This is a genomic window from Candidatus Bathyarchaeota archaeon, assembly GCA_030739585.1.
GTDB lineage: Archaea > Thermoproteota > Bathyarchaeia > TCS64 > TCS64.
Genome location: JASLYX010000008.1, coordinates 1 through 57,671 on the forward strand (window position 1 = coordinate 1; position 57,671 = coordinate 57,671).

65 protein-coding genes and 1 pseudogene (1 of these 66 running past the window's edge) are annotated in these 57,671 nt (G+C 44.9%); 13 read left to right on the top strand and 53 right to left on the bottom strand.

Going from position 1 to position 57,671, the window contains the following annotated elements; genetic code table 11:
- From QGG23_06690 to QGG23_06750, 13 genes are all read right to left on the bottom strand, one after another.
- A partial coding sequence (locus tag QGG23_06690) for an ABC transporter substrate-binding protein (GenBank protein MDP6049110.1) occupies positions 1-1,722 on the bottom strand: 1,722 nt, incomplete at its 3' end.
- Positions 1,723-1,792: 70 nt separating this feature from the next.
- The gene (locus QGG23_06695) at positions 1,793-2,782 is read right to left on the bottom strand and encodes an ATP-binding cassette domain-containing protein (GenBank protein ID MDP6049111.1); all 990 of its coding nucleotides are present in this window, start codon (positions 2,780-2,782) and stop codon (positions 1,793-1,795) included.
- 15 nt (positions 2,783-2,797) lie between these two features.
- On the bottom strand, positions 2,798-3,769 hold the full coding sequence (locus QGG23_06700; protein ID MDP6049112.1) for an ABC transporter ATP-binding protein: 972 nt from the start codon (positions 3,767-3,769) through the stop codon (positions 2,798-2,800).
- 5 nt (positions 3,770-3,774) lie between these two features.
- Entirely contained in the window at positions 3,775-4,665 is an 891-nt protein-coding gene (locus tag QGG23_06705) for an ABC transporter permease (GenBank protein MDP6049113.1), read from the bottom strand.
- Positions 4,662-5,621 (bottom strand): ABC transporter permease, encoded by a 960-nt coding sequence (locus tag QGG23_06710; protein ID MDP6049114.1) that lies wholly within the window; start codon positions 5,619-5,621, stop codon positions 4,662-4,664. The genes QGG23_06705 and QGG23_06710 overlap by 4 nt, the downstream gene beginning before the upstream one ends.
- A gap of 1,051 nt (positions 5,622-6,672) precedes the next feature.
- Positions 6,673-7,155: a hypothetical protein gene (locus tag QGG23_06715; GenBank protein MDP6049115.1), complete on the bottom strand. Its 483-nt coding sequence runs from the start codon at positions 7,153-7,155 to the stop codon at positions 6,673-6,675.
- A gap of 115 nt (positions 7,156-7,270) precedes the next feature.
- Positions 7,271-7,618: a RidA family protein gene (locus tag QGG23_06720; protein MDP6049116.1), complete on the bottom strand. Its 348-nt coding sequence runs from the start codon at positions 7,616-7,618 to the stop codon at positions 7,271-7,273.
- 212 nt (positions 7,619-7,830) lie between these two features.
- Positions 7,831-8,139 carry a hypothetical protein gene (locus QGG23_06725; protein MDP6049117.1) on the bottom strand — a complete coding sequence of 103 codons (309 nt, stop codon included), beginning with the start codon at positions 8,137-8,139 and terminating at the stop codon, positions 7,831-7,833.
- A gap of 4 nt (positions 8,140-8,143) precedes the next feature.
- Complete coding sequence (locus tag QGG23_06730; protein MDP6049118.1) at positions 8,144-9,838, bottom strand: hypothetical protein; 1,695 nt, start codon at positions 9,836-9,838, stop codon at positions 8,144-8,146.
- Positions 9,839-9,976: 138 nt separating this feature from the next.
- Positions 9,977-10,540, bottom strand: a complete 564-nt coding sequence (gene rdgB, locus QGG23_06735) for an RdgB/HAM1 family non-canonical purine NTP pyrophosphatase (protein MDP6049119.1) — start codon at positions 10,538-10,540, stop codon at positions 9,977-9,979.
- Positions 10,527-11,165 (bottom strand): KEOPS complex kinase/ATPase Bud32, encoded by a 639-nt coding sequence (locus QGG23_06740; protein MDP6049120.1) that lies wholly within the window; start codon positions 11,163-11,165, stop codon positions 10,527-10,529. The genes rdgB and QGG23_06740 overlap by 14 nt, the downstream gene beginning before the upstream one ends.
- Entirely contained in the window at positions 11,153-12,157 is a 1,005-nt protein-coding gene (gene kae1, locus QGG23_06745) for a KEOPS complex N(6)-L-threonylcarbamoyladenine synthase Kae1 (protein MDP6049121.1), read from the bottom strand. The genes QGG23_06740 and kae1 overlap by 13 nt, the downstream gene beginning before the upstream one ends.
- A gap of 46 nt (positions 12,158-12,203) precedes the next feature.
- Positions 12,204-13,226 carry a hypothetical protein gene (locus QGG23_06750; GenBank protein MDP6049122.1) on the bottom strand — a complete coding sequence of 341 codons (1,023 nt, stop codon included), beginning with the start codon at positions 13,224-13,226 and terminating at the stop codon, positions 12,204-12,206.
- 94 nt (positions 13,227-13,320) lie between these two features.
- On the opposite strand from QGG23_06750, the gene QGG23_06755 reads away from it, so the two are divergent.
- The 4 genes from QGG23_06755 to QGG23_06770 all read left to right on the top strand — a co-directional run bounded on the left by QGG23_06755 (position 13,321) and on the right by QGG23_06770 (position 16,934).
- Entirely contained in the window at positions 13,321-14,490 is a 1,170-nt protein-coding gene (locus QGG23_06755; protein ID MDP6049123.1) for a 50S ribosome-binding GTPase, read from the top strand.
- A 506-nt stretch (positions 14,491-14,996) separates the two neighbouring features.
- A complete protein-coding gene (locus tag QGG23_06760; protein MDP6049124.1) occupies positions 14,997-15,218 on the top strand; it encodes a NifU family protein in 222 nt (73 codons plus the stop codon).
- Between the two features lie 134 nt (positions 15,219-15,352).
- Positions 15,353-15,886, top strand: a complete 534-nt coding sequence (locus QGG23_06765) for a flavin reductase family protein (protein MDP6049125.1) — start codon at positions 15,353-15,355, stop codon at positions 15,884-15,886.
- A gap of 97 nt (positions 15,887-15,983) precedes the next feature.
- Entirely contained in the window at positions 15,984-16,934 is a 951-nt protein-coding gene (locus QGG23_06770) for a cysteine synthase family protein (protein MDP6049126.1), read from the top strand.
- A gap of 168 nt (positions 16,935-17,102) precedes the next feature.
- Here the strand turns inward: QGG23_06770 and QGG23_06775 are convergent, their stop codons facing one another.
- Genes QGG23_06775 through gcvPA form a run of 5 tightly spaced genes read right to left on the bottom strand, consistent with a single transcriptional unit; the run spans position 17,103 to position 21,393 of the window.
- Positions 17,103-17,336, bottom strand: coding sequence for a 50S ribosomal protein L14e (locus QGG23_06775; protein MDP6049127.1), 234 nt, complete (start codon positions 17,334-17,336; stop codon positions 17,103-17,105).
- Positions 17,336-17,899, bottom strand: coding sequence for an AAA family ATPase (locus tag QGG23_06780; protein MDP6049128.1), 564 nt, complete (start codon positions 17,897-17,899; stop codon positions 17,336-17,338). Before QGG23_06780 ends, QGG23_06775 begins: the two co-directional genes overlap by 1 nt.
- A 12-nt stretch (positions 17,900-17,911) precedes the next feature.
- Positions 17,912-18,427: an EMC3/TMCO1 family protein gene (locus tag QGG23_06785; protein ID MDP6049129.1), complete on the bottom strand. Its 516-nt coding sequence runs from the start codon at positions 18,425-18,427 to the stop codon at positions 17,912-17,914.
- A gap of 51 nt (positions 18,428-18,478) precedes the next feature.
- On the bottom strand, positions 18,479-20,008 hold the full coding sequence (gene gcvPB / locus QGG23_06790; protein ID MDP6049130.1) for an aminomethyl-transferring glycine dehydrogenase subunit GcvPB: 1,530 nt from the start codon (positions 20,006-20,008) through the stop codon (positions 18,479-18,481).
- Positions 20,009-20,010: 2 nt separating this feature from the next.
- Positions 20,011-21,393 carry an aminomethyl-transferring glycine dehydrogenase subunit GcvPA gene (gcvPA, locus tag QGG23_06795; protein ID MDP6049131.1) on the bottom strand — a complete coding sequence of 461 codons (1,383 nt, stop codon included), beginning with the start codon at positions 21,391-21,393 and terminating at the stop codon, positions 20,011-20,013.
- Between the two features lie 137 nt (positions 21,394-21,530).
- Between gcvPA and QGG23_06800 the strand changes: the two genes are divergently transcribed.
- The 3 genes from QGG23_06800 (at position 21,531) to QGG23_06810 (ending at position 24,578) form a co-directional block, all read left to right on the top strand.
- On the top strand, positions 21,531-23,171 hold the full coding sequence (locus tag QGG23_06800) for a hypothetical protein (GenBank protein MDP6049132.1): 1,641 nt from the start codon (positions 21,531-21,533) through the stop codon (positions 23,169-23,171).
- Positions 23,172-23,246: 75 nt separating this feature from the next.
- Positions 23,247-23,429, top strand: a complete 183-nt coding sequence (locus QGG23_06805; GenBank protein MDP6049133.1) for a 4Fe-4S dicluster domain-containing protein — start codon at positions 23,247-23,249, stop codon at positions 23,427-23,429.
- A 93-nt stretch (positions 23,430-23,522) separates the two neighbouring features.
- Complete coding sequence (locus QGG23_06810; protein ID MDP6049134.1) at positions 23,523-24,578, top strand: bifunctional phosphoglucose/phosphomannose isomerase; 1,056 nt, start codon at positions 23,523-23,525, stop codon at positions 24,576-24,578.
- Between the two features lie 282 nt (positions 24,579-24,860).
- Here the strand turns inward: QGG23_06810 and QGG23_06815 are convergent, their stop codons facing one another.
- Positions 24,861-25,460 carry a nitroreductase family protein gene (locus tag QGG23_06815; GenBank protein ID MDP6049135.1) on the bottom strand — a complete coding sequence of 200 codons (600 nt, stop codon included), beginning with the start codon at positions 25,458-25,460 and terminating at the stop codon, positions 24,861-24,863.
- A 252-nt stretch (positions 25,461-25,712) separates the two neighbouring features.
- Positions 25,713-26,957, bottom strand: coding sequence for a tyrosine-type recombinase/integrase (locus QGG23_06820; GenBank protein ID MDP6049136.1), 1,245 nt, complete (start codon positions 26,955-26,957; stop codon positions 25,713-25,715).
- 105 nt (positions 26,958-27,062) lie between these two features.
- On the opposite strand from QGG23_06820, the gene QGG23_06825 reads away from it, so the two are divergent.
- From QGG23_06825 to QGG23_06845, 5 genes are all read left to right on the top strand, one after another.
- Positions 27,063-27,527, top strand: coding sequence for a hypothetical protein (locus QGG23_06825; protein MDP6049137.1), 465 nt, complete (start codon positions 27,063-27,065; stop codon positions 27,525-27,527).
- Complete coding sequence (locus QGG23_06830) at positions 27,524-28,369, top strand: RNA methyltransferase (GenBank protein MDP6049138.1); 846 nt, start codon at positions 27,524-27,526, stop codon at positions 28,367-28,369. Before QGG23_06825 ends, QGG23_06830 begins: the two co-directional genes overlap by 4 nt.
- 789 nt (positions 28,370-29,158) lie before the next feature.
- On the top strand, positions 29,159-30,082 hold the full coding sequence (locus QGG23_06835) for an NAD-dependent epimerase/dehydratase family protein (GenBank protein ID MDP6049139.1): 924 nt from the start codon (positions 29,159-29,161) through the stop codon (positions 30,080-30,082).
- Positions 30,083-30,146: 64 nt separating this feature from the next.
- A complete protein-coding gene (locus QGG23_06840; GenBank protein MDP6049140.1) occupies positions 30,147-30,290 on the top strand; it encodes a hypothetical protein in 144 nt (47 codons plus the stop codon).
- 492 nt (positions 30,291-30,782) lie between these two features.
- Complete coding sequence (locus QGG23_06845) at positions 30,783-31,313, top strand: hypothetical protein (GenBank protein MDP6049141.1); 531 nt, start codon at positions 30,783-30,785, stop codon at positions 31,311-31,313.
- Positions 31,314-31,548: 235 nt separating this feature from the next.
- Here QGG23_06845 and hisS read toward each other — a convergent pair whose 3' ends face one another.
- The 28 genes and pseudogenes from hisS to QGG23_06985 form a co-directional block, all read right to left on the bottom strand.
- Entirely contained in the window at positions 31,549-32,925 is a 1,377-nt protein-coding gene (gene hisS / locus QGG23_06850) for a histidine--tRNA ligase (protein MDP6049142.1), read from the bottom strand.
- 204 nt (positions 32,926-33,129) lie between these two features.
- Positions 33,130-33,774 (bottom strand): alanyl-tRNA editing protein, encoded by a 645-nt coding sequence (locus QGG23_06855; GenBank protein MDP6049143.1) that lies wholly within the window; start codon positions 33,772-33,774, stop codon positions 33,130-33,132.
- Between the two features lie 16 nt (positions 33,775-33,790).
- Positions 33,791-35,206, bottom strand: coding sequence for a preprotein translocase subunit SecY (gene secY / locus QGG23_06860; GenBank protein ID MDP6049144.1), 1,416 nt, complete (start codon positions 35,204-35,206; stop codon positions 33,791-33,793).
- Positions 35,203-35,643 (bottom strand): uL15 family ribosomal protein, encoded by a 441-nt coding sequence (locus QGG23_06865; GenBank protein ID MDP6049145.1) that lies wholly within the window; start codon positions 35,641-35,643, stop codon positions 35,203-35,205. The genes secY and QGG23_06865 overlap by 4 nt, the downstream gene beginning before the upstream one ends.
- A gap of 157 nt (positions 35,644-35,800) precedes the next feature.
- Entirely contained in the window at positions 35,801-36,274 is a 474-nt protein-coding gene (locus tag QGG23_06870; protein ID MDP6049146.1) for a 50S ribosomal protein L30, read from the bottom strand.
- Position 36,275: 1 nt separating this feature from the next.
- A complete protein-coding gene (locus tag QGG23_06875) occupies positions 36,276-36,923 on the bottom strand; it encodes a 30S ribosomal protein S5 (GenBank protein ID MDP6049147.1) in 648 nt (215 codons plus the stop codon).
- The gene (locus tag QGG23_06880) at positions 36,920-37,504 is read right to left on the bottom strand and encodes a 50S ribosomal protein L18 (GenBank protein MDP6049148.1); all 585 of its coding nucleotides are present in this window, start codon (positions 37,502-37,504) and stop codon (positions 36,920-36,922) included. The genes QGG23_06875 and QGG23_06880 overlap by 4 nt, the downstream gene beginning before the upstream one ends.
- Positions 37,497-37,955, bottom strand: coding sequence for a 50S ribosomal protein L19e (locus QGG23_06885; GenBank protein ID MDP6049149.1), 459 nt, complete (start codon positions 37,953-37,955; stop codon positions 37,497-37,499). Before QGG23_06885 ends, QGG23_06880 begins: the two co-directional genes overlap by 8 nt.
- 116 nt (positions 37,956-38,071) lie before the next feature.
- Positions 38,072-38,449: pseudogene (locus tag QGG23_06890) on the bottom strand (50S ribosomal protein L32e).
- Between the two features lie 5 nt (positions 38,450-38,454).
- Complete coding sequence (locus QGG23_06895) at positions 38,455-38,988, bottom strand: 50S ribosomal protein L6 (protein MDP6049150.1); 534 nt, start codon at positions 38,986-38,988, stop codon at positions 38,455-38,457.
- Between the two features lie 8 nt (positions 38,989-38,996).
- Positions 38,997-39,389, bottom strand: a complete 393-nt coding sequence (locus tag QGG23_06900) for a 30S ribosomal protein S8 (GenBank protein MDP6049151.1) — start codon at positions 39,387-39,389, stop codon at positions 38,997-38,999.
- The gene (locus QGG23_06905) at positions 39,386-39,541 is read right to left on the bottom strand and encodes a 30S ribosomal protein S14 (GenBank protein ID MDP6049152.1); all 156 of its coding nucleotides are present in this window, start codon (positions 39,539-39,541) and stop codon (positions 39,386-39,388) included. Before QGG23_06905 ends, QGG23_06900 begins: the two co-directional genes overlap by 4 nt.
- On the bottom strand, positions 39,534-40,319 hold the full coding sequence (locus QGG23_06910) for a 50S ribosomal protein L5 (protein MDP6049153.1): 786 nt from the start codon (positions 40,317-40,319) through the stop codon (positions 39,534-39,536). The genes QGG23_06905 and QGG23_06910 overlap by 8 nt, the downstream gene beginning before the upstream one ends.
- Before the next feature lie 20 nt (positions 40,320-40,339).
- Positions 40,340-41,071 (bottom strand): 30S ribosomal protein S4e, encoded by a 732-nt coding sequence (locus QGG23_06915; GenBank protein ID MDP6049154.1) that lies wholly within the window; start codon positions 41,069-41,071, stop codon positions 40,340-40,342.
- A 3-nt stretch (positions 41,072-41,074) separates the two neighbouring features.
- Positions 41,075-41,461 carry a 50S ribosomal protein L24 gene (rplX, locus tag QGG23_06920; GenBank protein ID MDP6049155.1) on the bottom strand — a complete coding sequence of 129 codons (387 nt, stop codon included), beginning with the start codon at positions 41,459-41,461 and terminating at the stop codon, positions 41,075-41,077.
- Entirely contained in the window at positions 41,461-41,880 is a 420-nt protein-coding gene (locus tag QGG23_06925) for a 50S ribosomal protein L14 (GenBank protein MDP6049156.1), read from the bottom strand. The genes rplX and QGG23_06925 overlap by 1 nt, the downstream gene beginning before the upstream one ends.
- Before the next feature lie 6 nt (positions 41,881-41,886).
- A complete protein-coding gene (locus QGG23_06930; GenBank protein MDP6049157.1) occupies positions 41,887-42,192 on the bottom strand; it encodes a 30S ribosomal protein S17 in 306 nt (101 codons plus the stop codon).
- Positions 42,193-42,196: 4 nt separating this feature from the next.
- Complete coding sequence (locus QGG23_06935; GenBank protein ID MDP6049158.1) at positions 42,197-42,481, bottom strand: ribonuclease P protein subunit; 285 nt, start codon at positions 42,479-42,481, stop codon at positions 42,197-42,199.
- Positions 42,481-42,669 carry a 50S ribosomal protein L29 gene (gene rpmC / locus QGG23_06940; protein ID MDP6049159.1) on the bottom strand — a complete coding sequence of 63 codons (189 nt, stop codon included), beginning with the start codon at positions 42,667-42,669 and terminating at the stop codon, positions 42,481-42,483. Before rpmC ends, QGG23_06935 begins: the two co-directional genes overlap by 1 nt.
- A gap of 18 nt (positions 42,670-42,687) precedes the next feature.
- The gene (locus QGG23_06945; GenBank protein ID MDP6049160.1) at positions 42,688-43,968 is read right to left on the bottom strand and encodes a 30S ribosomal protein S3; all 1,281 of its coding nucleotides are present in this window, start codon (positions 43,966-43,968) and stop codon (positions 42,688-42,690) included.
- Positions 43,968-44,429 (bottom strand): 50S ribosomal protein L22, encoded by a 462-nt coding sequence (locus QGG23_06950; protein ID MDP6049161.1) that lies wholly within the window; start codon positions 44,427-44,429, stop codon positions 43,968-43,970. Before QGG23_06950 ends, QGG23_06945 begins: the two co-directional genes overlap by 1 nt.
- Before the next feature lie 178 nt (positions 44,430-44,607).
- Positions 44,608-44,997, bottom strand: a complete 390-nt coding sequence (locus tag QGG23_06955) for a 30S ribosomal protein S19 (GenBank protein ID MDP6049162.1) — start codon at positions 44,995-44,997, stop codon at positions 44,608-44,610.
- 41 nt (positions 44,998-45,038) lie between these two features.
- Positions 45,039-45,767, bottom strand: a complete 729-nt coding sequence (locus QGG23_06960; protein MDP6049163.1) for a 50S ribosomal protein L2 — start codon at positions 45,765-45,767, stop codon at positions 45,039-45,041.
- Positions 45,768-45,776: 9 nt separating this feature from the next.
- A complete protein-coding gene (locus tag QGG23_06965) occupies positions 45,777-46,037 on the bottom strand; it encodes a 50S ribosomal protein L23 (GenBank protein ID MDP6049164.1) in 261 nt (86 codons plus the stop codon).
- Positions 46,034-46,807: a 50S ribosomal protein L4 gene (gene rpl4p, locus QGG23_06970; protein MDP6049165.1), complete on the bottom strand. Its 774-nt coding sequence runs from the start codon at positions 46,805-46,807 to the stop codon at positions 46,034-46,036. Before rpl4p ends, QGG23_06965 begins: the two co-directional genes overlap by 4 nt.
- Position 46,808: 1 nt before the next feature.
- Positions 46,809-47,813 (bottom strand): 50S ribosomal protein L3, encoded by a 1,005-nt coding sequence (locus QGG23_06975; protein ID MDP6049166.1) that lies wholly within the window; start codon positions 47,811-47,813, stop codon positions 46,809-46,811.
- Between the two features lie 502 nt (positions 47,814-48,315).
- Complete coding sequence (gene nth, locus QGG23_06980; protein MDP6049167.1) at positions 48,316-48,990, bottom strand: endonuclease III; 675 nt, start codon at positions 48,988-48,990, stop codon at positions 48,316-48,318.
- The gene (locus QGG23_06985; GenBank protein MDP6049168.1) at positions 48,980-50,128 is read right to left on the bottom strand and encodes a 50S ribosome-binding GTPase; all 1,149 of its coding nucleotides are present in this window, start codon (positions 50,126-50,128) and stop codon (positions 48,980-48,982) included. Before QGG23_06985 ends, nth begins: the two co-directional genes overlap by 11 nt.
- A gap of 510 nt (positions 50,129-50,638) precedes the next feature.
- On the opposite strand from QGG23_06985, the gene QGG23_06990 reads away from it, so the two are divergent.
- Complete coding sequence (locus QGG23_06990; GenBank protein MDP6049169.1) at positions 50,639-51,733, top strand: M20/M25/M40 family metallo-hydrolase; 1,095 nt, start codon at positions 50,639-50,641, stop codon at positions 51,731-51,733.
- Between the two features lie 321 nt (positions 51,734-52,054).
- Here QGG23_06990 and QGG23_06995 read toward each other — a convergent pair whose 3' ends face one another.
- From QGG23_06995 to QGG23_07015, 5 genes are all read right to left on the bottom strand, one after another.
- The gene (locus QGG23_06995; protein ID MDP6049170.1) at positions 52,055-52,363 is read right to left on the bottom strand and encodes a hypothetical protein; all 309 of its coding nucleotides are present in this window, start codon (positions 52,361-52,363) and stop codon (positions 52,055-52,057) included.
- Positions 52,364-52,366: 3 nt separating this feature from the next.
- Positions 52,367-54,103 (bottom strand): hypothetical protein, encoded by a 1,737-nt coding sequence (locus tag QGG23_07000; protein ID MDP6049171.1) that lies wholly within the window; start codon positions 54,101-54,103, stop codon positions 52,367-52,369.
- Between the two features lie 127 nt (positions 54,104-54,230).
- Positions 54,231-56,117: an ABC transporter substrate-binding protein gene (locus QGG23_07005; protein MDP6049172.1), complete on the bottom strand. Its 1,887-nt coding sequence runs from the start codon at positions 56,115-56,117 to the stop codon at positions 54,231-54,233.
- Positions 56,118-56,475: 358 nt separating this feature from the next.
- Positions 56,476-57,447, bottom strand: coding sequence for an ATP-binding cassette domain-containing protein (locus tag QGG23_07010; protein ID MDP6049173.1), 972 nt, complete (start codon positions 57,445-57,447; stop codon positions 56,476-56,478).
- A gap of 26 nt (positions 57,448-57,473) precedes the next feature.
- Positions 57,474-57,671, bottom strand: the 3' end of a protein-coding gene (locus tag QGG23_07015) for an ABC transporter ATP-binding protein (protein ID MDP6049174.1). The gene runs 777 nt beyond the window's last position; the window shows 198 of its 975 coding nt (coding positions 778-975); the start codon falls outside the window, past its right edge; it ends in the stop codon at positions 57,474-57,476.

Consider the following 57,671-nt stretch of genomic DNA (forward strand, 5'->3'; position numbering starts at 1 on the left):
TGTAGTTCCTACAGCTCCTGCAGCTCCAGTTGCTCCAGTCGCACCAGATGCACCTTTAGCTCCAGTCGCACCAGATGCACCTTTAGCTCCAGTAGCTCCAGCTACTGGCTCTGCCTCAGCTTCAGGAAGATCTCCATGAATCCACCATACTTCGTCGTAGGCTTTGTAGCTCGTAACTGACCGAGTTGATTCCATATTTTTGAAGTCGCTGTTGTAAATGTACGCACCTTCTGTTGAGAAGAGATGTATATAGGGCAACTCTATGGCATTTAATGCCTGTACCTCATCATATATCTCCTTTCGTTTTGCTGCATCTGTGGTTACCGCCCCTTCATCTAGGAGCGCATCCACTTCAGCGTTATCGTAAAAGCCCATGTTCATTCCACCTTCAGGTTTGCCGTGCATCCAGCTGCCTATCTCCTCAGGAGGCCAACCACCCATATGGTTGTAGGTAGCTGGATATTCTGCCATTCCGTTTTCTCCATGTTCATATAATGAAACATAAGTAACGTACTCGACAGGTATGATGGTCATATCGATGCCCACCTCTTTCAGCTGTGCTTTGATTATCTCAGAAGCCTGAACCGCATAATCTCGGTCATAGGTTATCCAAGGCATCTCAAATCGGAAACCATTTGATCCAACAGGATAGCCGGCAGCATCTAGTAGTTCCTTCGCTTTAGCTGGATCATATTCATAGATCTGTGCATCTTTGTTTACCCAAGCTCCTGCGCCCGCACCCATACCAGTGTGAGCAATTGTAGCAAAACCTTTCTGAACACGGTCTATAATGAGTTGTTTATCTATTGCATGAGCAATCGCCTGTTTAACTTCTTTAACAGCTAACCAAGGATGTGCAGCAATGGCTTCAGGTCGGTAGTTGAAAGTGATCCTGTGCGTGCCAGAAGATTGACCCCATCGAAGGCCTGTATTTGGGTCAGCATCCATTCTAGATAGCTCCGCTTTAGGAGGTGAGGTTAGATCAATTTCTCCAGCTTCATATGCAATTAGACGCGCTTCAGTACTTGGAATAATTTTCCAAACTATGCCGTCCAGATAAGGTCGTCCTTTAAAGTAATCCTCGTTAGCTACCATAGTACAGTAGCTTTCAGGCTTAAATTCGGTGACCTTGAATGGGCCAGTCCCTACGGGGGCCATATTCGCTGGATTTGTCTCAAGGGGTTGTCCATCGAAAATGTGTTTGGGGTGTATATATGTGTCTGACTGGAAATAGGCAAACAGGATTGGCTGGGTAGTCTGACTAAAAGTAAAGACAACCGTATATGGATCTGGTGCCTCTACAGACAATAAGCTAGCAATCTTTGGCTTGACATATGTTACGACATCAGGTTCCATTAATTTTTCCCAATGCCATTTTACGTCGGCTGAAGTGAAAGGAACGCCGTCATGCCATCTCACATCCTTGTTAAGATAGAAGGTGAATTTCTTTCCATTATCTTCTATATCCCATGAATGTGCTAGATCGGGTACTAGATTTTTGTCTGCATCGATACCAATCAAACGGTTGTAAACCTGTTGATGGAGGTCTCTAGAAGTGCTCCAATAGTTTAAGAAGCCATTAAAGCTGATCGGGTTACCCCGCCAGCCTATTCTCAAGATCCCACCATACCTAGGTTGTTCAGCAGCCTGAACGCCTAAACTTGGAATTAAAAGGAGTATTAAGAGAAAAGCAACGATCAAACTCTTTATTGTTCTTTTCATTTTGGTAGAGTTAGTAGAAACCCGGTTCATTATATATTTTGGGGTAATATATACATTTATAGGCGCGAACTTAACTTCCCCTTATTTCTTCCCACCGTAGACAAGAAACCCAGTGTTCCGGTTCTACCTCAATCAAATCTGGTATAATCAAGGTACACTCCTTAGTTGAATTTGGACATCGGGTGTGGAAACGACATCCAGAAGGTAGATTAATCGGACTGGGCATTTCTCCTCTCAACGGTATTCTCTCTGATTGTTCATAGGGGTCTGTTGAAGGGATGGCGGATAACAAAGCCTTTGTGTACGGGTGTAAAGGTGAGTTATAGAGATCGGTTACTCGAGCCATTTCCATTCCTTTTCCTAAATACATGACATAAACCCAGTCACTCATGTGTCTTACAACGGAAAAATCGTGGGCAATTAATAGATAAGTTAAATTATAATCTTTCTTCAATTCTATTAAGAGATTTAATATTTGAGCCCTGATTGAAATATCTAAAGAAGATACGGGTTCATCAGCTACAATGAGTTTTGGGTTGAGGGCTAAAGCTCGGGCTACACCTATTCTTTGTCTCTGTCCGCCACTAAACTCATGAGGATATCTATCTACAAGTTTTGCTCCGGGTACAAGACCTACAATTTCTAAAAGTTCAATGACTCGTTGGCGTTTCTCGGATCCCTTGATCATGTTTTGTGTTCTAAGAGGTAAACCAACTATATTTTCCACAGTCATCCGAGGATTCAGGGAAGAATAGGGATCTTGAAAGATCATCTGAATATCCCGTCTCGTTTTTCTCAGTTCTTGTTTGCCGAGTTTCATCAAATCTTTTCCATCAAACCAAATCTCGCCAGATGTTGGTTCTATTAAACGCGTGATAAGTCTACCTGTAGTGGTCTTGCCGCTACCTGTCTCCCCGACTAGGCTAAAGGTTTCTCCTTTTTCAACTTTGAACGATATGTCATCTACCGCATGTACGAATCCTTTACCTGTGGAGAAAACACTACTTTTCACAGGGAAATGTTTTGTTAGTCCGCTAATATTTAAAAGTGTGTCACTCATCTCGTTCACATCCTTCTAAAAGTCATTTCTAAAGCAAGCTATAAAATGTCCATTTTCATACTCTTTCAAAGGAGGAATTTCCTCTATACAGCGAGTTTCAATAAAAGAACATCTAGGGTGGAAACGACATCCAGATGGTGGATTAGCCATATCAGGAACATCTCCAGGGATTGAGATAAGCTCGCTCCGATCTTTTTCTATTTTCGGTAAAGAGGCAAGCAACCCAATCGTGTAAGGGTGTTCTGGGGATGTAACTATTTTAATTTTATCTCCTAACTCCACGATCCTACCCGCGTACATTACGGCTATTCGATCAGCAAGATTTACTACCACACCCATATCATGAGTTATCAAGATAATGGATAGATTCAATTTTTCTTTTAAATCTTTGAAGAGAGCTAAGACCTCCGCTTGAACAATAACGTCCAACGCAGTCGTGGGCTCGTCTGCTATAAGGAGATCTGGGTTACAACTGAGAGCTATTGCAAGTAAAATACGTTGTCGCATACCGCCACTCAATTGGTGAGGGTAGTCATTGGCCCTTAGAGGAGCATCGGGTATTTGTACCAGCTTCATGAGTTCAACAGCTTTTTCGAGGGCTTCTTTTTTTTGCAGATTTTGATGTAGGATTATGGCTTCAGCTATTTGATCTTTTACCCTATGTACTGGATTAAGATAGGTCATAGGGTCTTGAAAACTCATTGATATCTTTCCACCGCGTATACGTCTCATATCATACTCTGTTATTTTAAGGAGGTCTAAACCTTCAAGTAGAACCTTTCCATCAACGATCTTTCCGGGTGGATCAGGAACTAACCGCATAATAGAACGAGCTGTAACACTTTTACCAGAGCCTGATTCACCCACAAGACCCAGTACTTCGCCTTTATTTACATTAAATGTAACCCCATCAACAGCCTTAATTATTCCATCTGAGACAAAAAACCATGTTTTGAGATTTTCTACTTGAAGCAGGGTTTCTTTCACTTCATTCATCTCTCTTTTAAGTGTGGATTTAAGGCGTCATTTAGACCATCCCCTAGAAGATTGAAACCTATAGCTAGGAAAGTTATGCAAAATCCCGGAAACAAAGATAGCCACCAAGCTATTCTAAACGCTCTCATAGACTCATTAAGAATCCAACCCCAACTAACGGCGTTTGGGTCTCCTAAGCCCAAGAAACTGAGAGAGGATTCAGTCATGATTGCACCTGATACCCTCATAGAAGCACTAACTATAGCCGGAAAGATTGCATTGGGCAGTATCTCTCGGAATATAATATGAAAGTCAGTAGCTCCAGAACCTTCAGCTGCCAATACGAAATCCATATTTTTAAAGGCTAGAAACTCAGCTCTAACAAGACGGGTCAGACCAGGCCATCCAGTGAGCCCCATGATCCACATAACATTCCATATATTGCTTCCAAACACGGCAGCTACGACTAGAATCATAAAGAAAGTAGGAAGCATCAGAAAAATATCAACGACTCTCATAATTAAATTATCAACTCGGCCTCCATAGAATCCAGCGATTGATCCCAGAGCTACACCAATAAAGAAAGCAACACCCGTTGATAAGAAACCTATAAACAAAGAAGTTCTAGCGCCATACATCAAACGACTAAGTTGATCTCTTCCAAATTCATCTGTGCCTAAAATGTATTCTGATTGAGGTCGTTTGAATGGCGCATCTGGATCATAAAGATTCATATCGAAGGGATCATGGGGTGCTAGAAAAGGGGCGAATACAGCTATTATTAAAAAAAAGATAAAGATAAATAGTCCAAAAAGCGCAGCTTTATTCTTTTTAAATCTCACCCAGAATCCGAGGAGTCTGTCTTTTTGGAGTTTTATTGCATGAAATGTGGGGCTTCTTGGACTCATTGATATCTCACCCGTGGATCAACATAGGCATAAATTATATCGGCCAATATATTGAGAAGAATCGTTATAATAGCAATTACTAAAAAATTAGCCATAATTACATTATAATCTCTTCTAAATATTGAATCATAGATTAATCTACCCATTCCAGGCCATGCAAAAACCGTTTCAACAAGTACAGCACCGGTAAATAACATTCTCAATCTAAGCGTAATTACAGTCACGATGGGGATCAGGGCGTTTCTAAATGCATGCCTAAAGAGAATAGTTCTTTCAGAGCAACCCTTAGCCCATGCAGTTGTGATATAATCTAATTTCAATACTTCTAACATGCTGGCACGTGTATATCGTGTATATAATGCTATTCGCCCGATGCTAAGACAAGTTGCAGGGAGAACGAGGTGCCACATCATACTATATATCTTTTCCATACCAGTTGTTCCAATTGTGTACATTCCCGTGATCGGAAAGAGACCTAAATGGAGGCCAAAAATAAGCAAAAATAGAATCGCTAACCAAAAATATGGCATGTTAAAGGTGACTAAGGTTGAAACCGTTATTACATTATCAGTCAGAGAATAAACCTTTTTCGAGGCAATTATACCCAGTATTATCCCCGATAATTCTATGATTAAGGATGTGCCTGTAAGTAGAAGAGTGTTTCTAAGCGCTGGGATCATTGTCTTAATAACAGGTTGCTGAAAATAGAAAGAAAATCCAAATTCACCTCGCAGTAAATTGCTCATATAGATAATGAGTTGTTCGTGCATTGGCTTATCAAAACCATATTTAGCCTTGACCATATCCAAATAACCTGAGGGCACTCCCTCTAGACCAGATACCAAAAAGTCAACCGGATCTCCCGGCGCTAGCTGCATTATTACAAAATTTATGGTAATTATTATGAATATTAACGGAATAGCCTGCAACAAACGTGTTGCAACAATTTTTTTCATAACAATCCTCTAGGGTTACTGCCTCTTAATAAAGAAGGTATTAGTATTAAAATTCTTGCGCACAAAAAATGGGTTGTTAGTCTGTAGATTCTCCTACAGGGTTCATGGCCGGTCTAAAAAGCATTAATTTTGGGACTAAACCAGTATCTTGCGTTTGTCTTATTGAGGAAAAAACTCGTTCCTGGTTAAACAATATTTACTGGTAATTATCACAAAATAAAATCTGATATTTAAACCCTAAGGAAAATCCAATTGTGAAGTTAATTTAAACTGTAGCTAGATATTTACTTATACGCGCTATTTTTTATTGTTTGTTCTCATTCAACATATATGCGCTACATCTTGGGCATTTAAACTGAGAGCATCTATAGATCCTAAGATTCTGGGCCTTCTTCCCGCAGTTTACACAAACACAATCGACGTAAGATAACCACAGACAAATTATAAAGAAAATTAGGGTGAAGGTAAAGATTTGGATAAACGGGGGCATGATAAATATATCCATAGCTGCCTCTGCCCTAGTAATGACATGCCCACTTGTAGAATTATAGTAAAGTCCCACAATTTGAAGGTTCAACAAACCCAGTCTCGATCGGAGCCCCAACATGGGATAGCGAATACTAGGGAATTTCTGCGTGTTATACAATGTGTTAGATGAGATGAGGTTAGAGGACCCAAGATAATTGTCATTAAATCCAGCTATTTCTTCACTATGTAGTAAGAATTTCACCTCATAGTTCACTTCCCTAGAGTAAACTGAGGTGAGTAAAGGTGGATCATGTAGTGATGTGCCGACAACCACGGTAAACTCTCCAATTCTAGAGGGATCACCTGAATCATAAGCGACTTGAATCGAGGAATTTACTCTTCCCAGAGCAACACCAAAAGGGTCGGTTAAATTAAAATCGGTAGAAATTAATTTGACATGATAATTCGGATGCTGGTAGGTGAACTCGAATAATAAGAGGGCGAATAATACTCCTAGAATTACGAGATAAAGGGTTAACCTCTTTTCCCTTTCCATAACCTTGCAGCTCTAACCTTCCTATAGTTATTCGGGGTAATTATCCATTAGGAGTTTCTCAAATATCACCGATCTACGTCTGATAGTGATTATCTCCAAGGCCAAAGAAGAAATTGAGAAGAGAGCAAATCCTAGTAGATAGGATTCAGTAGTAAATAATGTTCTCGGCAAAAATAGGATATAAAAGAAAAAGATAACAAGAGATGATAAAGTGAATGCAAAATAGAATATGTGCCTCATTTTGCTTCTATTATTTAACCAACTGAGATGAGTGATGACTCTGTCCAAAATACCCTCCTCTTGGATAATGTAAAGTCCCTCAATATCCTTTGTTATGAGTCCATCTCTCTCCATACAACGGAGATAAAACTGCATGTCTCCTTTATTCACCAAGAAAGGGTTGTTGTCAGGATCCAAAGGATGTTTTATCATGTAAAGATAGAGCTCGAGAGCAAGTCCTTTTAGCTTTATCTTAGTTCCATGAGTGTAAGAAATATCATCAAGACTCAATAAATTAGCTTCCTAGCCTACCTCAAGAAAAATCTAAATAAAAAATTTCCCTTAGTTTCAAATACACTATTCCATTTTGGATGTATTCAAGAAGGTTGTGAAAAGGTATTGGTTTTTAAGTACCAATATAGGCGATAGCGTCTATCTCAACCAACATCTTAGGGCTCACCAATGGAGCTCCCACAGTAGTTCTCGCAGGGGGAACATCACCGAAGAATGTGACGTAAACGCCGTTCATACTCTTAAAGTCAGTCGTGTCCTTTAGAAAGACTGAGCATTTAACAACGTCATTCATTGAGGAGCCTGCCTCTTCAAGGGCCGCTTTCACGTTCTTGAGAGTTTGTTCTGTCTGTTCCTCAACGGTTTCTCCTATTGTTCTAGTATCAGGATTGAAACCAGTCTGTCCAGAAACGAAGACAAAGTTACCAACCTTCCTGAACGTTGAATAGGGTCTTTTACTCATATTAATTACCTTCATATAAGCAACAGATTCAACTATTTAACAATTATTTCGTCAGTTAACGTGCATTTTCATTTAGGTTTTAATTGAACGATTGGCATTGTAACCTCTTTCGACTTTATTAATAAAATCCATAAAAGTAGGAAAAAATATTCATAAAGTTTAATATGGTAAAATTGAAAAAAGGAGTAATAATTCGGGAAACGCTATCCGTTTCAATCCTTCTGGGAGAAGGTAAAAAACCCTTTCTCCTTAAGGTCTTTAAAAAGGAGCAAAACATGCTCACCCTTTATCTGTAAACCATATTCGTATCCTACGGCAGCAGCAACCTCATCTATAGTGAGCTTCCCATCGGCAAAGTTTACAAATTCGTGGCTCAAAGGTCTTATTGAGTAGAAGTTGACGTCGGGATCGACTTTTTTCATCTTGTTGCACATCTCCCACCTAAGCTTGAACCCTGTTCGTACTACCTGGTTTGCACCCGGAACCTTTTTTGGAATAATCTTAGTAACATCGTATTTCATTTTTTCAGACCTCCTTTGAGAAAAGGGCTTTATAGCCGTCTATTTTCGCTTTCTCAACGGCCTTTGCCTCAAGTACGCCATTCATAAGTCCATCTAACTCCTTACGGAAAGAGGAATTATCCTCAAGAGCCTCTATCGATTCAAGAGCACCAAGAGTTCTATTTGCCAAATAATCAATCTTTCCCTTATGATGTTCACTTATATGGTTTATCTTGGCCACTGTTCCGGACACGGTGGTCACAGCATCCATTATTTCGCTGTATGCTTGGGTAGATACATGCATGAACCGGGACTTTCCCTTAGATTCTACAACTTTTGCTATGAACCTTGCCTCATTAGCGCCAGCATTGGCTAGCATCAAAGCCACGCTTGTTGTGACCTCACCGCACCGTTTCAAAACGGCGGGATCAAGCTTATCAGAAGTCATGAACTGGGTGTGGAAGTGTCTGGCGGGCCATGACATAAACAGAGGTGAGGGGACCATTAGTCGCATTAGCCGTGAGTTATCACTCCAAGGGGTATAAGGTACAGCGTTAAACCGGATTAATTGTATATCTTTTGTCTCGTCTTTAAAGGGAGGAAGACCATCCTTTGAGACCTTATCAATCGTGTCTATACAAAGGTCGTTGATGAATGAAGGAATTGATTCAGCAGATTTATACATTATAAGTGAAGAGCCACACTCATTCTGATCATTTCCCACACTGCAATAGACGAAAGCAGCGACAACTTTCTTCACATCATCAGGTCTGGCGGTGAGATATGAAGTTAAACCTCCACCTTCGGCGCCTAAGAGGAATTTTATTGTTCTTTTTGGTCGAGGGACCTTCCCCTGGGTTATTAGGGTCATTATGGCTCTTGCATTCTCGATCCATAATCCAACCCCTCCTGCACAATTAGCTCCAGGTTTAGTTCCTGAGCTATGAGCAACGAACCAGATTTCCTGCTCAGGTTTTTCACTACCTTCAATTACACCTACCAGCTCTTCTCCTTCCGCCTCATAATTTACAGCATCAATAAAAGCTTTCAGTTTTACAGGGCCTTTCTTTAACTGGGATCGGAGAAAAGTACCGTGCGTGTGAGAGATTACGAAGGCCCATCCGGTTTCTTCTCGAGAGGGTACCCTCAAAAGAGTTTGGGCATTAGGATGATTTTCCCGCGTTCTAACCGAGTTTGGATAAATCAGGTTGTCAGTAACAAGACCTATAGCGCCGTACTTTTCGACTGCGAGACGATATGCCTGGCTATTACCCTCTGCATGTCCATCTCCACTCGCTAAGGCTATCTTACCGTTGACATCTTTTCCTTGATAATCATCCTCGTTGACACCTGGACCTACATCAACTAATTCTGCCACTACTCCTTCAGGAGGTGTGGGTATACTCCAGTGTTGAATGCAGGTTGGTGACTCTGCATAAGATGTTATCCTCTTTTGAACAGGCTCAACAATATCTAAAATTGCGTCGTTCACGTCCCATCCGAAACATTTGAGCTCTTCAGTCCCATGTTCTTCAGAGGGATATTTTATAGTAAAGACACTATCTAGACCATATTCATTTAATTTTTTCTCAGAATAATGAATTGTTTCATGGATTCCAACGGAACCCGGGGTTCGCATAAACTGGGAAATATAATTTGCATGTTGCCAAGCCTTATGTCCCTCTAGTTCATTTTTAACGAGTTTTTGAATATAATTCACATTAATCCAAAAAAACGCAGTCCAAGGTATTATATAAAATTTTTTTTGAAATCGTGAATTACCATACGGTGTTAACAGTTAGAATGACTAAGAACCTACATGAACAGTTAATCAATGAGGAAAAGCTAATGAATAAACTCATTCTTGGGCTTTGAGCCAAATCGCGAGGGCTCCAAAGGCCCTCGCCCTATGGGAGATGGCGTTCTTCTCGTCCTTGTTCATCTCCCCGAAGGTGCTCCCATCTCCCTCCTCAGGAATGAAAATAGGGTCATATCCAAATCCGTTGGTCCCTCTTATCTCATCAGCGACTCTACCCCTCACTGTACCCTGGAAGATATGAACCTCACCGCTATTCCTAAAACCCACGCATGAATGGTACGCAACTTTCCGATTCTCTACCCCCTCCATTAGCTTCAGGATACCGGGGTTGTCAAGTTTTTGAAGTGTATAAGAGGAATATGGACCAGGAAAACCCCCGTAGTGATCGATAAAGATACCTGCATCCTCTATGGCGACAGGTCTCCCATCCTCTGGAAGCTGAGTGAGGCTGTAAACCGTGATCTCCCTAGGGTCGTCGGACTGGATCTCAATCCGGTCTACCTTGATGTGGCCAAGTTCAATCCCGTACTCCGCCATGACCATCTTGGCCTCCTCAACCTTGAGGTTGTTCCCAGTTGCAAGCCAGATCTTATTCTCTTTCAACGTATCTTCCCCTTCTAGATATCTCTTCCATCCTAGACAGGGCTTCTTCTGCCTTGTCAAAGGTCTCCTTATACCCAGCCTTGAAGACAGTAAAGAGCTCCTTAGTGTAGTTATAGTGGGTGCTTATGAGCATCCTATACATCAGATTGAGGTCGACCCCTTGGCTCTCCACCTCGTCCGACATCTCCGCGAGGCCAAAGTCAATAAAGACCACTCTGGCCCCGTTATGTATAATGTTCGACGTAGTTAGATCGCCGTGGGCAATTCCGGCTCCATGAAGTAGCCCGGTCTTCCGACCTATTTCCCTGAAATATCGGGCTCTATCCTCTGGACTAATTATATCCAAGATATCTCTGAGCGTCTCACCCTCGATGTACTCCATCACTATCTGGGCTCCATCGGGGTCGACCCTATAGATCAAGGGCGTGGGAACTCCTGCCTCCTTAGCATGGTGGATGATGGATGCCTCCCTAATGGTCCGGGAACGCCTGATCGCAATGTCAAGCTTAGTCACCCGGTATCTCTTCTCCCCCCTCCTCTTGATGATAGCCTTGATTCCGTTCCAGTTTGGATCTAGAAGGATATCAGCTTCAGCCCCTTTCGAGATGAAGGTTAGCTTCGCCATGGCACCTCCACCCTGTCTAGCCTCCACATTGGGTCGATATGGCTCTTATTTATAGGAGTCGTAACACCGCTCCGGAAAGCGATCACCCCCGTCCACGCGATCATGGCCCCGTTGTCTGTTGCATAACGTATTGGGACAAATTTTGGGGTGGCACCGTGCTCCTCAGCGATGCTGTCGACCATAGCCCGCAGTCTATTGTTTGCCCCCACCCCCCCTGTAAGGAGAAGTTCCTGCTTCCCCGTGTGGGCAAGGGCCCGCTCGGTAACCTCTCCCAGCATACTGTAAGCTACTTCTTGGAGACTGAAACATAGATCCTCGAGCCTCCACTTCCCCGTTCTAAACGCCTTAGTGACAGCTGTGAGGAGCCCACTATAGCTCAGGTCCATACCCTTCACCACATAGGGAAGGGGTATCAAGGTTCTCCCATCCAGGGCGAGCTGCTCCACTGCAGGCCCCCCGGGGTAGGGAAGTCCAGCCTCCCTAGAGAATGTGTCAAGACAGTTCCCAATAGCAATATCTAAAGTCTCACCAAATATCCTATAGTACCCTGATTCAAATCCAGTAACAAGGGTGTTCCCACCCGAGACATAGAGGGAGAGAGGATCCACAGCCCCCGTTGTGAGACGACCGATCTCAATATGGGCAATACAGTGATTCACGCCTACGAGTGGAACTCCAAGTCTGGCTGCGAGAGCTCTGGCCGCGGTGGCTCCTGTGCGGAGGGATGGCCCCATTCCTGGTCCCTGGCTAAAAGCGATATAGTCAAGGTCACGAGCGACGATGCTTGCAGTTTCCAGAGCCTCAGAGAGGGTTTCTCCCATGACCCTTGCGTGATGGCGGGCAGCCTCCCTAGGGTGGATTCCGCCTTTCTCGGGAACATGGGTTGTTATCACGTTGGCTAGGATAACCCCGTCGGATCTTACGACCCCTATACCGAGGTTGTCAGCAGTTGATTCGATGCCCAGGCAGGTCTCTACCCCTAATTCCGCCACCTTCGTAGGGTACTTAACGAGGACGTTAAAAAACTATGGCTGAGGGTTAGGTGAGCTGTTTGATGTAGCTAAGTTCTGAGCCAGCCCCTCCGACCACAGCACGATAGAGGCTTCTCTTCCCCTCGACTCGCTCTAGGATGCCGAAAAACTCGATCCTATCCCCTGTATAGAACATATCGGCGTACAGCCCCTCAAAGGAAACGACCTCCGAGACATCATAACTGGAATCAGTCTCCACGTCCTTCAAACGGTAAATAGAAGGGAGATAAAGGGCTTCTGAGGCGTCAGCGACCGTGGCGCAACCTCTCACGCTCCCTAGGGATGAATAAGTGCACTCCCCGTACTCCTCATCCACCTCTTGGTTGGTCATTACGGGATGGATTGAAAAGTATGTGCCCACGTACATCCCATAGTTCCACCTTCTATCGGCAAACTTTATGAGATCCCTAAAGCTCAAGGGAAATCTCTCCGCCCTCTTTTTGCTCCACGCCTCCTTCTTAGAGGCGTTGAAGGACTGGATCACTCCGTCGTTCCGCTTTATCTCCCTGAGGCCTTCCTTAAGAGCTATAGAAGCCTTTTGACCATACACGGTTAGATCGATATCAGAGAACTGGGCATTATGACTTCCAGTCAGGATCGAGCCGGTCACTCCAAGGTCCCTTTTCTCTAGATCAGCAATGCCCAAGAGAAGTTTGACGAGATCTCTGAGTTTAGATTCAAGCCCATCACTGGGTTTCTCCATGATGGAGGCGAGGCGATCCTTAGGCCTGTAATAGGTCTTGATCCTATATCTAGGCACAGAAGAAACGATGATGTTCCTAACAGGGCAATTAAAGAGGTACTCAGAGTGGATCTCCCTCAGGTAATCGTAGGTTCTCTCGACCTGGGATACATGATAATAGGATAGCACCCTGGAGTAATATGTATCTCCTTTGCGCCACTTACCCTCAGGGTCAGGGACATATTTGAGATAGGCTGTGACTTGATCAGGGGGATGAAGATATCCTACCACGCAAAAGAGGAGGCCCTCAATGGTCTTTATGAAGTCCCGGTCCTTAGGCCGCTCCATTCTCAAAAAGGTTTGATTTCCTAGCGGATAAGGCTAGCGCCAAACGATCCGAAGTAATTTTAACCTCCAGTCAAATGAGAATCACAGTCTAAAGATGCCGGCTAATCTTCCCCCAAACGCCAAAGCGAAATGGAACGAAGTTACGCTCACCAAAAACCCCGAGGTCCGCCTCCAACTTATGGGGGAATTTATCTCTCTAGTCCCAAAGCACAAGGGTACTGAGAAGATGTGCTCCCAAGTTAAACGCCAGATGGCCCAACTTAGGGAGGATATTGACGAGAAAAAGAAGGCGGCCAAGAGACGGGGTGGACCCTCCTACTTTGTGGAAAAGGCGGGGGCAGCCCAGGTCGCAGTTGTGGGCCAGACCAACTCGGGGAGGAGTAGCCTCCTAAGGGCTGTGACCAACTCCTCAGTAGAGTCCACCCCATGGCCTTTCTCAACACGGGTGCCAACCCCAGGGATGCTTCCATACAAAGACATCCAGTTCCAGCTAGTAGAGATACCCCCCATCGTTGAAGGATCTTCAGAGGGGAGATCGGACGGGTTCCAAGTTCTCAGCGCCACAAGAAACGCCGATGGAATTATCATTCTCGTGGACCTCACGAACAACCCAGAGAGCAACCTCCTTACTGTGATCCGAGAGCTCGAGAACTCCCGGATTCTCACTGAAGAGCCTAGGGGTGAGGTGGAGATAATCCGAAGGGGACACGGTTCAGAGCTCCAGTTCATCTGGGAGGGAGAGCTCAACGGCTGCACTCCCGACGATATTTCCGCCCTCCTGAAGGAGTATAAAATCCGCTCGGCATTGGTCAGAATAAGGGGCCAGGTGACCTTAGATATTGTAGAGGACGCCATGTTTGGGAATGCAGCGTATAAGCCCACCTTGGTCATTGCGAACAAGGCGGATCTCTCGTCGGACCTTGATGTAGTCAAAAGCATAAGGACCTCCGCCGCCCCTCTAGAAGTAATAGTGGTCTCGACCAAGACTCCGGGGGTTCTCAGAGAGACTTTAGGTGCTAAACTTTTCGATCTCCTCGGTATCGTCAGGATCTATACCAAGCAGCCAGGAAAACCTTCGGCAGTCCTACCTATTGTGGGACTTCGAGGGATGAACGTAGGGGACCTCGCAAAGATCATACATAGTGACTTTTATAATAGGTTCAAATATGCCCGGGTCACTGGCCCTAGCGCAAAATTTGAAAAAGGGCGGGTAGGTATCGATCACGTCCTTCAGGACGGTGATATCGTCCAGTTTCACACTTAAACTCCTTAAAATATTATGGGACCACGCCTTTATTACTAGTCAATATCCTCTTTTGGACGGCAGGAGCTACCTACAAGTATCACCTTTCTTCTAGGGTAGATGATGTAACCTCCTCGGGAATGCCTCTAGTCCTGAGGTTTTCCCCCAAGCATAGATATATTTCGCGTTACATTTCTATCACGGAGATTGTCTCAATGGCCTTTTGGCGTAAAAATGGCCCAGTTTTAGAGGGTGCACATCTTTAATCTAGTACGCCGCACACGAAGCGTATGTGATTTTGCTCTCCACGGCATCTAAGGCTTTGTCTGGCAGCCTTTCACAAACACAGGATATTTCATAGTTTCACTTATAATTATATAGATTCCCTCGTATAATCCTCAGTTGATGCGCTGAGAGTCAATTCGTCCACCCTTGCGAGTGAACCACTCACAACACAGTATACTAATCAAACATTATTATAATATGGTTTATATACTGGAGTCAAACTGTTTGAGAGAGGTGTTTATTTGAGAACAGAAGTTTCCCAAGCACTTAGTGAAGTTCGCCCTAGACTCCAAATGGACGGAGGAGACGTAGAGCTAGTCGAGATTGATGACGGAGTAGTTAAAGTTAGGCTTTTAGGTCACTGCGCTGGTTGCCCCATGTCCCAGATGACCGTTAAGATGGGCATAGAGAACTACCTTAAGAAGAAAGTGCCCGGAGTAAAATCCGTAGAGTCAGTCCAGTGAAATCAGTGTTGGCGCATATCACACGCGGCCTACTGTTTTTTCTGCATAACCTCCCCATGAGCTTAAGGATGATCCGCCAGATTACTGAGTCGGAAAATTTTTTATCAGTATTTATCCAACCTAACTAGATCTGAATGACAAGAGAAAAAGTTGGAGACTTCCGGTTTGGCAATGAGACCCATAAGCTCATGCTGGGGGATGGTCTATATCTTGTGACTAAGGGAAAAGATAGACGGGTCAATGCAATGACCATCGGCTGGGGGTTCATTGGGACCATGTGGAAGAGACCTTTTTTCATTGTCGCGGTTAGACTCTCTAGGCACACATACAGGCTAATGGAAGAATCCGATAGTTTTACGGTCTGTCTCCCTTCGAAGGGAATGACCGACGCTCTGGATTTCTGTGGAACAGAATCAGGGAGAGATCATGACAAGCTCCAGGAGCTAGGGTTAACAGCCAAAAAGAGTTTCCTGGTCGCGGCGCCCTATATTGAGGAGTGCCCTGTGCACTATGAGTGCAAGATTTCGTTTAAAACTATAGTGCAACAAGGGGCCCTTTCAGAAGAAATTGAGGCTGGCGTCTATCCCAACCGAAACTATCATATTCTCTATTATGGCGAAATCCTGGGCGTCTATGCTATAAAGGACGCTGAGCAAAAACTTCCTTGATTTGATCCATGCTGTAATCCTCGCAGTTCAAATCATGACGTGGGTGGAAATGGTTATCCACATATCATACAATTAGGGTCGGGGAACTGTTTTGAAAGTGGTCTCGAGTGTTTTGGACCTCATCGGTAACACACCGATGGTAAAATTGAACAGAGTCACAGGTGACGGCATCGGTGATGTCTTTGTAAAATGCGAATATATGAACCCCAGTGGGAGTCTAAAAGACAGGATCGCTCTAGAGATGATCCGAGCGGCTGAAGCTAAGGGTAAGTTGAAACCCGGATATACCATCATGGAGGCGAGCACAGGGAATACAGGGACCGCGATGAGTTTTGTGGGAGGTTACCTAGGATACAACGTAGAGGTTTACATGCCAGAAGGAATGACCAAAGAGAGAATACGCCTCATGGAAAGCTATGGTGCCGAGGTCCACCAACTCAAGCGAGAGTCTAACTCTGAGGATGAAAGCATCGCGGGGGCTGAGGTGGAGATAGGAACGAGGATGAGATGTCTAGAGCTGGAAAAAGCTAGGCCTAATACTTGGTGGGCCCGCCAGTTCAGCAACCCCGCTAATACGAGGGCGCAATTCAAAACAGGACAGGAGATCTACAAACAGATGGATGGCATGGTAGACGCGTTTGTGGCTTCTATCGGGGTCGGCGGCACCCTCTTCGGCGTAGCTAAGGCACTAAAAGAGAGGAACCCGGATGTGCGTATTGTTGGCATTGAGCCCGCATCCGCAAACTTCCCCATTAGCGAGGGGCATTTCAGGATACCGGGTTTCGGGAACGAGATAACAGGGGGCATTATCGAAGAGATGATGGATAGTGGCATCGTAGATGAGGTTGTCAAAGTGACTAACCAGGATGCTATCAAGATGTCAGACAGGCTTGTCAGGGAGGAAGGGCTATTTTGCGGGATTTCCTCTGGTGCCAACGTTTATTATTCCCTAAGGGTCGCCTCAGAAATAGGTCCAAAGTGTAGAGTCACTACGATACTCCCCGATAATAGAGACAGATACCTATCCGAGAAAAAATATACGACCTAACGCACAAACAAGAAATATTAGTAATAACTGCAAAGTTCCTGAGAATAATACCAACGGAATCCTGAAGAAACTAGTTGAGCGTGAAAAGTCAACGCACGCGCGAAAAATTGCACTCGGTTCCTCTTAAGATAATGATTCTCTAACCCGCTAATATTGTATTCATACGCGCTAACTCAGTAGCGCTACTATCTCCTTATCTGATGCGTTCCTAGTTATTTCTATGACCTCATCTAGGGGTTGCAGATGGTTCATATTCACCCGCCTGCGTCTAACCCCTGTAGCCTCGAGGGGTCCTGTAATCATCACATAGTTCCTGTCGATGACGTCAACTATGACGCAACGGCTTCCCGCTTCACGACCCGTTAGTTTCAGGCAGATCCGACCAATATCCATCGCCGACATCAGAAACACTTCAAGCAATATTCCTCAACGACACTTTTAAGGATTCGCGCAATTGCATCGATATCGAAAAGCTCTGTATTGATGATAATATCATATATTGAGAGATCTTCAAGATTTACCTTGTAATATGCCCTGAACCTCTTCTTTTCGCTTTTCTCCCTTGCCACAGTCTCTTTTTCGGCTTCCACATACGAGATATTCTCTCGGTTCGCAATCCTTTTGATCCTCTCATTGAAGGAGACCAAGAGAAAAATTCGGATATCCGGGTCCTCTGCCATCCATCCTGCGAGAGTGGCATCTATCACAACTCCAAGCTTCTTGGATTCATCTTTGGCTCTCTGGTCAATCATTCGGTCTATCTCAGGATCCTCTTCGGTGAATCGGGACATATCCTCGAGGCCTATGCCCCTTTCTTTGGCTATCTGCCTAAAGATGGTGCCAGATGAGACATATCTCAGACCAAAGGCCTCGGCGAGCCTTGTCGCCTGGGTTGATCGCCCTGAGCCATGGTACCCGCTGACCGTTATTACGAGTTCCTCGACCTTTTTTGGGGCGCCCTTCATCTTGAAGCACTATTATTCGCGGTCATCTGGATCAATCTCGAATGTGAGACCAATAATTCTAGATAGGACGATATTCACCGAGATTGAGCAAAGGAGATACCAGTTTCCTATAATGAGGTTCTCTGGGAAGAAGGGTACTTTGAAGGGCATATAGGCGACGATAGTCTTTCCGAAGAAGCTGTTGAGGACCTGCCAGATGAGGATAAAGGGGATCATAACGTATAGGGTTAACTTCATCCTCCCGCTAGATGCTTTCTGCTGCTCTTTCATGAGATCATTTTGCTTTTTCTGAGCTTGAGATATTCTCCTCTGATTTCCGGTCTTCATCGCCTCCATGAGTTCCTTACGGGCCCGTGAGGACTCGACCATCATCTTACGGTACGCTGGAAGGTCCATGGATCTCTTATTGGCGTAGCTCATCACCATGTTGACCACAAGGGTAAGCACCAGTATGAATATAGGGGCGTACGGGGGCTGCCTTAGGAAATCTATGTTAGTTGATACGAGGCTTCCGATTGTGCTCATCATTCGGATTCTCTTCAGCCCTCCATCACATCAATGAAATAAAAAGATGACCCCCTAGGGGAACATTTGACAGTAGCTCTTCCAGCTCAGACAGATGGTCCTCGGGTGAGCCGCCCGCGGTTCGTCGAGCTTCCCTACAACAGTCGATCTTGGGGCCCCGATAACGTTATCCGGATCAGAGTATGCCAAATCAGAGATCTCCTTCATAGCCTCGATAAACTCGTCGAGGACCTCCAAAGGCTCAGTCTCCGTGGGCTCAATCATGAGGGCCTCAGGAACGATAAGGGGGAAGTAGGTTGTAGGGGCGTGTAGTCCATAGTCAAGAAGCTTCTTGGAGACGTTTAGTGCCCGTACTCCGGTATCCTCGTTCATCTTCTCAGCACTCAGCACGGCCTCATGCATCCGAGGCTTCCCATCCGCGAAAGGCAAGGAATAACCTCTGACATTCTTTAGCTTAGCGGCAATATAGTTAGAGTTAAGCACCGATAGCTCCGAAGCCTCTTTGAGCCCCTCCCCACCCATTGTGACCATGTAAGTATACGCTCTAAGCATTGGACCCACGTTCCCATGGTAACCATGGATCTTTCCTATGGTTTTGAGACGATCCCAATCCAAGGTATAAATCCCTTTGCTCTCAATGATGTCAGGCACTGGTAGATAGTCCTTAAGAAAAGACTTCACACCAACAGGACCGGATCCAGGACCCCCTCCGCCGTGGGGCGTGCTAAAGGTCTTGTGGAGATTGATGTGGACTACGTCGAATCCCATGTCCCCTGGGCGACACTTTCCCATGATGGCATTAAGATTCGCACCATCGTAGTACATGAGTCCCCCCGAGTCGTGGACAATCCCCGCTATCTCGAGGATGTTATTGTCAAAGAGACCTAAGGTGTTTGGATTAGTGAGCATGAGCCCTGCGGTCTGGGGGCCAACGACGCTAGAGAGAGCTTCCAGATCAACACCCCCGTCAGCATTAGATGGAATCTCAATAGTCTTAAATCCAGCCATTATAGCTGTCGCTGGATTGGTGCCATGGGCCGAGTCGGGGATGATAATCTCAGTCCGTCCCTTTAAGTCGCTCCTGTCGGCGTGGTATGCTCTAATCAAAAGGACTCCAAGGTACTCCCCGTGAGATCCAGCTGCGGGTTGGAGACTTGCATCATCCATCCCCGTTATCTCAAGATATCCCTGCTTCAGCCCGTGCAAAATTGCGAGGAGTCCCTGTATCGACGCCTCGTCTTGATCAGGGTGAATTCCTGTCACCTTTGGGTGGCCTGCTAAGACTTCGTTGATTACTGGGTTGTACTTCATTGTGCAGCTGCCGAGAGGATAAAATCTGCCTGAGTTTACGCCATAGTTCATCTGGGATAGGTGGATAAAGTGGCGTAGAACCTCTAGTTCAGAGACTTCGGGAAGCCCAGGGGGCTTATCTCTCAGCATCCCTTTTGGGACGAGACTAGTGACCTCTCCTAAGATGTCTTGAATTTCTGGCTCTAAAGCAGGGACGCTAAATCCCATCCTCTTCTCTCGGGTCAGCTCAAAGATGATCGGTTCATCCCAATTAGCTTGGTTGAATCTCCTCATGATTATCCCTCCAGGATCTCCTCGAGGGTGTTTGCCAATAAATCAATATCTTCCTTGGTATGGCTTTCCGTGACACAAAAAAGCGCAGTTTCCCCTAAGCTGGGAAACTCCCCCACAATTGACTTACCACCTTGGAGTCGGTTATCAAGAAGACCCTGGTTGATCTCTTCGACTGTCTTATCCCTGAATTGGACAGTAAAGTCCTTGAAATGGAAGCCATTGAACACCGGAGAATTAACTCCGGGCAGCGCGCCCAGTCGCTTCATAGCGTAATGAGCCCTCCCGGCAACAAGCTCTGCAAGGTCCTTAATTCCTTGGGGCCCCATGAGGGACAGGTATACTGCACTCGCCAAGGCATTGAGAGCCTGATTGGAGCAGATATTACTCGTCGCCTTCTCCCTTCTAATGTGCTGTTCCCTCGTTTGAAGGGTCATGGTGAAAGCCCTCCTCTCGTTTTCAAGAGTCTGAGTCACGCCGATCAGTCTCCCTGGCATTTGCCTGATGATTTTGGTACCACTTTTACAGGCAATTATGCCGAGGAGGGGACCTCCGAAGTTCATATGATTGCCGAGGGGCTGGCCCTCGCCAATGACTATATCTGCCCCGTAATCACCTGGAGGCTTTATCAAGCCTAGGGATATGGGGTCCACGCCAACCACGAAAAGGGCCTTGGAATCATGGGTAATCTCGGCAATCGCCTCAACCCCTTCCTCAACAAAACCAAGATATGATGGATTCTCTATGTAAACGGACGCGGCGTCACTGCCGATTTTCTCTTTGAGATCCTCTAAATCAAGCTGTCCACTTGTCTTATCATAGTCCACTTGGGTTATCTCAATGTCCGCTGGGGCAGTATATGACTTGAGGACGGAGAGTCTTCTGGGGCTGATTATATTGGGTACAATTACCCTGCTCCTGCGTGTTAGTCGACAAGTCATGCGGGAGGCTTCGCCAAGGGCTGTGGCCCAATCGTACATTGATGCGTTAGCGACATCCATGCCTACGAGTTCGCAGACAAGACTCTGATACTCAAAGATAGCCTGGAGTATACCCTGGCTGATCTCGGGCTGGTAAGGAGTGTAGCTGGTGAGAAACTCGGCTCTGTGGACGATCTCATCGACGACAGCTGGGACGTAGTGGGGCCAGACGCCTCCCCCTAAGAATGGGGGGGCTGCAAGACTCCAGTTCCTCTCAAGGAGTCTCGAGACGTGCGTTTTCACCTCAGCCTCGGTAAGTGGCCCAGGTAACTTGAGGTCTCTTTCGAATCGTAGGTCATTGGGGATGTCGAAGTATAGGTCGTCGATGGACTTTATCCCGATCTCCTCCATCATTTTCTCCTTGATATAAGAGACGCTATTGGGCAAATATGGATGAGGCTTATTCATTAGCAATTCTCCTCTGGTTACGGTTCATCACTCCTTATCCCCTTTAATAATGTTAGCTCAGAAAGATTGTTCTGAGAGAGGCTTGCCTCACTTTTTAAATCTTGGATATGTTTCATTAATCTGGAATGGTGTATTCCGTGAAGAGACCCAAGGCAATAACGATAATTCTTTTGGCTATGCTTAGTGCCTCAATACTGTCTTCTGAGGCCTATAGAGCCTATGGTCAAACAGTGGTCCCAGTTGTTGATGTAGAACGAAGTGTAAAGGTTCTCAATGGAGGAGTTTTAATCCTTGAGGACCTATATACACTATCCGCCCCTGAAGGAACAGAGGTCTTGATCTCAGATTTCTGGGTCGGGGCCTCAGATACGTTTACCCCTGAGAGATCAACCTTCGAGGTATGGAGGTCAGGTAGCTGGAACCAAATACAAGCATTGCCTCAAGTAATTCAAAATGAACGGGGCTCTATATTTGAATTGGCGGTTCCTATGACTTTAAGAACTGGAACATCTATGCGAGTTAAGACGTCATATCTCGCTCTGCATAGTGTAGGCGGTACAGGTTCGTCTTATGCGATAGTTTTACCTTTTTTTCCTATTATTGATTATAATATCTCTCAATATCAGATGGACGTTGAGCTTCCCCCTGGCGCTATTTTTGAACGCGTTGCTTCTCCTATAAATATGACTCAAAACGAGATTGATGACCGTTGGAATATAAATTACGAGGGCGAGAATATTCCAGCGCATTCTAAGGTATTCGCTAGCATTTTCTTCACCCATTCACCTGAGGACGACCTGATTATGGTAGTCGAGAACGTATCCCGGAGCATCACTATCAAGTCAAGCAGTCTATTAATTGAGGATACTTATGCCATAACTAACAAAGGACCCGTTATCGCAAAGTTCCCCCTAGAGCTTCCTCTTGACGCATCAAACATTAAAGCACGAGATGGGGTTGGTCCAATTTTGACCCGTATTATGGACTCAAACTGGTCTAAAGAGGTAACAGTCATTAACAGATCCCCAGTTAAACCAGGAGATAGATGGGTCTTCACTATATCCTACACCACGGACACCAATAATTACGTCTCCGCAGCAGGAGGTGCATCTCATATAGCTTATCCTAACATAAATTTACCTCATTTCATAAGGGAACTCAATGTAACGGTCAGTGTCAATAAGCGCGATATCGTTGGCCTCACATATACGGATACACTCTTATCGGAGAGACCAACTATCGGGACTGAGATCCCTCCAGGCTCTCTCACCCCATCCCTCAGGCTCATCGCCATCATCGCGGGTCTAGGATTAGTCGTTGCAGTCATAGTCTTCAAGAAACGACGGGAAAAGCCAGCTCAAAATAAAAGGGATACCAAAGTCAACAGTCCTAACCTCAAAGAGTTTGTCAAGAAGCAGCGTGAAAGAATAAACCTTCTAAAAGCGCTTGGATCTCTTGAAGAAGAAAAGAGGGAAAAAAATGAATATGAGAGACTTGCGGCGGAGTATAATCTAGGCATAAGCAAACTCTCAAAATACCTCAAACAATTGGCAGTTACACTCACTGATGTGCCAGAACTCTCCGAGGCTTTAAGAGAGATGAAGAACGTAGAAGCAGAGCTCACCAGGATCACTACAGACCTCAAAAGTCTAGAGGTAAGGCGGAGAACCCGTCGAGTCTCTAAAGGAGACTATGAAAGACGCAAAAGAGACAGAATCCACAGGAGAGCGCTAGCGATCAAAAAGATGGAGAAAGCACTAGAATCCCTAGGAGACTAATAAAAAAAGACCACACCTTAATCTTTTAATATTGTAGATTTCTAGTAGTCAGGACTCCATTAAGGAGATAAAAGGATGCCATACGTGACTTTAGATCCCGACACATGCACAGTTTGTCAAAACTGTCTCAAGGGATGTCCTATGGGGGTTTTTGCCGAACAGATGGATGTAATCGCCGTCATTGAACCAAATCAGTGTATCATCTGCAGAGCCTGCGAAGCCTTATGCCCGCACGGTTCGATAGTAGTGGAAGACTAAATCTAGACTTATCTTAAGTAGAGGTTATCTGTACAATTTTTGTTCCTACTTGTTATGAAGATTTTTATCCCAAACTAGATATAGCTCTAGCTAATGGATACCACCCTCAACGATATTAACCACATCAATGCTTTTGACGAGTCGGGAATGCTGAAGGTTCTGGAGAGGTTTCCAGAGGATTGTCACGCGGCAATTATTCGGGCTCAAAAAGTCCCGCTAGGAAGCATATCCAGCAAGAGATTCAGTGAGGTGGTGTTCGCTGGAATGGGTGGCTCATCTCTTGGGGGGAAACTCATTATAGACTGGCTCTGGAAGGAGTGTGATGTTCCGTTGGTTCTCTCCCGGGGTTATCATCTCCCCTCATTTGTTAACGATGAAACCCTGGTATTTACTGTTAGCTACTCAGGCAACACGGAAGAGACTCTGAGCATGCTCTCTGAAGCGTTAAGAGTAGGCGCGTCTACTATAACTGTTACATCCGGAGGCACCATGGGTAATATTGCTATGGAGAATGGTCTCCCTATGATCCCCCTTCCAAAAGGGTATAGACCGAGGAGCGCGATCTCCCACCAGTTCTTCAGCTTGGCTACTACGATGCACAAGCTGGGCTTCATTAAGCGCTTGTGGGTTGAGACCTCGGAGGCGTTGAAGACCATAGAATCCCTTAGGGATGAGACCTCGATAGACGTTCCAATAGATGAGAATATTGCGAAAAAAATTGCTCTAAGGCTTCGTGATAAAATGCCTATTGTGTACGGTTCCTCGCTTCTCGAGGGTGTTGCTTACAGGCTAAGATCACAGTTAAATGAGAACAGTAAAGTCCCCTCAGGATCGGGAAGTTTCCCTGAGGCCTTCCACAACGCGGTTCTTGGAAGCGAGGGTCATTCTAAGGTCCTAGAGAATCTGGCCATATTGCTCCTTAGGGATAATGAGGATAACGATGGGATAAATATAAAGATTGAAAAGTTCAAAGAGTGTTTCACACCCAAGGTCAAGGAGATAATCGATCTGGAAGCGAGAGGCTCTGGCAGGCTCTCCAAGATTCTCTCCCTCGTTTATCTCGGCGATTATATCTCAACATATCTAGGGGTTCTTTATGGTCATGACCCCAGTACTAACTTGTCAATTGACAAGCTGAAAAAAGTATGAGATAGATTTCTTATCGCAATAAACCCGTTTTCCTGTCAGTAAAAGCACCTTCACAATTATTAGTAAAGGCTGACTTTGGGATGGTCACTGGTCGGTGCTATACTTCTTGTTGTCTTCCAAGGTATCCGAGTCTTTTGTCTCACAGTACTCTAGGGGAAATAGAGTAAATCTAAGAGGGATTAAGAATCATTTCTCAATGCAACTTAGCTCTAGTTTCCTGATCTCAATTGTCATAATTCCTACTGCGCGCGTTTGTACTCATCTTTACGCTCGTTAATAGAATTAAGCAAGCTTTACACCCCATTTATTCATGAATGCTATCTCATCGAGACCTTTTTTGGTCTTCTTTAACGTTTTATCTTCTGAGTATCCCACAGGGAGGATGGCTTCCAACTTAAAGCCTTGGGGGGCTTTGAGTTCAGCAAGGGGAAGCTTAGGGTTCGACGGGGTGTACGTAATAGTGCTTAGCCCACGTTCCTCCAAGGCGAGGATTAAGTGCCCCATGGCAATCCAGATAGACTCTCTAGCATATTGAGTTGAAACATTCATGAGAACAGCGATAAGAATAGGCGCCTCTTCAAGAAAGGGTTTTTCGTGGCTGAATCCGTGGTTTAGAAGCCACTCCCTGAAGTCTCCCTTTACTTTAGTGTAGAGAATCTGCTCAGACTTTTCAGAGGCATCTCTGATCCGCTTCTTAAGGTCTGGCTCAGTTATTATAATGAACCTCCAGGGTTGCCCGTTTGCTCCAGAGGGGGCCTGGCGCGCTACTTTAAGTGCGTAAAGGATGTCATCCATAAGTACCTGTTTAATAGAGAACTTTCTCACTGACTTACGCCTGGTGGCTAGTTCGAGGACAAGTCCTCCCAAGGTTGTTTTACTCATGGGATGATAGAAACGCAGGAAATCCATAAAAGGATTCTCGCACGGATTTTGTCCTTACGCGGAGGGACCTAATATTCCGTCAAATCCCCATTCCTGGTTGGATGCCACTCCTTGGTCAGCTCTGGATATAGCGCAGCTAGGTTGTACTCGTGGGAAAGTTTCAACTCAGATAAATCTGGTGCTATAACATAAAAGACTCGCCAATCATCTGCGAAGCCTACGTTTTTCGCAGTACGGACCCCTTCTGTCTCATCAATTCTCCGACTCTTTCCCCTTTTGCATTTTTTGCCAGTCGAGGACACTAAGGGAACCCATTTGACCTGCTGGGAGCTGGTTTTCTCCGAGTGCCTGAACTACGGTGGGAATATGATTCCTGTTTAGTAAAATGAAGTTTCTCTGTAACTCTATGAGTTGTGTCTTTAATTGGTTAATCTCGTTTTGAGTTCTCTTTAATTCCTCTGCTGTTCTAGTATCCTCTAATCCAAGGACTTCATCATATAGTTCCTTGTATTTGCCTCCGAGGATTCCGTTATTTTTGGCTGTGTATGCGCCATCATTATTTCCAAGGCTTTTCCCTGCATAGCGTTTGCCATAATCTTTCAATCCTTGCGATGTCCACGCATTCAAGAAAAATTTTCTGAAACTGTGTGCTGTGATCCGTATCCCGTTTTGTCGTAATTTCCTTGAGTGGTTGATGAAGACATTTGTGATAGCTGTCTTTTGCATGGCTAGACCAGCTTCTGAACCCTTTCTACTTATTTGCTCGCCTCGCCTTGGACCTCTGGTGATTCGCATTTTACCTCCTTTAGTAGAAGCAATGGTCCTGAAGATTGGACCTGAAATATTATTCCCAATGTAGTCTTTCAGAGCCTGAATTGATTCTGGTCCTAAACAGACATATGCGTTTACACCTGTCTTCTTGGTGCGTAGCGGTTTAATCCAATACCTGAATTCACGCCCTCGTGAATCATGATCAATACGCATTCCATTGAAATAACCAACCGTCAATTGAGCGAGATCTGATACTCTGAGACCTGTATCCTTCGCTGTAAGGATCAAGGCTCGTAATCGATAATCGTTTCCTGCTGTTTCGAGAAGGTGTCGTATCTGGTCTTTTATTATGAGATTTACATCATTCGCCTCGACACTTTTTCCCTCGTCACGAGGTAATTCTGATAATCCATTCGCTCTAAGGAATCGATTCAAGGCTTTTTTATAGTTTTTAGCTGTGTTTGGATTGAGTCCTTTATTCTCTATGAGGTGCTTCCTAAAATCTTCAAAAGCCATCCTTAGAGCCAGCTTATCGCCGCTTTCTCTTGAGTCTTGATTTACAGATTCAATTGCATATAGTTCGTTGGGGGAATCTCCAAGGTATTTGCAGAATTGATCTAACTGCATCAAATATCCGTTCCGAGTTTTTTCAGAAACATTACCCAATGAGAATTCAAAATTCTCTAAAGGCGTTTTATTCTCCGAATACTCCTTTAACCCTATCAATATGTTTAAAATTGCGTCCAATATTTAAGAATAATGATATACGGTATGGTCGTCGAGGTGGACGATACCCGTATTTGCGGGCGTTAATCAGGTTGGGGCGACTTGTTGGGCGGCGCCGTCGTGGTAATGCGCCGGGTCGGAACGGGGGAATCCTACTCTGGAGAAATATCCATTGATCTATTTCAGGGCAAAACATTCAAGAGCAAGGAGTATCTTGCTCAAGCCCTCCGGGTGGTAGCTGAGGGTATGGAAAAGCTCCTTGTTTCCAAAGAAGAGCCAATACACATTTGCTCAGGTTATATTCTCTCTAGGGCAAAAGAGGCTATGATCAACGAGGGCTACACGGTGAAGAGTGTCAAGATCATAGGCCCTACCCAGGAGTTAGCTGAGCAGGAATTTCTTAAAAGTCTCGCCCGCCTTGGAGTCGGCGACATGTTCACCGTCTTTAGAAAGCGTAGTTTCAACTCATTTCTCGAATGGGTTCACGGAGATCTCAGGGCAAGGGAGCGATTTGTAAAGACCGGTTGGACCTCTTGGTCCAGATTGAGAGAAGAAGGGGCCTCCACATGAATTCAATTCGAAGGGACTACAAACTGGCAATAGCCCTACCTTCCTCCCTCGTTTCAGAGATTCCTCACCTCAGGGAGCAAACAAGTGTCATAGGCCGTATAGCGAGAATTGCGGTCATCCATAGGATTGATGACATCTATATCTACAGGGACTTTCCGGACGAATCCAAACTGATCCGGCTCATCTTGACCTATATTGAGACCCCTCAATATCTTCGGAAAAACCTGTTCGGAATAAGAGAGGAGCTAAGATACGTCGGTATTCTCCCGCCTCTTAGAACTCCCCACCATCCCTCTGAACGACGTTCCAGCAGACTCGAGGCAGGGGAGTTCAGGGAGGGAGTTGTTCTCTCGGAGAATTACGGAGAGTATCTCGTGGATATAGGTATCAAAACTCTCGTCAAGGTTACCGGACGTGGCCCCTCCATTGGCGGACGAACGACTGTACTCATTACTAGCATTCGGCCTATGTTGATGGGAAAATTCGCTAAGAGAGGGGATGTAAAATATTATTGGGGGTATGGTGTCCATCTATCTAGAAACGGATTGGGAAAGCTTGCTTCGAGCAATAGCTTTGATTTAAAATTTGCAACCTCGAGGCTTGGCTCTCCTTTTAGAGACATAGAATCTAAGTTTAGAGCTCGTTTAACTGATGCAAAGAGCGTATTGGTTGCTTTCGGCTCTCATAAAGAAGGGATCCAAGAGATATTAGGGAGGAAAGGCCTGGAAATCGGAGAGGTCTTCGATTTTACAGCAAACGTAGTCCCTGATCAGGGAAGTGTAACTGTAAGAACAGAGGAGGCTATGAGCGCCACCCTTGCGCTTCTCGGGATGCTCCGTTGAGGACTCGACGTTTTTTTAGGATAGTCACTCTATTTTTTTAGGGGTTCCAGATTAGTTTCTGACGATGATATCATCAAGTTGGAACTCAAGGAAAAAACTCTCCTTGTAAAATATATATCCTCAAAGCTAAAGAGTCCGCGGTCAAAGTCCGGATTGCGAATGATGATTAAAAATAATACCTAAAACTCCACAGTACTTCGATTCCACTGGGTGGTCTCTTGAGATATAAAGGCCCTAGCTATTCAGTCCCCCTAATGTTAGAGTGGCCAGCACGTGACTTGGATAAAAGTACATGGTCCTGAGCCAGCTAGGGATCCAACTGAAAAGTCTCAGCCCTAGCAGCCGAGCTAGATAAACCCTCTGATAGGAATGTTGTAACAGCTTAAGGAGATGAAGGAGACTCTGGAAGCAGTTTGAAAGAAGCTTTGGCTCCAGGAGGGAGCACTGGCAGCTTGATAATCTCCATCTTAAGAACCCTGAGTGTTAACCGGATAGTTAAAAGGGGAGTCTATTTCATCATTGAAAACTGGTTCGCCTAAGCTCGCACGGCACGCGAAGGTCTATTGAGATATGTGATGTTTGCGGCTACATAGCGAACGCTACCGATAAATGCCATATCAATATAGCAAAGAAAGAAATAGTCAAGTTCTATGCTGGATAGATCTTTTTAATGGCACAATATTTGTTTCAAAGGAAATTCTTGAGAATACCTATAGTCTAAGTTGGGGATATCAACCCATCTTATATTCCCTTTAAGACATAACCCATTTGATCTCTTTGAAAATAGGCGTGACGGGCGGCGCAGGATATATCGGTTCTCAACTAGTGAAGAGCCTCATTGAAAGGAATAACGAAGTCGTCTCAATAGACAACCTGATGAACAGTAACTATAGCTACTTGAGGACCTGGGGAGTAAGTAATGGAGTTAGTTTGCTCAAAGGGGATATAAGAGACATAGATTCCTTGTTGAGGGCTTTTGAGGATTGCGACGTAATAGCTCACCTGGCGGCCCTACCAGGCCTCATCAAATGCAGGGAGCGACCCGCTGAAGCTACATCAATCAACGTTTATGGTACATACAACGTCCTTGAGGCCGCAAGAAGGCTGGGGATCGGGAAAGTTGTGTTCTGCTCGACAGCAGCGGTCTATGGAAAGCCCACGGAGATGCCAGTTATTGAGAACCTCCCCTTGAGACCCCTCAACTTATACGGGGTCACTAAGCTCGCGGGGGAGAGACTGATGGACGTCTTTAGCAGCGATTACGGGATTGCTACATTAAGCCTTCGCTTCGGGAATGTTTTCGGTATTGGCCTATTCACCAATTATGATACGGTTATACCCAAGTTTATCAGGATGGGTCTAAATGGGGAGAACCTTACCGTCTACGGGGACGGCTCCAGCACCAGGGACTTCGTGCATGTAGAGGACATCGCCCAAGCCGTCATCCTCGCCCTCAAATCCAAGGATAAAGGGAGCGATGTCTATAATGTCGGGGGTGAGACAATGGAGATCGGAGTGGTAGCAAAGAGAATCATTGAGGCCATCAAAAAATCCACGGGGGAAAAGGTAGGTATCGTCAATTTTCCCCCCCGTGTAGGAGAGACAAAGGAATTTAGCTATAGCTTAGATAAAATAAAGAAGGGTCTTAAGTATAAACCAAAATGGAATATCCAACAGGGAATTGAACAAATAATCAAGTTCAGTATTATCTGAGTTAGAAATTGATTTGGTCAACTAAGGCGATAATAAAAGAACAGGAGGATGATAGGCAACGGTCGTGATTCCCGCTCTAAACAAGAAGAAGCCCATATGTGAGAACGTCAGGGAAGAGATCAACCATGCGCTCGTCGACATCCCTGTCATGATCACCCAGCTTAGGGGGCAAAGCATCAAACACGACAAACGTCTACCGGTTTCATGAATTAAGTAAAATATTGATTATTTTTCACTTTCCTGGAACTCCCAGTCACCTCTTTGAAACCGGTAGGGGAGGGTCTAAGAGGCTAATCTCGCGTGAGCCTACCCTAAGGCTGGCTGTTTGTACTGTTTTAGGTCTTACCGTTAGGAGTGAAGGTTAGTATGATCTAAGCGTTCACGTTGGTATGGATAGAGTAGGTACGGCTATTGGTGTTTTTCCGATAGACATTTAGGAAGATAAAAAGATCTATGCATATTGCCACAGCTATAACCAGACCCTACTTAGCAAAGTTAACCAGGTAACATTGTTTAAGAGGATATCAGTTGGTGAGTTCGATAGATATATGGCAGGCTCTTTACTCAAGATCCTCATCACGAATCAGAGGGGCATATTCATCATCGCCTACCGATGAGGAGTGAGGAGCTCCCTCAAGAAAAGGATTTTGTACTTATTGAAGAAGAAGAAACTTATCCATTCGGGTGACAAGCTATATTGATGGGCACTATCAGCGCAGTCTATACGGCTACAGGGATAGTCGTCCCAGTGTGGAACGAGGCAAATAGTCTATATCAGGAAGGATATGGATCCTTGATGATGGACAGTCGGGTCCTCTCACTCCAACCTTTTGAGGCACTATTTCTCGTGGAGCGCCAGAAAATTTCTATCATAGAAGAACAGACTAAATATAGATTGGTATTCAGGGAACTCCTCAATAGTTTCTCAACTGATGATCCGGACATATGGACAAGATACATTGTATATCGGGATCTGAGGACCCGAGGATTCGTCGTGAAAAGGGGTAAGGACCAAGAGGTAGATTTTCTTGTCTACGAGAGAGGATCATATGGAAAAAAGGTGCCCAGATACGAGATCTACATGATCTGGGAGGGATCGAAGGTGCCAGTGGACCGCCTGGGAAAGGTGCTAGATGAGGCCACTAGATCGGATAGGACCCTTCGCCTTGCCGTGGTTGACCGGAGAGGAGAAATCGTCTACTACACCTTATCCGAAGCTTTTAGTAGTTAATATTTAGATTGAAGAGTCGTTTTTACAATTATACTAGCACGCGATTTTGACGACGTGAAACACTTTAAGAAACTAAAATAGTTAAGCGGGGTGTGTTGAGTGAAAAGCGGGTTCTGTGGGATTCAAACCAGAGACCAGTGAAGATATCTCCCGTCTCCTCTCCATTATTATTACAAAATAGAATGGAAGGATCAATTCTCATTGATTAAGGGTAAGTAATAAAATTACCAATATTCTATACCTTATTCGACATGGATTTTGTTGGGGGAGAATAGAGCTCCTCAACCAAATCCTCAATCTTAACCATCCTCTGCTCAGATGTCCCCATATCCCGAAGGGAAACACAGCCTTCGTTGAGCTCCCTTTCGCCTACAACAACAACCTTCCTGAATCCCTTCCGATTGGCATTGTCGAGCTGCTTTCTTAGCCCCCGGTTCATTATCTCCATCTCGGTAGGGATTCCTGCTCTTCTGATATCCTGAGCGATAGCGATAGCTTTGTATCGGACTGCCTTGGAAGCTACGGCTACATAGACTTTTGGCCCTAGCTCCTTGCTCTTGAAAACCTCCATCTTCTCCAGAAGGGAGAGAAGTCTGTGAATTCCCATGGAAATCCCAGTCATAGGAGTAGCCTTGCCCCCGAAGGTCTCCACGAGGTTATCATATCTCCCCCCTCCAGCGATACTTCCTGCCCCCTCAAAGCCCTCAGCGTAGATTTCAAAAATTGGGCCAGTATAGTAATCAAGGCCTCTTGCAAGTCCAAGGTCGATTATAAGATATTGAGCGATACTAAAGCTCTCAGCGTAATCCACTATTGCACCCAGGGAGTCGCAGGCTATCAGACCTAAGGCATCACCACTGATGTGGGCCCTTGTCTTCTCCAAAGTCTCCTGTGGATTTCCCTTCGTCGAAGTCAACTCAAGAAGGCGCTCAGATGCATTGAAAGGAGCACCAATTTTTCCGAGTTCCTTGAGGACTCCCTCATCGCCGATCTTTTTCCTTTTATCCACTGCTCTGAAGATTTCTGGATATCGATCTGTCGGAAGCCCGGATACGCGGATTATTGACTCTAATAGCCTACGGTCGTTGAGCCTTATCACGAATCCTTCGAAGCCGATCTTCTTAAGGCAGTCGACCGCCACTGAGAGTACCTCTGTGTCCGCAATGGGGTCTGCAACCCCTACGATATCAACGTCCATTTGCCAGAACTCTCTTCGGCTCATCTCAGATGGACGCTCATACCTCCAAACGGGGCCTATGGCATAGCGTTTGAAGGGCCTAGGGAGCTCTCGGTGGGATGCTATAACCCTAGCAAGGGAGGCAGTCCATTCAAACCTAAGACCCAGCTCCCTTCCAGATTTGTCTTTGAAGTAGTAAATCTGTTTAAGGATATCCTCCCCGCTCTTGATCTTGAGCATCTCCCAGCTCTCGAAGACTGGGGTACCAAGGGGCCCATAACCATATGCCTCAAAAACGGATCTGATGTTGTCTTGGATCCAGTTCCTCTTCCACATCTCCTGGGGAAGGAAATCTCTCGTACCTCTTGCAGGTTGAAACATTATTTTACACCTATTCTTGGTGCCCCTTAAAGGAGGGGGCTTTTGTTGAATCAATGTTCCTCCCATTTAAAACTTGAATCATGGATGAATAAACCTCAAGTCAAATTATTCAAAAAAGGTGAATGCATGAAATTCATTGATTAAGTGAAGGATGAAAACACTCGTCCCCGATGAATACTATCCCTAGCTTTTTTTATTCGTAGAGGAAGCCATACAACATTAATATTTGGTTTTTCCATATCGAAAAAAGGGAGATCGTCATATCAGAAACGTCTCCACCCTTTCAACACCTCTACCAGGGTTCTTTCTCTTCAGTTTTATGACCCCAATTTCCATGGTATTCTTTACATGAGTCCCTCCGCACGGCATCCTCACCGGACCGCATTGCCAAATACGAATCTTTGGACTCTGGGGGTCGGGACTAATGGTTATATCGTGTCCCTCAGCAAGGAAAGCGTTGGTATCCTTCTGGGATTTTGCCAGCCCCTCTGCTGGTAGGCGGCCCTCATAGACGTAATCAGTTCGATCCTTTTTTTCGTCAACCCTGGAGCCAACCCTGTCCATCATTCCTATGCTCTGCCAGAGGAAGTACTCCATTAGATGGGATGCTGAATGGAGCTTCATGATACGATATCGGTGATTCCAATCAATCTCACAGTCAACATAATCACCGACTTTAAAAACAGGTGGAGTTTCGAGAATGTGATGGATGGTCTCATTTTTCTTCCCTGTGTCGATGACCCTCATGCCGCCTAGAACTCCGATGTCCCCGATCTGGCCACCGCCTTCTGGGTAGAAGCCTGTTTGGTTCAGCTCTACTATATTGCCGTCGATACTCACTACCTTTCCCTTAAAGGTGGTTAGATAAAAGTCGTCGTTGAACAGTTTCACTGTCTCACTCATATGGCGACCGCCTGAGTCACCGGAAGGCGCCCCTCAGAAAGGGGTATAGATCTTCAACTTGTTCCTGAACCATGGTCTGGTAGTACTGGTAGAGTATGCTCACGCATAGAAGAGCTCCCATCCCAGAGCCAAAGACACCTAAGAACTCGGAGAGGGCGGCGAGGGTTCCCACTATTAGTCCGCTGATGATGGTTATGGTGGGAATATACCTGTTTAGAAGGTTAACCAAAGGTCTTCTGCTTCTTCTAAACCCGGGTATCTGCATTCCTGACCCGAGGAGCTGATCCGCCATGTTCTCCGCCCCCAAGCCTCCTATCTCAAGCCATGTTATGGAGAACAGAACGCAAACCCCCACTACTATAAAAGTGTAGATTATAGCCCGAACGGGGTCACCTACGACAGCGTCCAAAGCGCCCGGAGACGAAACATAATACGCCAGTCCACCAGTGGGTCTTCCGGTAGTCGCGTTGTATGTCCCTAAAAGATTCAGGGCCCCATTTGCACTGTCCTGATTGAATCTGAAGAATATCTGCTGCCCAAGCAGTTGGATATTAGCAAAAACTGCGTAGGCTAGAATAACAGGGATATTTGAGACGTACAGAAGCTTGATGGGCATCTTCCCCCGAAAGCCCCGATACATAGAATGACTGATGGGGAGCTCTATTTTCATTCCCTCAATATAGACAACAAACGCGAAGACTGCTATTGTAGTGATCAGGCCTAACATATCAGGCCAACTTCCTGTCCTATGAAGCCAGTTCCAAACAGGTTCCCTCCGGAAAATCGTCTCAAGCAACGCAGGAATCGCGCCATATCGTTTGCCGTCTCCGACCGTGTAGAGAGCGAAAGAACTCCACCAGATGGTCTTGGTGATCCCTGCCACAATAAACAGGCTTATCCCGCTTCCAATACCCCAACCTTTTTGGATCAGCTCGTCTAGTAGCATGATAAACAATCCGGCGGCTAGGAGCTGGCTGAATACTAGGAGAGCTTTTGAGAAACCGATCGAGCCGTATGTACCCCCCATGATCATGAGCCCTGCCTGGAGGAAGATCATCAGAAATGAGAACACCTTGCTTGCAGTTGCAAATAACGCCCTATGATCGGGTTTGGTGTTATCAAATTCTATGATGTCTGAGCCAGCAAGGAGCTGAATAATGAGCCCAGCGGTGACGATGGGACCTATCCCCAGCTCGAGGAGAGTCCCACGGGTGGAAGCGAATATAATTCTCATGGACTGGAGCCCTCCTTGGCCCTGTTGAAGAGGGATCCCATACAGAGGGGTTTCGGCCATAACAAGGTAGACTATAAGGGCAAGGAGGGTCCAGAGCAACCTCTGGTTGAAGCCTATCTTTTTTTCAGGCGCCTTTACCTCCGGTATGATATGGGAAATGGGCTTGAACAGGTTGAGGAAGGTGCCCACGTGTATCACTCGGCCCCGATGATCTGGCCGCCAGCTGCCTTAAGCTTCTCTTGGGCCCGGAAGCTACACTCCGAGACTTTTACGTGAAATGGGGCACCGATACACCCTTTGCCCAGGAGCTTTTGGATCCCCATGGAATCAAGGTCAAGAATAAGGCCTTCAGTTCCAGCTGCAATGACCTCAATGCCGTGGACATTAACTGCAATTTCCATAAGCTCTCCTATATTGATTGTATCAGCTCTAGGCTTTAGAGAAGATGGTGGCTTAAAGCCAATATTCTTGTAACGATCAGGCTCGTATTTTACCGTCCGAATCCAAAAGTGCTTTCTGCCGCCAGCTTTACCCTTGCCACCCCGCATACCACCTTTTCGGTGCTGACCGACTTGACCCCAGCCGCAATATCTGGATCCACGCTGTTTTCTACTTTTTTTTAGTTTATGGGGCATTTTCTCACCCGCCCGTATCAAAGGAACATGAATTCAATAAAAACATTCCTTAATAGCTTGACCCACCCAATGCAATAAAAGTCTTGAAAACTCCAGACCAGAAGTGGTAGTTGACGAGGGTCTAGATAAGCAAATAATCAAAGAATCGCCAGTTGGGTCAAGCCATTCGTTTAGCGAGTTCGTTAATGGCATCTCCTCTATAACCGAGCTCACCTCTGCTTCTATAGGGGCGCTTAACAGTCCTCTTGAAGCCTTTCTTGGGGGGATGGAGTCTGAAGAATGGTTTAATGCCATTTAGCTTATGGAATTCGGCGTCCCCCGAGCAGAGAGCCGATGCAAGAGCATCGAGGCTATTGTATCCAGAAGCCCTCAGAGTTTCCTCGCTGATGGGATAATCTCCAGCCTGCTTTCCCCTTTTTTTAAGAAGGAGTCGGACCGTCTCAACTGTGGGCTCTCCCCATGTAACATAGTCTTTGGCATGTTGTAACATTCCCTTATACTCGGGTCTGTCGTCGAGGAGTGTTGAGGCCATGTTCCTATCAAGCCTGAGCATCTTTAGGGTGTCTTCGACTCTCATCGTGGCGTTGACTCCTCCACGGATGCGTATGGCAAGTATGCACTGGCGCTCCAATCTATACCGCCCAATCCTCAACGGTCATTAGTTTCATTGTGTTTTTTAAGGCCTCAAATGTTGCCAACGAAAATGAGACAGTGGTCTGAGTGGCGCCAATGGATTTCGACCAGCAATCCTTTATACCAGCGAGGATGAGCACCCTTTTTGCAATATCCCCGGCTACAAGACCGAGACCCTTAGATCCAGGAATCAGAGTCATAGTGACGCTTCCACTCTTCCCTGAGACCTTAAAAGGTACCGAGTGAGTCTCTCTGCAGTCACATTCCCAGCTTCCGCAACCTCTCCTGATTGGATATAGCTTTAACTTTGCGTCCCGGATACCCTTTTCGATGGCGTTCCTGACCCGTGGGGCCTTGCCGAGTCCAATGCCTATGAGGCCATCCCCGTTCCCGATGGCGACTACAGCCCTGAAACGAGAGCGTTCTCCGGCGTCAGTCTGTTTTTGCACGAGGTTAATATCGACAACATCATCTTTAAGATCGGGAACAAGAACGTCTATAATTTCCACCTCTTTGATTCGGTATCCTTCCTCAAATATCTCATAGAGGGATGTAATCTGCCCCTCAAAGACCATGCGACCTAGACGAGTCTTCGGGACCCAATTGTCCAGAGGGTTCGGCCTTGGTCTTCTTCTCCTATCGCTCATATTGATGCCTCCATGATGCCAGCCTTTACTGTATTAAAATGTCCCGGGAGGTCTTGGGGGTTCAATCCCCTTTTGAGATATCCTGAAAACACTCTTTCAAACTCGGATTTATCCTCAAATGAGGCTGCGTATTTTGAGATATTTTGACCCTCTATTCTCCCTAGTTTCGGGATGATTTCGCTGTCGCATGGTATCTTTAAGCCTATATCTAGTGCTCCCTTCACCGCCGCGAAGACCTTTGCACCCTTTGTTGGACGGATAAGACCTAGATCAAGAATCGCTGTGTCTATTCCAAGACTTAGTGCTTTCTTACCGGCTAAAAGTCCAAGAAGATACGCTGCAGATGTATTCTTTTTTCCGCCTATCCATCCGTATTTTTCGAGCTCCATAGAGTTAGACTGAGTGTGAACTATGTCGCCTACAATCTTCGAAGTAACAAGCTGAATCGTAATGTATTTGTTGCTCGAGCGTACCACAAATCGGGTCCTTCCCGATGCTGCCATGATACGTCTAACCCTGTAGTTGGTTTTAGCCTCCCGTCTCCTTCGATAAGAAACTCTGTACCTAGGGCCTCTAGCCAAAAGCACGCCTCCTTAGGTCGTTCTCAGTAATATACCTCTCCAGCTCTGCTACACTCCTAAAAATGCCACCCTTCGCCTTCCGGTAGAGGTTTCTATAAGTTCTCACGGTGATAGTCCTCCGTTTCCTGAGACGCTTAAGCCTACGCCTTTGAGACCTAATCTTCCCTATCCACCGGGTCTTGCGGGAGATTACAGAGAATTTAGCTCCCTTTCTTGATCCTGGACCCTTGCGCCTCTTGGCTTTCTTCTGGGCCAGATTCACCCGTGCCCTACCACGACTAGTGGTCCGCAAAGGCAAAGCCTTGATTACTCCATCATTGATGAGTTTCCTTATCTCGTTACGAGTGATTGCTGTATCAATATCCTCTATGGATTCAGGATCAAAATAGATCCGGTTTTTCCCCACATCGAGAACGGATGCAGCAAGTCTCCTTTGGTTTTTAAGATTCATTCTTTCACACCTTCCTCAGCATTATCCAATGCATTCTCAGGCGTCTTTTCTTCCTCTTTATGGAGCTCTCCAGTTATTTCCTCGGATATGGATGCCTCTTTAGAGTCGATATTGCCAGGATTAAGGATTCGGATATCTAATTCGAGGGCTCGCTTTACGATGAGCCGCTTCTTTCTAAGGCCTACGGATCCTCCGATCCTAGCGACCTGTTTATCGGGGTCTACGATGGTTAGGTCTCCAACGTTGAAGACTGCAACCTCCTCCATTCCAGAGGGGTGAAGATACCTTACCGCCTTTGGGGATCGGAACCCTACATTGACTGTTCTCGGCCACCCCTTCCTCTTCTGGCGCATCTTGTTATCGATACCCTTAGGCCTACGCCAATGGTCCTTAATCCTAACTAGTCTCCATTCTTCAAACTGGCGAAAATGAGGCCTCTTTTGAGATATCCTCTTTCTTACCTGCATCAGTCGCCTTTTTTCACCATCTTTCATTATAATCATTCCTTACTGTAAACATAGATACCATCGAGGAACTTTCTTAGGTCCTTCTTTCTGATCTTGCAGGCCTGTTGGATATTTGCAGCAGTTTGAGAGACCTCCTCTATATCAACACCTGTTACTATAACGTCTTCACCTTGGACCGTGACGTTTGCATCTCCAGCAATATCTGCATAACGGTCTTTTCGTTCTCCGATGAAATTTTGGATGATGAATGTCTTATTCTGGATCCTTACGCTCATGGGAAAGTGGACGAATACGATCTTTAGCCTATAAGTAAAACCCTTAGTGACACCCTTTACCATGTTCCGTACGTGAGCAGTAATTGTATTTACAAGGGCTGATTCCTTTTTTCGGGGGTTAATAGCACAAACTCTAAGAGAGGCCCCCAAGTGCTCCAGATCAAGCTTTGTATGGCTAAAGTCTCTCGAAACTTTGCCCTTATCCCCTACAACAGTTATGTTCTTCCCCTTTAAAGTAAGTTTTACCCCATCGGGAATATCGACACTGTTCTCAACAATGGTGACTGTCATTTAACCACCTAGAAGATATAGGCTAAAACCCTTCCACCTGAATTTTGTTCCCTGGCCTCTTGGTGGGTTACGATCCCTTTGGGCGTAGAAATTATAAGGATTCCCAAGTCTCTGTTTGGGAGGAACCTTTTCTCATACCTTTCCAAACCCTTTACCTTGACGGAGAACCGGGGCCTTACCGCCTTGCAATCATTAATCCTTCCGAATAACTGGACGCGGAACTTTCCTTGGCGACCGTCGTCAATGAACTCAATCTCTCCAACATAGCCCTTTGTCTGGAAAATGCGGAGCACCCTGCCGACAAGGTTTGATGCGGGGGTAATGATACACTCCTTCTTGTGCCTCTCCTCATGAACAAGCATCGTATTAAGTGCGTTAACGAGTGGATCCAATAACCTCACCTAAATTTTTTAAATCCGAGATCAACAGCAATCTCCCTAAAGCATTGTCTACAAACGTTGAGCCCGTACCTCCTGATGAGGCCGTCGAAAGTACCACAACGGGTGCAGCTCCTACTACCCTTGCCGTAGCGTTTAGTTCTGACTTTACTCATCTGGGAGTCCTACCTGTACACCGAAGCTCTGCTTAATAAACTCGATCGATTCTTCTTTTGTGACTCTATGAGATTGATTTATACTACTTTTCGCTCGTCTTCTTCGGGAAACCCTGTAGCCAGGCCGCTCCACGGTCGCCATGATATCCATGCCAACTATACCCAGATTCGGGTTATACCTCTGACCGGGAATATCAATATGCTCCCTTATGCCAAAGGCAAAGTTACCTTGCATGTCGAAACTTCGGGGATTGATTAGGTTGCCAACCGCCGGAAATGTCTTCTTCAGTAAAGCCTCTGCCTTTTCCCGCCTTAAGGTCACCATACAAGCTATAGGTTCATTACGCCTCACCCCCCATGCTCGAATTGTCTGCTTGGCCCGTCTGAAAACAGGCTTCTGATTTGTTAGGCTCTCTAGGATCGTCATAGCTCTGTCCAGGGGCTCTCCCGATGCTCCTACGGTTATATTGACCACGACCTTCCCAATCATGAGATCCTGCATCGATGACCTGACCCTAGAATTCCGGGTCTTAGAGGGGAGGTTATAGGGTTTCTCCTTGATAGATTGAACCTCCACAACCTCGGTACGGTTAATAACCAGTTCTTCAGGATTGCTCGACTCAGGCTTCACAATCTCTACGAGGTCGTTCTCAATAAATTCTTCAGGAGGTATTTTTTGAGCCTTAGTTTTAGGTTGAGCTACGCTTAGGGAGGTCTCATCCACTCTAACTTTTGAGATTTTGTGAATAGTTTCCTCGGAAGCTACTTGATTATCCAATTTGGAAGGTTCCTTAGTCATTATAATTCAACGCCTGGTAGAGAAATAAGGGGGGTCTCGGTGCCCACTGCAAAAACATAGCTCGCAAGGGTTCTAATATTGTTGTTCTCAAGGGTCCGGATATTAGCTGTCCTCTTTTTCCCTGGCTCTTTTCCAAGATCTAGGAGAATACCAAACTGTCCTTGCGATCTTCCTCCGGTGACAATCACTCTAACACCTGGCTTGAAACTTATGTGATCGATGATCTCCTGCTCCGTCACGTCAAGCTTCACAATATCCCCTACGGAGTAGCTACGCCCCTGGACGAGGATGCTTCGGCCATCATGAAGGTTGATCTGGGTTTTACCTCCTCTTACATTAGTCTTCCCAACGATTCTACAGAGTTTATAACCAGTCTCTGCTTTTGAGATAGGGTGAAGTATAAACTTCCCCCCATGCTTGGGGAGAACTCTGTATCGCTGATCTGCCTCAGGGAACTCTAAAACATCCATGAGACCAATGGAATATCGCGAGTCCTTACGGATTTTCCCGTCGACTTTGACCTTGCCGTTATTGATGATCCTACTAGCCTCTTTTGCCGTCTTTGTGATCCCCAAAAAATCCCTAAGAACTATGGTGAGGGGCGTAGAGAGCTTTGAAGGATGGGGTCCAGGATTTGGTTTAACCGACCAGACATTGGCCTTCCTATGTATAGGCCAAAATTTTGGGGATACCTGTCTTTTCATGTGCCTTGAAGGTCCTTTTTTGCCCATTTTTCAGTCCTCTCCTTTCTTCATTTCATAACCCCGGCGTTCTAGCTTCTCGCGTCTTCGGCTATCGTCGAGATTTAAGGTTGTAATCATAACGTTCTCTGGACGTATTGGAATTTGTACGATAGAACCGTCCATCCTAGTTCGAGTAATGCCCCCAATATATATCTTAACCCGCTTTGAGTCCACCCTAAGGACTTTTCCCTCAGAAAGTCTTTGGTCTCCTTTTGTGACCTGAACTGTATCGTCCTTGATAATAGGCATTGACCGGGTTCCGTGCTTAGTTTTCAGGGACGGCGATAATGGGGCAGAAAAGAACTTCCTTTTAGTGTGATGAGGGGCGTTGAACCGTATCTTTCGGTTTTTTCCGGGCTTAGTGATCCCTTTCTTCATTAGACCACAATCCTGGAGATAGTGCCTAATCTAGGCCAACGCTCTACTGCCTCCTTAGCTACGGGTCCTTTGACATCAGAGCCTCTCATCTCCCCGTCTGGCGTGAGGATAATTGCAGCGTTATCATAGAACTGGATCCATGACCCGTCACGCCTTGGGTAGGGTTTCCTCTGTCGTATTACTACAGCGTTGAAAAGTTGCCTTCTCATCTCAGGGGTTCCCTGCCTACAGGACACAATGATAAGGTCACCTACACCTGCAGGTGGAAGTCTCCTCCTCACGCCCTTATAGCCAACCACTTGGATGAGTTTGAGCTTCCTTGCACCTGTGTTATCAGCGCAGTTGATCATGCTTCCGGTTACGAGACCGGTGGAAATGCGTCGCCGCATTCCTACCCTACGCTTCATTCTCTTCGACATTTGATTTTACTCCTTTTCAACCACTACAAACGTCTTAGTTTTACTGAGGGGACGGCACTCGGCGATTTTTACCTTATCCCCTCGCCTAGCATCAATACAAGGGGGATTATGTGCTGGGATACGGTTGTGGAGTCTAGCGTACCTTTCGTATTTTGGGTAATATTTAGTATATTCAATGCTAATGATGACGGATTTTGCCATCTTATCACTCATGACTGTGCCCTCTAGGATTCGACCCCTTGTGCTGAGGTTTCCGTGGAAAGGACAGTCAATATCGTCGCACTTGGTCTCTGGTTCTTTGAATGACATCATATATTTACCATCTTCTTTTAACCTTCTTTTTGATTCTGTCCTCAGGCCTACCGTACAAAACCGCGCCCTCGACCTCAACCGGACCGCTGGAGAGTTTAAGAATGAATGTAGCGTCCTTCTTTGGGACTCTTTTAGATTCACCGTTCTGATTGATTACCAGTGTCTTAAGGCTCTCGTCGACAATTGGTCCGTCTATTACATGATGGGTGGAGTTTTTACTCCTGACAACTCCGGCCCTAAGACCAATAAGCTCATGCCTCAATAGGTTCCTTGAAGAAATGGGACTCATTAGGAGAGTTCATCCTCCCGCATAACGGTGAGCACCCTTGCGATGGCCTTCTTAAGGGACTTGACCCTGCCAGGGTTATCAAGGGAGCCTCCAGATTGGATCGTTGTATTAACCTTAGAAAGCTCAGTCCTGAACTCACCGAGGCGTCTCTCTTGATCCTCACGAGACATTTCCCGTATCTGACTCATTCTTAGAATAGGCAAGTGTTATTCCTTCTTTTTTGTCTCAGAATTGTCTAATGACTCGGAAGCCTCTATATTATCCGCTGCTAATTGCTTTTCGGGGATACCAGCTACTTTAACTTTAGGAGCCTTTTCTATAGCTGGGCACTCTTCTATGGTTAAAGCAAGTTCTTTTGAACTCTCTATATCTATAGTTGAATCTACTAGCTTGCGCGTCTCTAGAGTATCCACCTCTAGGACATCAATTGTAATTGTCTCAAGATCTTTCTTCGGGGTTAATTCGGAGTCCTCAACCTTTAAGACGTCGGGTTCCGCTGGAGGTTTAATTTTTTTAACCGTGGGAGATTCTTTGACGGGAGAGGACTCTTGAATTTTCTCTTTTTCTTCGGTTACTTTTGATGCATCTGAGACTATTTCGCCAGGACTCAGGGCGGACTTATTATCTATGGATTGGGTCAATATTTCAGGCTCTGATACCTCAGCTGAAATATCGGCTATTGCCTCCGAACTCTCAGTTGTCTCAACTTCTGTGGATACACTTGTCACTAAAGTGTTTTCAGCATCATCTTGAGTATGTTCCAATGTTGTAAGGGGCCCTAAGCCTTCACCTTGCTTTGAAAGATCTTCTTCTAAAGCCTCTCCTCCCTCGACTGCATCAAGCTCTGTGCCTTTGGGTAGTTCAATCTCGTCCTCAGGATATTCAATTACTGGAAGCCCAGAGAGATCCACCTTATCAGGGAACTTGGCATCAGGAGGCACGATTACAACCGTAACGCCAAAGGTTCCCTTCTTTTGTTTGACTTGAATGACTGCTCTCCGGACATATCTTTGAGTAGGTTCCCCCGCCTTTGGAATATATCCATCAACAACCTTTTCGTAGCGCCCCCTATCGCTCCTAAGCTTTCCTTTGAGGAGGATCTCGCATCCTAGAGCTCCAGACTCCATGGTACGCCTCAGAGACCAAAAGAGGGCTCTCCTATAGTGAATGCCTCGCTCCAAGGCGTTAGCTATTCTTGCAGCCATGATTCGAGGGTCTAGTTCTGGGACCTCTACTTCCACCACAGTGATCTGGGGATTAGGTAGATGTAGTTCATTCTCTAAGCGCGCAGATGCCTGCCTTATGGCAGTACCCCTCTTCCCAATAACTCTCCCCGGCCTCATAGCATAGAGATTGATCTGAGTACCAAGAGGGGTCTTGGTGAGTGTGATACCTCCGTAGCCGGCTTGTTCGTACTCCTCAGCAAGGAGTTCGTCCACCTTAACTTTTAGGAGGGAATCTTGCACGATTTTCTTGACTAAAGACATTAAAATTCCTCGACGGCGATCTCTATATGAGTCAGGTGGTTATAGTGAGGTGAGGACCTCCCGAAAGCCCTAGGTATAAAATTACGTACAACGCGTGCTCTATTGGAAGCTATGTGAATAATCTTAAGACGTTCCGAATACAAGCCCTTGAACTCTGCGTTTGACTCAACGCTGTTTAGGACCTTAAGTATAACCCCCGCAGCTTTTTGGGGGAAACGCCCCGCATCAAAACCCTGAGCTCTTTTACGATGAGCGACCTTTTTATTATGTCTCCTGTAAGGAATTGGCGTTTTAATTGCTATAACCCCTTCCAAGATCTCTTTTGCCTTTTCGAGCCTCATCCCCTTAATGTAATTACAAATCTCCCTCGCTGCTTTTGGGGATATTCTTAAGTCCCTACCACTGGCTATCGCGGTCCTATCGGGGTCAAGCCCATTAATCGAATACTTGAACGAGGGCATATACGCACCGTACGCCCCCATAAACTATGGTTTCTTATAAAAACCTTTTTGAACGGATTAAAAGCTTGAAAAGGCGTCAATATCATGAAAGAGTATTAAATATTGAGAATTTAGATTGAATTTTTGAAAATATAGTTAAAGGGGTATTGAAGATTTATGTTACGGGTAGAAGAATCAGCTATTTAAGAGGAATGTACATGGAACTCCTTGATGCCCCAATACCAGGACGACCATGCCTTACAGGTCTGTTTGTGATAGCATATTCACCTAAGTAATGCCCTACTTTTTTAATGTCGATCCTCACCTCGATAAACTCGATACCATTGAAAACGTGTACGATCTTACCAACCATCTCGGGAAGAATTACAAGATCCCTTATGTGGGTCCTGACGGGCTTTTTTTCAGGGACCCATGCTCTAATTTTTTCAATAAGTATTCTCTGCCTATCGCTAATTCCCCTACGAAGACTTCGCCTCATTCTAGAGGGAAGGAGACCAATAAACTGGTCCATGGAAAGAGTTTTTAGATCTTCTTCGTTCCGACCCTTATAGAGGAATTCTCTTGGCATTTCGACTTCACCAATTCAATACAGCTATATAGGGATTTGGGCTAGGAGCCTCTTTCCCTCTTCTTTTTCCCTGAATTCCGAGCGGCGATGAGACCAACCTTCTTCCCCGGTGGCGCATGTCTGGAGACAGTTGTTGATTTACCTGGCCGCCTATGGCGTCCTCCACCGTGAGGATGGGAGGCCGCAGTCATCTTAACTCCTTTCGTTACCGGGTAGACCTGATTCTTCGCCCGCTTGAGATAGAACCTTTCTCCCGCCTTCAGGAAGGGCTTTTCGGTGCGGCCACCACCCGCTACAATGCCGATGGTAGCCCTACACTTATTGGAGAGCTGGACATTCCTCTTAGAAGGAAGCTTCACAGTAGTTTTTTCCCCTCTATGAGCAACCACTATAGCAAAGCTTCCGGAGGACTTTGCGATCTTTCCGCCATCCCCTGGCCTTAGCTCTAGATTACAAACCATTGTACTTTCAGGAATAGACCCAAGTGGAAGGACATTACCGACCTTCGCAGCAGCTTTAGAGCCTAAAGAGATCTCTTGGTCGATATAAACTCCCTCAGGTGCTGCTACATAATATCCATTTTCTTGGTTAAGTTTAATATATGCGAGTGGTGCACCTCTTCCAGTCTCATGGCGAAGACTTGAGACTACTCCGATAACAGTCTCAAAACTCATGGGGGGATAGCTAGTAGGGGCTATCTTCCCCATCGACTTGGCTTTAAAGACGGAGCCACCCCGACCGCGCCGTTGAACCCTGAGCTTTTTACCCATTTATTACACCTATAAAATTCCCAGCCTTATGGCTAGATCTGATGAGTTATGTGATTCTGTGAGTTTCACAAAGGCTTTTTTGACGCTCTTTCTGCTGATGAGCGTGTTAACCGACTTTACTTCAACTCTATAAAGACTCTGGACAGCCTTTGATATATCGTGCTTTGTAGCGTTCCTATTTACGATGAAAACAAGCTTATTTTCATTCTCGATCATATATACAGATCTCTCCGTCATTAAAGGATAGAGGATAACATCATGGGGATTCATATGTTTCCGCCTCCCCAGACCTTGTCGAGAGCATTAAAAGCGGATTCTGTCCAAACTACTAACCGTCCGGGATGTGCTCCTGGGGCAAGTAACTCAGCGTTCAGGTTCCGGACGTTAACTATGTCAACTCCTGGCAGGTTCATAGCAGCTTTAACTATACCAAGATCCTCCGAGATAACGATCAAAGGACCTTTGCCTTCCTTTTTTTTCCTACCTCTAGTCTTGCCTCTACCTGCTCTTATTTTTTTCCTGTCGGCTCTCTCAACGTCGGGCCAGATTCCGAGCTTCTGGAAGAGGATCTTTACTTCCCTAGTTTTCTTTAGGCTCTGCATCTCATCGTCTACGATAATAGGGAGCTGGCTAATAGTATCAACCGAATGCCCACGGTGGGCAACTACCTCCCGTTTTGCTGAGGCGGCGATGCTGGACCTTATAGCTAGTCGTCGCTCTTTCTTGTTAATCTCTTTCCTAATGATCTTTTCCGATTTAGGGGGGAAAGCAGCATGACCCCCTACAATGCTTACACCAAAGGCTGCTCTACTACTCCCTTTTTGCCGAGGAACACGGGACATGCCCCTGCCGGTACCCCATGATTCGGCGCTAGTCCGCTTCCCCGCACGAGGGTCTCTACCTTGTGGCTGGAATCTATGAGACTGTTGAAACAAGACAGCTTTTTTAATCAAATCAGGCCTAATAGGGGTCTGAAAAATTATTGGTATTTCAAGATCGCCTTTTTTCTCGTTTTCGAGATTGAGCACAGTGGCATTCATATTAGTTCTCTCCATTCCTGAACTCCGTGTTAAGATAAGTGACTTTGATTGGGTCCAAGGGATTTTTCAATCTCCGTGACGCCTTTCTCAAAGTTATAAGCCTCTTAGCTGGGCCCATGACACTCCCTTTAAGGAGAACATAGTCTCCTTGAAGATTGCCGTAACTCTTGAATCCCCCTGCAGGGGTCACCCTCTTAAAGTCTGAGCCCATAAGAAGGATGCGCTTGTTACGCTCCATCCTATTGTGAAGACCCATCTGGCCAGCTCGGGGGACACCTGGCATTACACGCCGTGGCTTCCATGGACCTATGGATGCGACGCCTCGTTTGGTTTTCCTGGATTTCCTTTGAAGAATCCTGACGCCCCAACGCTTTACTGGGCCTTGAAATCCCTTACCCTTGGTAACGCCTATAATATCGATCGTCTCACCTAGTTTGAAGATATCAGAAATTCCTTTACGTTCTCCAAAAAGCCCTTTAGCGTACTCCAGTTGATCCGGTATAGAGCCACCTCCAATGGCTATCTCTAAGATGTCCGCATTTTTCTTGGAGACCCCAGCTTTGTGGGGCTGGGTTGCAGCAATAACTCTTAACTGGTGGATCCTGTCAACGAATCTATCGAGAATCTTGAGGCCACTATCAGGTTTTATACCTCTAATAGTTTTAATCGTCTTGAGGACGTTTATGGGTAGATCATCCATCCATGCCTCGGCTATAGCCTTGAGGCCATCATAAGTTTTCTCGTATCCCCTGATTCCTACGATAGTCATAGGAGGTACATCGATAATAGTCGCAGCATTTTTCATCTCCATCCCAAAATCAGGGGAATTAGGCCTGTCCTCAATGACGAAAGCGTGAGTCATGCCGGCTTTATAGCCTGCAAAGCCTAGGAGATGGGGGTCACCTCTGGCCTCAGGCCAGAATCTCACCCTGCCGTTTATATTCTTGGCTCGTTTTCTTGGCGAGAACGCCCGGGAACCACGTTTAGGTGATCGTACTCTAGGCACAAATACTCAACTCATTTTTTTTGCTAGTTGTTAAGAAACAACGCAACAGAGATTTAAATGATTCGTATAGAGTTAAAAAAGGGAATAAGCCAGTTTACATTCGTCTACTTCGGAATTTAGTCTCTTTTCAAGGGAATTTGAGTTTTTATTTCTTTTTAATCAAGGAAATGAAGGGAATATAAAGAGACATTAAAAATAATTTTAAAAACCGTTAAATATACTATTAATATTCGATTTATTTTAGGTAAAATTATTTTGCTAGTAGAGACATTTGTTTAAAGCTTGATCTTTTGATCACCATGTTGGAGTTTAGCATTATGGAGAACAACGTTCATTGAAACATATTGCATCTATCTTTAACAAAATTAGCTTTTTCATTGATCCGTTGTACATTTCCTTTCAACCCTTGATTAAGTACTTTGAATTAACTGCATGAAATATATATAATATTTGAACTATCAGGAAGATTGAGTTAGGAGATCAAACGCTGACGCGCCGGGGTTCAGTCATCATTTCCCGTATTTAGGTATTTGCTGGAGTATAAACAGAGATCTTCTAGGAGACAAATATAACATCGAGGATTTCTGGATTTACAGATCTCCCGGCCAAAACGTATGAGGAAAACATGGATGTCCTGGCGTCTATCTAAGGCAGTGGCGGCTTCAAGGGTTAGCCTGACTTTGTCGTATGTAGCATTTAGGGGGACAACCCCAAGGCGCTGAGAGATTCTGAAAATGTGCCTATCGACAGGTACTATATTGCTTCCCGTAGCAAACATGAGGGTAACATCAGCGGTCTTAGGCCCTACACCTGGGAGACTCATGAGATCTTTTCTTGCCTGGGAAAAAGGTTTCTTCATTACTTGGTCCAGTGAACCTTGGAAGCGCTCAAGAATCTCCTTTGATACATTTTTGAGGACCTTGCTCCGCTGGTTGTACATCCCGGCTGGACGGATAGCTTCAATGATGTCTTCAAGGGGTGCGGTTGCAAGACTATCTGGAGTTATTCCGATCATCTCCTCAAGGCGGGTCTGCGCAGTGGAACGGTTCCTACCGTTGGTGTTCTGGCTCAAAATAGTACCAACGAGGGATCTAAAGGGATCGTTAGATGTGTGGCGCCAGGTACGTTTGTAAAAGTTCAGGAGTCGGGCGACAACCTCTTCAGCTCTACTGGACAATACTATATTCATCCTTGGCCTCGGGGGCTTGAGCAAGCCGGATGAGCTGAGCTTTAAGGGTCATAAGAAGTTCATTAAGGTTAGTCCTTTCCTTGGCAGAGACAGTGGTCCAAGGGAGACCCTTACGCTCAAGGTTAAGCTCTTTACCTAGGTTGACGGCAGCGGGATTTAGATCAATTTTATTGAACACAATAAGGATCTTCTCCCGAGGTATGTCCATCTCACTGAGGAGGCGGATTCCCTCTGCGATCTTGATCCGGAGGATAAGAAGGGCGTCAGTTGCGTCCAGAAGGAGGATGACCATATCAGCGCTCCTGAGGTCTTCAAGGTTAAGCTCGAAACTCTTGATGAGACGGGGGTTAAGGTCAATAACAAATCCTATGGTATCGATGAAAAGTAGTGTAGTTTCATAATCGACAAAGCGGCGCTGGTATTTGCTGCTCAGGGTGGTGAAGGGCTTATCACTTACGGGCTTATTGTCACCAGTGATGGCGTTGAAGAGACTTGTCTTCCCGGCGTTGTAATAGCCAGCGACACAAATGGTGGGGTAACCGAGGCGGCGACGTTTTCTAATACGTTCGCGCTTTTCCTTGAGGAGTTTTTCGATATTTCGTTTGTTAGCGGCCTGGCGCCGGGTGAGTTCCCGCATCTGACTATGGAACGCGTACTCTCCCATACTCCGGAAGAATGGCCGGTCATTATGGAACCTAAGGTTAGCCTCGAGCTTGAAGTACGGAGCAAGCTTCTCCAGGCGGGCGGCCTCTATCTGGAGCTGGCTCAGGGTATCGGATGCCATACGATTGAAGATCTCTAGAGTAACCTCATAGCGGTCAACGACATCAACTCCAAGGGCCTGGATAAGGTTGAGTTTCTGGCTGCTACGGAGGAGATTATAGAAAACAATGATGTTGACGTTGTGTCTCCGTGCTTTCTTTGCGATCTCCTTGACCTTGCCACTTCCGATATGGTATTTTGCAAAGGGGCGGTGTCTACTTTGGACGACATTTCCGATGACCTTGATGCCCATGGTCTCTATAAGGGTACGGAGCTCATTGAGCTTGAGATGGTATACTGTATGATCATGGACATTAGTCTTGAGCATGACGAGAATGGCTCTGCCATCGACCTGAGTCTGCACAATAACTGTTGGATATCGGGAGGTTATGAATCTTCGTGAACGTAAAATACATGATCTTTTTAGATACATGACAAGTCGTCTTTCTTTATTCTAAACCTTTTAAATGCAAGAAATTGTTATAAAACAATGGAAGTTAATCGCCCCCGCGACGTATCAAGAGCGCAATATCCTTTTAGAAGATAGAAAAAATAGACTTCACTCATTACACCCTGAAAGAAAGGAATACATCAGTACAATACTTGCTATTCCAGATTAAAGCGTCCAGAAGCTGGATAGCTTTAATACACTTGTCACCTGTACAAGCGTTCTCGGCGACCATATGTTACGCGTGTAAAATAAATGATCTCTTAAGAGTGCACCCAAGAACCTGCCTGTGAGGGCGCAATTCATTAAGAAGAAGATTTTCATAATGGTCAATTGATGGTACAAACAATCTTTAGAATAATAACGCTTCGCGCGCACATCACCATCTTTAAATCAAACCACATATTGCCTAGAATAAGTGTTTGTATGGTTCTAAATATTTATGAAACTCTTAATGAGTTAATTGAAGCTCCAGGAGTCCCTGGATTTGAGGAGCAACGAAGGAAAAAGATCATTGAACAATTTTCTCGGTATTGTGATACCGTTTCGGTAGATGTGATTGGAAACGTAATCGGAACCCTTGGCGACGGCGAAAGATCCGTTATGATCAGCGGTCACTACGATCAACTTGGATTTATGATAAAGAATGTGGACGACAAAGGATATGCTAGCATCGTCAATGTAGGAGGATGGGATAAGAGGACAGCATACGGATTAAGGGTTAAAATCTGGGTAGGAGATGGACCAAACGATTATGTTATTGGTGTAATAAGCGCTGTTCCCCCACATGTAACAAACCCATCAGAGAGGGAAAAAGTACCATCAATTGATAATATGACACTCGACTTTGGTGCAAGCAGCAAAGAAGAGGCAGTAAATATGGGCGTACTCCCTGGATGCACCTGTACTCCAGATGCCCGCCTCGACTATCTTGGAAAAAAGGATTCAGACCTGGTCATAGCGCCTTCTTTCGATGATATTAGTGCAGTTGTGTCTCTCCTTGTGGCGCTCGAAGAGCTAAAAAAAGATCCCCCTGAAGGTCTAAAGATACATGTTGTAGCTACTGTGCAGGAAGAAGTTGGATTGAGGGGAGCCACTGTTTCGGGGTTTAATCTCAATCCATGGGTTACAATGAACTCAGATACGACAAGCGTTCTCGCCCCGGGGGTACCAGCATCAAAGGTCGGGAGTATAAATCTCGGAGAAGGTCCGATAATATGCTTAGGCCCGGCATTTAATAGGAAACTCTGGGAGCTTATGATGAAAGTTGCAGAGGAAGAGGGAATCCCGTATCAGAGGCGTGGAGTGCCAGCTAGGAGTGGGAACGACTCTTGGGCGCTCCAGATAGCGAGGGGAGGATCAATTTGCGGATTACTCTCGATGCCTAACAGATATATGCACTCTGCCAACGAGGTTGTATCTCTAAAAGATATTGAAAACATTGGAAAGCTATTCGCTGCGACTGCAAAGGCTTTAACAACTTGCGACATGCCCCACACCGTCCAAGTTTTCAAGAGATAACTTTTTGAAAGTCAAGATGACAACAGCATAATCTTTTTTGCCGATTCCTCGGATTATCCGGGGAGACCTCGGCTATAGAATGAGATAACTCGTTAGGGAGCACCTCTCAATACGTGACTATATTTTAGATTTTGAAGGGGCATTTGAGGGAGCACTGTTTATTCAGAAAAGGAAAACATAAGAATGATTCTACATGTTCAAGATAACTCTAGTTTAAAGTAGTGAACTTTTTTGAGACCACTCATGTAATAAAAGCACAAAAAAGAAAAGAGGAAAAACTTGGAACAGAGATTATAGGTCTAAAAAGAAAAGAAAAAATCTCTATATTTTTTGTTCGAAAGAAAGGTACCCTTTTTCTTTATGAGGAAGGAGAAACATTAAAACATGTTCCCCTGAAATCCTCATGCCAAATTCGTAACCCACAGCATCAGCAATATCTGAAACGGTTCGTTTTCCGTTAATAAAATTCAAAAATTCGTGATTCAAGGGACGTGTTGAGTAAAAATTGATATTAGAATCTACTTTCTTCATCAATTTATAAAGTTTCCATCTAAATTCTCTCGTAAGACGATTGGGAATGAGCGTATTTCCTAGTAATGTGGGTATTGTATTTTCACAATCTATTTTCATTTTTTACACTTCCTCCAATAATGAACTAAAGCTATCAATTTTTTCAATTTCAAATTTATTTTTCTTTAAAAATGATTCCTTTAATGAATTCACTTCATCATAAAAAGAAGAATCATTTACCAAACTCTTAACTGATTCAAGCGCTCCAAGACTACGTTCAGTCAAGTAAGTTATCTCACCTTTGCGGTACTTTACGATTTTCTCTATGTTTTTAATAGCTTCTTTTCTTTGTTTACCATCTTTATTCAGCTCACAAAGTTCATCTAATAAATCATCATATGTCTGCACGGAGGCATTCATTAGTCTTGCTTCACCTTTAGACTCAACCATATGGGCTATATATCTAGCTTGATCAGTTCCCGCATTTGCTATTGTCAACGCTACACTTGTGGTAACCTCACCGCACCGTTTGAGCACTGCTGGATCCAATTTATCAGCTGTGTAAGATTGAGTATGGAAATGTTTGCAAGGCCAAGACATAAACAAAGGTGACGGGACCTTAAGTCTCATTAGTCGAGAGTTATCACTCCAGGGCGTATACGGAAGAGTGTTAAATCTTATCAATTTGATATCTCTATCCTCATCCTTAAATTGTGGTAAACCATCCTTTGAGACCTTTTCAATAGTATCGATGCAGAGATCGTTTATGTAAGATGGGATGGATTCAGCGGATTTGTATAGTATTAGAGAAGTTTGACTTTCACTTTGGTCATTTCCAACACTACAATATACAAAGGCTGCTAATATATTTTTAAAATCTCCTGAAAATGTCTTAAGATATGCACCAAGCCCAGCACCCTCTGCCCCAAGAATGAATTTGATTGTCCTTTTTGGTCGAGATATTTTACCTTGCCTTATCAACGACATTATAGTTCGAGCATTCTCAATCCATAGCCCAACTCCACCAGCACAGTTACCCCCAGGTTTTGTACCAGAGCTATGTGCTACAAACCAAACTTCCTGTTCAGATTTTTCACTGCCATTTATTACGCCTATAAGAGCTTCTCCCTTTCCAGGGAAAAGTTTTGCATCAATGAATGCTTTTAATTTAACTGGGCCATTCTTGAGCAGAGATCTAAGATATTCGCCCTGCGAATGAGAAATACTAAAAGCCCAACCAGTTCCCTCTTTGGAACAACATCTCAATAGGGAAATGGCATCCGGATGGTTCCTTCTAACTCTATTTCCCTTGTTATCATCTCCGGGTAAATTTCGTTCATACAGAAAATTATCGGTGACAAGTCCAATAGCACCATATTTTTCAATGGCTAGTTTAAACATCCTAACCCCACATGGTAGATTACCTTCTCCGCTTGCCAAGACTATTTTTCCTTGAACATCTTTTCCTATAAAATCAGACTCTTCAACACCTCTACCAACATCAACTAGCTCTGCCACAACTCCCTCTGGAGGCGTGGGAATGCTCCAATGCCCAATACACGTTGGGGCATCATCATAAGAGGTGAGTTTTTTATCTATAGGTCCAACAATTTCCAAAGAAGCATCGTTTACATCCCATCCAATGAAGCCAAGGTCCTCAGTACCATTATCATCAGAGGGATATTTTACGACATAAACTTCATCCAGTCCATATTCCTCAAGTCTTTCTCTAGAGTATTTAATTGACTCTCTAAGTCCTGAAGATCCATGTTGTCTTAAAAATTGCGTAACAAAATTTGCATGTTGCCAAGCCTTATGACCAGAAAGATCCGTTACAACACTTTTTTGTAGCTTATTCAAGTAATTTCACCTCTAGAACTAGCTTACAATAATATTAAAGACTTTTTCTGTATACTCACGTGAAAAAATAATGTTTACTAAATTTAAATAAAAAAAGAAAATAATTGAAGGGGATTATTAGGCGCTATTATGTATTTTGCTTGGTTTGCCAGTAGGTGAAAATTGAAACAACAACAGCGATTAGAGAGAGAATGGTTGGAATCATAGTTTGAGCAGAATCTCCTGCGGGTCCTACGGGTCCTTGTGGGCCAGCGTCACCTTTCGCTCCTTTCGCTCCTGTAACTCCTGCGGCTCCTGCGGCTCCTGCGGCTCCTGCAGCTCCTGCAGCTCCAGCTTTACCTTTAGCTCCTGCGGCTCCTGCAGCTCCAGTAGCTCCAGTAGCTCCAGCTATAGGCTCATCACTTGCAGGGGGTTCTCCGTGTATCCACCAGATGTTTTCAAAGCTTTTGGCTGACCTAGAAGGCAGTAACGACTCAACATTCTTGAAATCATTCCTATAGATCGTAGTTGAGCCACCTGATAGTAGATGTATAAATGGTAGTTCTTCATTACCTATCTTCTGCATTTCGAAGACTATGTCTCTTCGCTTTAGTGGGTCCATTTCCACCATAACGTCTTCACTCAACTGGTCAATTCTAGCATTGCTGTAATAGCCCATGTTCATTGTACCAGTTGGCTTCGAAGCATGGTGATTGACTAACTCTCCAGGAGGCCATCCTCCAATATGGACATATGTCAACGGATAGTCTTTCAAACCCTCAGCTCCATGTGAGAATGTTGCTACGAAGGTAACGTATTCATAGACTTCAATTTTGATTTCTATGCCTACATCTTTCCACATTTCCTTGATAAGTTCCATAGCATTAACAGAATACCAGCGGTCCCAAATTGGGAAGGTAAAACTGAACCTGACACCATCTGCATCTTTTGGATAACCTGCCTCATCTAACAGTTTGTTAGCCAGGTCCGGGTCATATTCATATTTTTTCGCATCAGGATTTATCCACCATGATGCGCCCGCTCCAACAGCTGTATGGACACGCTTTGCTTGTCCCCTATGAACTCGCTCGACTATAACATCGGCGTTGGTTGCATGGGCGAAAGCTTGTCGTACCTTTATATCGGCTGACCAAGGGTGCTTGTCAATAGCTTCTTGTCGGTGGTTAAAGGTTAAACGAGTAGAACCACTCGAGAGCGATTTATAGGATCCTACATAGTCTTTTTCTAGCATACGAGGAAGTTCTTCCATCGGAGGTGAAGTATAGTCTACCTCACCCGCTTCGAATGCTATTAAGCCGGCATTTGTGTCATACATTACCCTCATGACTACCTTGTCCAGGTATGGCAATCCACCCTTGAAGTAATTAGGATTTTTTTGGAGTAAAACGTGGGTCTCTGGTACAAATTCCGCCACGGTAAATGCACCAGTTCCTACGGGTACGGTATTTGCTGGATTTGTTTCTATATCAGTTCCTTCCCAAATATGTTTGGGCATGATAAAGGTATCAGACTGAGTGAAAGCATAAAGGATGGGCTGGCAAGGTTTGGAGTATTTGAATGTCACGGTATAAGGATCAGGCGTTTCTATAGATAGTAGGTTTACTAACCTTGGCTTAACGTAGGTTACAATATCCTCACTTGCCAACATTTCATAATGAAATTTGACGTCGGCTGAGGTAAATGGTTCTCCATCATGCCAAGTAACGTTTTCATGTAAATAGAAGGTGTGGGTCTTTCCATCTGCTGAGAAATCCCACTTGTAAGCAAGATCAGGTATCAAGTTCCGGTCCTTGTCTTGGGTAACCAAACGGTTGAAAACATTGACGTGAACTTGACAGGAAGTGCTCCAGTAGTTTAAGTAGCCGTTCATACTGATAGGATTACCCTGATGCCTCATCTTGAAAGTCCCCCCATATAGTGGCTCTTCTTCTGCGTATGCAACCACTGAGATTATGCTAAGGACGAAAACCAAGGAAAGGAATAAGGATAATTTAATTAGTTTTGATTTTTTCATTTCCAGCTAAAAAGGGTGTATAAGGATATATATAACAGTATTAGTCCTCATAAAATATATTCTATTATTGATAATAAAACCTATATATTTAAGATATACTTGTCAAAAGAGGAAATAGTAGAATATTTGAAACTACCTTATAAAGATAAGGATTCCGTTAACCTCACCTCTAGGTGTTGGATTTTTTCTTGATTTGACAATTGTTATTAATACTCGAATGTGATCTGTAAAATAATCTCTTTATTATTGGACGGTCTTGGAATTATCCCATGACAAAAGACTCAGCTTATTCACTTGCGGGTTAGTTCTAAGTCAAGTTCACTAGGTTAATTAAACAAAATAATCATAAATTTTTCATTTAGATTTCATCCCATCTATGACAAGAAACCCAATGTCCAGGTCGGATTTCCATAAAATTGGGATTAATGTTTATACATTTTTCTTCAGTATAAGGACATCTTGTATGGAATAAGCATCCTGAAGGTGGATTTATAGCGCTGGGCATCTCACCTTTTAATTTTATTCGTTTCTTTTCTATACTGGGATGGATAGGGGGTACAGCAGATAACAAAGATTTTGTGTATGGGTGTAAAGGTTTTTTATAAAACTCTTTAACCCGTGCTAACTCCATCCCCCTTCCAAGATACATAATACAGACCCAGTCGCTCATATATTTGACAACAGAGAGGTCATGTGCAATCAACAGGTAGGTTAAATTATAGCGCTCTTTCAGATCTTTTAAAAGGTTTAATATTTGAGCCCTAATTGAGATATCTAAAGATGATACTGGTTCATCAGCTACAATAAACTTAGGACTGAGAGCCAAAGCTCTGGCTACGCCTATCCTTTGCTTTTGTCCTCCGCTAAACTCATGGGGAAACCTGTCCAAGATCTTTTCTGCAGGTTTAAGACCAACAGTCTCTAAAAGTTGAATGACCCTTTGACGTTTTTCCTTTCCAGAAGAGATCTTGAGTTGTTCTAGAGGTAATCCTACTGTCGACTCTACAGTCATCCGAGGATTAAGGGATGCATATGGATCTTGAAAGATCATCTGTATATCTCGCCTTGTCTCTCTCAGTTCTTTTCTATTTTGAGTGAGCATATTTTTTCCATCAAATTCAATCTCACCAGCTGTTGGTTCTATCAATCGCATTATCATTGAAGCAACAGTGCTTTTCCCGCTGCCAGTCTCACCAACCAAGCTGAAGGTTTCGCCAGCACGAATTTGAAAGGAGATATCTTCTACAGCGTGAACTACATCACTCGAGGATGAAAGAAAGCTTTTTCGAACTGGATAATACTTTTGTAATCCACGCACATCTAGAATCACTTTTTTTATTCCGGTTCACCTACATACTAAAACTTATTTATTTGGAAACAGGCCACCAGGTGGTCTTTTTCATACTCTATGAGGGAGGGGACCTCCTCTCGACAACGGGATATGGCATGGGAACACCTTGGATTAAAACGGCATCCAGAAGGTGGATTGATCATATCAGGAATATCTCCGGGTATTGAGATGAGCTTTTCTTGATCCTCTTCAATTCTCGGTAG

Bases quoted from the DNA above. Each gene is read 5' to 3' on its own strand.
- QGG23_06695 (MDP6049111.1), bottom strand. From the start codon at position 2,782: ATGAGTGACACACTTTTAAATATTAGCGGACTAACAAAACATTTCCCT.
- QGG23_06705 (MDP6049113.1), bottom strand. From the start codon at position 4,665: ATGAGTCCAAGAAGCCCCACATTTCATGCAATAAAACTCCAAAAAGAC.
- QGG23_06710 (MDP6049114.1), bottom strand. From the start codon at position 5,621: ATGAAAAAAATTGTTGCAACACGTTTGTTGCAGGCTATTCCGTTAATA.
- QGG23_06720 (MDP6049116.1), bottom strand. From the start codon at position 7,618: ATGAGTAAAAGACCCTATTCAACGTTCAGGAAGGTTGGTAACTTTGTC.
- QGG23_06725 (MDP6049117.1), bottom strand. From the start codon at position 8,139: ATGAAATACGATGTTACTAAGATTATTCCAAAAAAGGTTCCGGGTGCA.
- QGG23_06740 (MDP6049120.1), bottom strand. From the start codon at position 11,165: ATGGCGAAGCTAACCTTCATCTCGAAAGGGGCTGAAGCTGATATCCTT.
- QGG23_06750 (MDP6049122.1), bottom strand. From the start codon at position 13,226: ATGGAGCGGCCTAAGGACCGGGACTTCATAAAGACCATTGAGGGCCTC.
- QGG23_06755 (MDP6049123.1), top strand. From the start codon at position 13,321: ATGCCGGCTAATCTTCCCCCAAACGCCAAAGCGAAATGGAACGAAGTT.
- QGG23_06765 (MDP6049125.1), top strand. From the start codon at position 15,353: ATGACAAGAGAAAAAGTTGGAGACTTCCGGTTTGGCAATGAGACCCAT.
- QGG23_06775 (MDP6049127.1), bottom strand. From the start codon at position 17,336: ATGTCGGCGATGGATATTGGTCGGATCTGCCTGAAACTAACGGGTCGT.
- QGG23_06780 (MDP6049128.1), bottom strand. From the start codon at position 17,899: ATGAAGGGCGCCCCAAAAAAGGTCGAGGAACTCGTAATAACGGTCAGC.
- QGG23_06785 (MDP6049129.1), bottom strand. From the start codon at position 18,427: ATGATGAGCACAATCGGAAGCCTCGTATCAACTAACATAGATTTCCTA.
- gcvPB (MDP6049130.1), bottom strand. From the start codon at position 20,008: ATGAGGAGATTCAACCAAGCTAATTGGGATGAACCGATCATCTTTGAG.
- gcvPA (MDP6049131.1), bottom strand. From the start codon at position 21,393: ATGAATAAGCCTCATCCATATTTGCCCAATAGCGTCTCTTATATCAAG.
- QGG23_06805 (MDP6049133.1), top strand. From the start codon at position 23,247: ATGCCATACGTGACTTTAGATCCCGACACATGCACAGTTTGTCAAAAC.
- QGG23_06810 (MDP6049134.1), top strand. From the start codon at position 23,523: ATGGATACCACCCTCAACGATATTAACCACATCAATGCTTTTGACGAG.
- QGG23_06815 (MDP6049135.1), bottom strand. From the start codon at position 25,460: ATGAGTAAAACAACCTTGGGAGGACTTGTCCTCGAACTAGCCACCAGG.
- QGG23_06830 (MDP6049138.1), top strand. From the start codon at position 27,524: ATGAATTCAATTCGAAGGGACTACAAACTGGCAATAGCCCTACCTTCC.
- QGG23_06845 (MDP6049141.1), top strand. From the start codon at position 30,783: ATGGGCACTATCAGCGCAGTCTATACGGCTACAGGGATAGTCGTCCCA.
- QGG23_06855 (MDP6049143.1), bottom strand. From the start codon at position 33,774: ATGAGTGAGACAGTGAAACTGTTCAACGACGACTTTTATCTAACCACC.
- QGG23_06865 (MDP6049145.1), bottom strand. From the start codon at position 35,643: ATGCCCCATAAACTAAAAAAAAGTAGAAAACAGCGTGGATCCAGATAT.
- QGG23_06875 (MDP6049147.1), bottom strand. From the start codon at position 36,923: ATGAGCGATAGGAGAAGAAGACCAAGGCCGAACCCTCTGGACAATTGG.
- QGG23_06885 (MDP6049149.1), bottom strand. From the start codon at position 37,955: ATGAATCTTAAAAACCAAAGGAGACTTGCTGCATCCGTTCTCGATGTG.
- QGG23_06895 (MDP6049150.1), bottom strand. From the start codon at position 38,988: ATGACAGTCACCATTGTTGAGAACAGTGTCGATATTCCCGATGGGGTA.
- QGG23_06905 (MDP6049152.1), bottom strand. From the start codon at position 39,541: ATGAGTAAAGTCAGAACTAAACGCTACGGCAAGGGTAGTAGGAGCTGC.
- QGG23_06915 (MDP6049154.1), bottom strand. From the start codon at position 41,071: ATGGGCAAAAAAGGACCTTCAAGGCACATGAAAAGACAGGTATCCCCA.
- rplX (MDP6049155.1), bottom strand. From the start codon at position 41,461: ATGAAGAAAGGGATCACTAAGCCCGGAAAAAACCGAAAGATACGGTTC.
- QGG23_06925 (MDP6049156.1), bottom strand. From the start codon at position 41,880: ATGTCGAAGAGAATGAAGCGTAGGGTAGGAATGCGGCGACGCATTTCC.
- QGG23_06930 (MDP6049157.1), bottom strand. From the start codon at position 42,192: ATGATGTCATTCAAAGAACCAGAGACCAAGTGCGACGATATTGACTGT.
- QGG23_06935 (MDP6049158.1), bottom strand. From the start codon at position 42,481: ATGAGTCCCATTTCTTCAAGGAACCTATTGAGGCATGAGCTTATTGGT.
- rpmC (MDP6049159.1), bottom strand. From the start codon at position 42,669: ATGAGTCAGATACGGGAAATGTCTCGTGAGGATCAAGAGAGACGCCTC.
- QGG23_06945 (MDP6049160.1), bottom strand. From the start codon at position 43,968: ATGTCTTTAGTCAAGAAAATCGTGCAAGATTCCCTCCTAAAAGTTAAG.
- QGG23_06950 (MDP6049161.1), bottom strand. From the start codon at position 44,429: ATGCCCTCGTTCAAGTATTCGATTAATGGGCTTGACCCCGATAGGACC.
- QGG23_06955 (MDP6049162.1), bottom strand. From the start codon at position 44,997: ATGCCAAGAGAATTCCTCTATAAGGGTCGGAACGAAGAAGATCTAAAA.
- QGG23_06960 (MDP6049163.1), bottom strand. From the start codon at position 45,767: ATGGGTAAAAAGCTCAGGGTTCAACGGCGCGGTCGGGGTGGCTCCGTC.
- QGG23_06965 (MDP6049164.1), bottom strand. From the start codon at position 46,037: ATGAATCCCCATGATGTTATCCTCTATCCTTTAATGACGGAGAGATCT.
- rpl4p (MDP6049165.1), bottom strand. From the start codon at position 46,807: ATGAATGCCACTGTGCTCAATCTCGAAAACGAGAAAAAAGGCGATCTT.
- QGG23_06990 (MDP6049169.1), top strand. From the start codon at position 50,639: ATGGTTCTAAATATTTATGAAACTCTTAATGAGTTAATTGAAGCTCCA.
- QGG23_06995 (MDP6049170.1), bottom strand. From the start codon at position 52,363: ATGAAAATAGATTGTGAAAATACAATACCCACATTACTAGGAAATACG.
- QGG23_07005 (MDP6049172.1), bottom strand. From the start codon at position 56,117: ATGAAAAAATCAAAACTAATTAAATTATCCTTATTCCTTTCCTTGGTT.